This is a genomic window from Klebsiella sp. 7-CIP_Kleb., assembly GCF_050378655.1.
In the GTDB taxonomy this organism is placed as follows: domain Bacteria; phylum Pseudomonadota; class Gammaproteobacteria; order Enterobacterales; family Enterobacteriaceae; genus Klebsiella; species Klebsiella quasipneumoniae.
In genome coordinates, this window is sequence record NZ_JBNRLJ010000001.1 from 559,203 (window position 1) to 614,136 (window position 54,934).

59 protein-coding genes, 3 tRNA genes and 1 pseudogene (2 of these 63 only partly in view) are annotated in these 54,934 nt (G+C 58.0%); 42 read left to right on the top strand and 21 right to left on the bottom strand.

Annotated features, from left to right (window positions below):
- The 7 genes from rsxC to gstA form a co-directional block, all read left to right on the top strand.
- Positions 1–2,236 carry the 3' portion of an electron transport complex subunit RsxC gene (gene rsxC, locus ACQUTI_RS02745; RefSeq protein ID WP_428923200.1) on the top strand. It extends 26 nt beyond the left edge of the window, so the window shows 2,236 of its 2,262 coding nt (coding positions 27–2,262); its start codon lies off the left edge, out of view; the stop codon is at positions 2,234–2,236.
- On the top strand, positions 2,237–3,289 hold the full coding sequence (gene rsxD, locus ACQUTI_RS02750) for an electron transport complex subunit RsxD (RefSeq protein ID WP_122542751.1): 1,053 nt from the start codon (positions 2,237–2,239) through the stop codon (positions 3,287–3,289).
- A 10-nt stretch (positions 3,290–3,299) separates the two neighbouring features.
- The gene (gene rsxG, locus ACQUTI_RS02755; protein WP_428923231.1) at positions 3,300–3,920 is read left to right on the top strand and encodes an electron transport complex subunit RsxG; all 621 of its coding nucleotides are present in this window, start codon (positions 3,300–3,302) and stop codon (positions 3,918–3,920) included.
- A 2-nt stretch (positions 3,921–3,922) separates the two neighbouring features.
- Positions 3,923–4,621: an electron transport complex subunit E gene (locus tag ACQUTI_RS02760; protein WP_017900824.1), complete on the top strand. Its 699-nt coding sequence runs from the start codon at positions 3,923–3,925 to the stop codon at positions 4,619–4,621.
- Position 4,622: 1 nt separating this feature from the next.
- Positions 4,623–5,258, top strand: coding sequence for an endonuclease III (gene nth, locus ACQUTI_RS02765; RefSeq protein WP_023289926.1), 636 nt, complete (start codon positions 4,623–4,625; stop codon positions 5,256–5,258).
- Between the two features lie 602 nt (positions 5,259–5,860).
- Complete coding sequence (gene dtpA / locus ACQUTI_RS02770) at positions 5,861–7,366, top strand: dipeptide/tripeptide permease DtpA (RefSeq protein WP_004202855.1); 1,506 nt, start codon at positions 5,861–5,863, stop codon at positions 7,364–7,366.
- 110 nt (positions 7,367–7,476) lie between these two features.
- The gene (gstA, locus tag ACQUTI_RS02775; RefSeq protein ID WP_004202856.1) at positions 7,477–8,082 is read left to right on the top strand and encodes a glutathione transferase GstA; all 606 of its coding nucleotides are present in this window, start codon (positions 7,477–7,479) and stop codon (positions 8,080–8,082) included.
- 42 nt (positions 8,083–8,124) lie between these two features.
- Here the strand turns inward: gstA and pdxY are convergent, their stop codons facing one another.
- The 5 genes from pdxY to anmK form a co-directional block, all read right to left on the bottom strand.
- The gene (pdxY, locus tag ACQUTI_RS02780; protein WP_057215612.1) at positions 8,125–8,985 is read right to left on the bottom strand and encodes a pyridoxal kinase PdxY; all 861 of its coding nucleotides are present in this window, start codon (positions 8,983–8,985) and stop codon (positions 8,125–8,127) included.
- Between the two features lie 61 nt (positions 8,986–9,046).
- Positions 9,047–10,321: a tyrosine--tRNA ligase gene (tyrS, locus tag ACQUTI_RS02785; protein WP_004175868.1), complete on the bottom strand. Its 1,275-nt coding sequence runs from the start codon at positions 10,319–10,321 to the stop codon at positions 9,047–9,049.
- Between the two features lie 124 nt (positions 10,322–10,445).
- Entirely contained in the window at positions 10,446–11,102 is a 657-nt protein-coding gene (gene pdxH, locus ACQUTI_RS02790; RefSeq protein ID WP_004202860.1) for a pyridoxamine 5'-phosphate oxidase, read from the bottom strand.
- Between the two features lie 57 nt (positions 11,103–11,159).
- Positions 11,160–11,483, bottom strand: a complete 324-nt coding sequence (mliC, locus tag ACQUTI_RS02795; RefSeq protein ID WP_004202862.1) for a C-type lysozyme inhibitor — start codon at positions 11,481–11,483, stop codon at positions 11,160–11,162.
- A 92-nt stretch (positions 11,484–11,575) separates the two neighbouring features.
- Entirely contained in the window at positions 11,576–12,700 is a 1,125-nt protein-coding gene (gene anmK, locus ACQUTI_RS02800) for an anhydro-N-acetylmuramic acid kinase (protein ID WP_017901088.1), read from the bottom strand.
- Between the two features lie 268 nt (positions 12,701–12,968).
- Here anmK and slyB point away from each other — a divergent pair, with 268 nt between their 5' ends.
- Complete coding sequence (slyB, locus tag ACQUTI_RS02805; protein ID WP_002907749.1) at positions 12,969–13,436, top strand: outer membrane lipoprotein SlyB; 468 nt, start codon at positions 12,969–12,971, stop codon at positions 13,434–13,436.
- Positions 13,437–13,659: 223 nt separating this feature from the next.
- Complete coding sequence (locus tag ACQUTI_RS02810) at positions 13,660–15,021, top strand: sensor domain-containing diguanylate cyclase (RefSeq protein WP_064187154.1); 1,362 nt, start codon at positions 13,660–13,662, stop codon at positions 15,019–15,021.
- A gap of 34 nt (positions 15,022–15,055) precedes the next feature.
- On the opposite strand, the gene slyA is transcribed toward ACQUTI_RS02810, so the two are convergent.
- Positions 15,056–15,496: a transcriptional regulator SlyA gene (slyA, locus tag ACQUTI_RS02815; RefSeq protein WP_017901090.1), complete on the bottom strand. Its 441-nt coding sequence runs from the start codon at positions 15,494–15,496 to the stop codon at positions 15,056–15,058.
- A gap of 172 nt (positions 15,497–15,668) precedes the next feature.
- Here slyA and ACQUTI_RS02820 point away from each other — a divergent pair, with 172 nt between their 5' ends.
- Genes ACQUTI_RS02820 through ACQUTI_RS02830 form a run of 3 tightly spaced genes read left to right on the top strand, consistent with a single transcriptional unit; the run spans position 15,669 to position 18,836 of the window.
- Complete coding sequence (locus tag ACQUTI_RS02820) at positions 15,669–15,905, top strand: DUF1656 domain-containing protein (protein WP_004202868.1); 237 nt, start codon at positions 15,669–15,671, stop codon at positions 15,903–15,905.
- A gap of 10 nt (positions 15,906–15,915) precedes the next feature.
- A complete protein-coding gene (locus ACQUTI_RS02825) occupies positions 15,916–16,812 on the top strand; it encodes an efflux RND transporter periplasmic adaptor subunit (RefSeq protein ID WP_023318434.1) in 897 nt (298 codons plus the stop codon).
- Positions 16,812–18,836: an FUSC family protein gene (locus tag ACQUTI_RS02830; protein WP_069602975.1), complete on the top strand. Its 2,025-nt coding sequence runs from the start codon at positions 16,812–16,814 to the stop codon at positions 18,834–18,836. Before ACQUTI_RS02825 ends, ACQUTI_RS02830 begins: the two co-directional genes overlap by 1 nt.
- On the opposite strand, the gene sodC is transcribed toward ACQUTI_RS02830, so the two are convergent.
- From sodC to ACQUTI_RS02845, 3 genes are all read right to left on the bottom strand, one after another.
- A complete protein-coding gene (gene sodC / locus ACQUTI_RS02835) occupies positions 18,829–19,350 on the bottom strand; it encodes a superoxide dismutase [Cu-Zn] SodC (RefSeq protein WP_017901092.1) in 522 nt (173 codons plus the stop codon). The genes ACQUTI_RS02830 and sodC overlap by 8 nt on opposite strands.
- Positions 19,351–19,419: 69 nt before the next feature.
- Entirely contained in the window at positions 19,420–20,316 is an 897-nt protein-coding gene (locus ACQUTI_RS02840; RefSeq protein WP_004202873.1) for an aldo/keto reductase, read from the bottom strand.
- A 48-nt stretch (positions 20,317–20,364) separates the two neighbouring features.
- The gene (locus ACQUTI_RS02845) at positions 20,365–20,607 is read right to left on the bottom strand and encodes a DUF1289 domain-containing protein (protein WP_017901094.1); all 243 of its coding nucleotides are present in this window, start codon (positions 20,605–20,607) and stop codon (positions 20,365–20,367) included.
- 139 nt (positions 20,608–20,746) lie between these two features.
- Between ACQUTI_RS02845 and ACQUTI_RS02850 the strand changes: the two genes are divergently transcribed.
- The 4 genes from ACQUTI_RS02850 to rnt all read left to right on the top strand — a co-directional run bounded on the left by ACQUTI_RS02850 (position 20,747) and on the right by rnt (position 23,768).
- Positions 20,747–21,346 carry a TetR/AcrR family transcriptional regulator gene (locus tag ACQUTI_RS02850; RefSeq protein ID WP_428923201.1) on the top strand — a complete coding sequence of 200 codons (600 nt, stop codon included), beginning with the start codon at positions 20,747–20,749 and terminating at the stop codon, positions 21,344–21,346.
- Between the two features lie 53 nt (positions 21,347–21,399).
- Positions 21,400–22,497, top strand: a complete 1,098-nt coding sequence (locus tag ACQUTI_RS02855; RefSeq protein ID WP_004202878.1) for an alkene reductase — start codon at positions 21,400–21,402, stop codon at positions 22,495–22,497.
- Positions 22,498–22,575: 78 nt separating this feature from the next.
- On the top strand, positions 22,576–22,983 hold the full coding sequence (gene gloA / locus ACQUTI_RS02860; RefSeq protein ID WP_004202879.1) for a lactoylglutathione lyase: 408 nt from the start codon (positions 22,576–22,578) through the stop codon (positions 22,981–22,983).
- Positions 22,984–23,120: 137 nt separating this feature from the next.
- On the top strand, positions 23,121–23,768 hold the full coding sequence (gene rnt, locus ACQUTI_RS02865) for a ribonuclease T (protein WP_048294973.1): 648 nt from the start codon (positions 23,121–23,123) through the stop codon (positions 23,766–23,768).
- Between the two features lie 47 nt (positions 23,769–23,815).
- Here rnt and ACQUTI_RS02870 read toward each other — a convergent pair whose 3' ends face one another.
- Positions 23,816–24,163, bottom strand: a complete 348-nt coding sequence (locus ACQUTI_RS02870; protein WP_002907768.1) for a Grx4 family monothiol glutaredoxin — start codon at positions 24,161–24,163, stop codon at positions 23,816–23,818.
- 340 nt (positions 24,164–24,503) lie between these two features.
- On the opposite strand from ACQUTI_RS02870, the gene ACQUTI_RS02875 reads away from it, so the two are divergent.
- Complete coding sequence (locus tag ACQUTI_RS02875; RefSeq protein WP_004189707.1) at positions 24,504–25,376, top strand: C40 family peptidase; 873 nt, start codon at positions 24,504–24,506, stop codon at positions 25,374–25,376.
- Here the strand turns inward: ACQUTI_RS02875 and ACQUTI_RS02880 are convergent.
- Positions 25,331–25,816, bottom strand: a complete 486-nt coding sequence (locus ACQUTI_RS02880; protein WP_004202883.1) for a helix-turn-helix domain-containing protein — start codon at positions 25,814–25,816, stop codon at positions 25,331–25,333. The two genes, ACQUTI_RS02875 and ACQUTI_RS02880, sit on opposite strands and share 46 nt — an antisense overlap.
- Before the next feature lie 479 nt (positions 25,817–26,295).
- Between ACQUTI_RS02880 and sodB the strand changes: the two genes are divergently transcribed.
- The gene (sodB, locus tag ACQUTI_RS02885) at positions 26,296–26,877 is read left to right on the top strand and encodes a superoxide dismutase [Fe] (RefSeq protein WP_004202885.1); all 582 of its coding nucleotides are present in this window, start codon (positions 26,296–26,298) and stop codon (positions 26,875–26,877) included.
- 59 nt (positions 26,878–26,936) lie between these two features.
- On the opposite strand, the gene ACQUTI_RS02890 is transcribed toward sodB, so the two are convergent.
- Positions 26,937–28,106, bottom strand: a complete 1,170-nt coding sequence (locus tag ACQUTI_RS02890; RefSeq protein ID WP_004202887.1) for an MFS transporter — start codon at positions 28,104–28,106, stop codon at positions 26,937–26,939.
- Positions 28,107–28,273: 167 nt separating this feature from the next.
- The gene (locus ACQUTI_RS02895; RefSeq protein WP_002907776.1) at positions 28,274–28,366 is read right to left on the bottom strand and encodes a YnhF family membrane protein; all 93 of its coding nucleotides are present in this window, start codon (positions 28,364–28,366) and stop codon (positions 28,274–28,276) included.
- Between the two features lie 292 nt (positions 28,367–28,658).
- Here ACQUTI_RS02895 and purR point away from each other — a divergent pair, with 292 nt between their 5' ends.
- Positions 28,659–29,684: an HTH-type transcriptional repressor PurR gene (gene purR / locus ACQUTI_RS02900; RefSeq protein ID WP_004202888.1), complete on the top strand. Its 1,026-nt coding sequence runs from the start codon at positions 28,659–28,661 to the stop codon at positions 29,682–29,684.
- Positions 29,685–29,702: 18 nt separating this feature from the next.
- Here the strand turns inward: purR and punR are convergent, their stop codons facing one another.
- Entirely contained in the window at positions 29,703–30,614 is a 912-nt protein-coding gene (gene punR / locus ACQUTI_RS02905) for a DNA-binding transcriptional activator PunR (RefSeq protein WP_004202889.1), read from the bottom strand.
- A 112-nt stretch (positions 30,615–30,726) separates the two neighbouring features.
- Between punR and punC the strand changes: the two genes are divergently transcribed.
- Positions 30,727–31,908, top strand: coding sequence for a purine nucleoside transporter PunC (gene punC, locus ACQUTI_RS02910; protein ID WP_004202891.1), 1,182 nt, complete (start codon positions 30,727–30,729; stop codon positions 31,906–31,908).
- 294 nt (positions 31,909–32,202) lie between these two features.
- A complete protein-coding gene (cfa, locus tag ACQUTI_RS02915; RefSeq protein WP_023318439.1) occupies positions 32,203–33,351 on the top strand; it encodes a cyclopropane fatty acyl phospholipid synthase in 1,149 nt (382 codons plus the stop codon).
- 36 nt (positions 33,352–33,387) lie between these two features.
- Here cfa and ACQUTI_RS02920 read toward each other — a convergent pair whose 3' ends face one another.
- Positions 33,388–34,023: a riboflavin synthase subunit alpha gene (locus ACQUTI_RS02920; protein ID WP_117129976.1), complete on the bottom strand. Its 636-nt coding sequence runs from the start codon at positions 34,021–34,023 to the stop codon at positions 33,388–33,390.
- 229 nt (positions 34,024–34,252) lie between these two features.
- On the opposite strand from ACQUTI_RS02920, the gene mdtK reads away from it, so the two are divergent.
- Complete coding sequence (mdtK, locus tag ACQUTI_RS02925) at positions 34,253–35,626, top strand: MdtK family multidrug efflux MATE transporter (RefSeq protein ID WP_004202895.1); 1,374 nt, start codon at positions 34,253–34,255, stop codon at positions 35,624–35,626.
- Between the two features lie 177 nt (positions 35,627–35,803).
- The gene (gene asr, locus ACQUTI_RS02930; RefSeq protein ID WP_117129975.1) at positions 35,804–36,211 is read left to right on the top strand and encodes an acid resistance repetitive basic protein Asr; all 408 of its coding nucleotides are present in this window, start codon (positions 35,804–35,806) and stop codon (positions 36,209–36,211) included.
- A gap of 140 nt (positions 36,212–36,351) precedes the next feature.
- Here the strand turns inward: asr and ACQUTI_RS02935 are convergent, their stop codons facing one another.
- Positions 36,352–36,930: a TIGR00730 family Rossman fold protein gene (locus tag ACQUTI_RS02935; RefSeq protein WP_004202897.1), complete on the bottom strand. Its 579-nt coding sequence runs from the start codon at positions 36,928–36,930 to the stop codon at positions 36,352–36,354.
- A 253-nt stretch (positions 36,931–37,183) separates the two neighbouring features.
- Here ACQUTI_RS02935 and ACQUTI_RS02940 point away from each other — a divergent pair.
- From ACQUTI_RS02940 to ACQUTI_RS02950, 3 genes are all read left to right on the top strand, one after another.
- Positions 37,184–37,260: transfer RNA gene (locus ACQUTI_RS02940), tRNA-Val, on the top strand.
- Positions 37,261–37,264: 4 nt separating this feature from the next.
- Positions 37,265–37,341 (top strand) — tRNA-Val (locus ACQUTI_RS02945).
- A gap of 4 nt (positions 37,342–37,345) precedes the next feature.
- Positions 37,346–37,422, top strand: a tRNA-Val gene (locus ACQUTI_RS02950).
- A 121-nt stretch (positions 37,423–37,543) separates the two neighbouring features.
- On the opposite strand, the gene ACQUTI_RS02955 is transcribed toward ACQUTI_RS02950, so the two are convergent.
- On the bottom strand, positions 37,544–38,296 hold the full coding sequence (locus ACQUTI_RS02955; RefSeq protein WP_186601886.1) for an SDR family oxidoreductase: 753 nt from the start codon (positions 38,294–38,296) through the stop codon (positions 37,544–37,546).
- 98 nt (positions 38,297–38,394) lie between these two features.
- Here ACQUTI_RS02955 and ACQUTI_RS02960 point away from each other — a divergent pair, with 98 nt between their 5' ends.
- Positions 38,395–39,315, top strand: a complete 921-nt coding sequence (locus tag ACQUTI_RS02960) for an AraC family transcriptional regulator (protein WP_049115438.1) — start codon at positions 38,395–38,397, stop codon at positions 39,313–39,315.
- 1 nt (position 39,316) lies between these two features.
- Here ACQUTI_RS02960 and ACQUTI_RS02965 read toward each other — a convergent pair whose 3' ends face one another.
- Positions 39,317–40,201 carry a LysR substrate-binding domain-containing protein gene (locus tag ACQUTI_RS02965; protein ID WP_023318443.1) on the bottom strand — a complete coding sequence of 295 codons (885 nt, stop codon included), beginning with the start codon at positions 40,199–40,201 and terminating at the stop codon, positions 39,317–39,319.
- Positions 40,202–40,357: 156 nt separating this feature from the next.
- Between ACQUTI_RS02965 and ACQUTI_RS02970 the strand changes: the two genes are divergently transcribed.
- On the top strand, positions 40,358–40,873 hold the full coding sequence (locus ACQUTI_RS02970) for a hypothetical protein (protein WP_048294980.1): 516 nt from the start codon (positions 40,358–40,360) through the stop codon (positions 40,871–40,873).
- Positions 40,874–40,880: 7 nt separating this feature from the next.
- The gene (locus ACQUTI_RS02975; protein WP_065877545.1) at positions 40,881–41,717 is read left to right on the top strand and encodes an MBL fold metallo-hydrolase; all 837 of its coding nucleotides are present in this window, start codon (positions 40,881–40,883) and stop codon (positions 41,715–41,717) included.
- 87 nt (positions 41,718–41,804) lie between these two features.
- On the opposite strand, the gene ACQUTI_RS02980 is transcribed toward ACQUTI_RS02975, so the two are convergent.
- Positions 41,805–41,954 (bottom strand): hypothetical protein, encoded by a 150-nt coding sequence (locus tag ACQUTI_RS02980; RefSeq protein WP_002907802.1) that lies wholly within the window; start codon positions 41,952–41,954, stop codon positions 41,805–41,807.
- Between the two features lie 400 nt (positions 41,955–42,354).
- Between ACQUTI_RS02980 and ACQUTI_RS02985 the strand changes: the two genes are divergently transcribed.
- The 4 genes from ACQUTI_RS02985 (at position 42,355) to ACQUTI_RS03000 (ending at position 45,013) form a co-directional block, all read left to right on the top strand.
- Positions 42,355–42,789: a winged helix-turn-helix domain-containing protein gene (locus ACQUTI_RS02985; protein WP_017899535.1), complete on the top strand. Its 435-nt coding sequence runs from the start codon at positions 42,355–42,357 to the stop codon at positions 42,787–42,789.
- A gap of 45 nt (positions 42,790–42,834) precedes the next feature.
- Positions 42,835–43,551, top strand: a complete 717-nt coding sequence (locus ACQUTI_RS02990) for a hypothetical protein (protein WP_186601884.1) — start codon at positions 42,835–42,837, stop codon at positions 43,549–43,551.
- An 84-nt stretch (positions 43,552–43,635) separates the two neighbouring features.
- A complete protein-coding gene (locus tag ACQUTI_RS02995; RefSeq protein ID WP_004202908.1) occupies positions 43,636–43,845 on the top strand; it encodes a YdgH/BhsA/McbA-like domain containing protein in 210 nt (69 codons plus the stop codon).
- Positions 43,846–43,996: 151 nt separating this feature from the next.
- Positions 43,997–45,013 carry a zinc-dependent alcohol dehydrogenase family protein gene (locus ACQUTI_RS03000; RefSeq protein WP_200785103.1) on the top strand — a complete coding sequence of 339 codons (1,017 nt, stop codon included), beginning with the start codon at positions 43,997–43,999 and terminating at the stop codon, positions 45,011–45,013.
- A gap of 47 nt (positions 45,014–45,060) precedes the next feature.
- Here the strand turns inward: ACQUTI_RS03000 and ACQUTI_RS03005 are convergent, their stop codons facing one another.
- A complete protein-coding gene (locus ACQUTI_RS03005) occupies positions 45,061–45,696 on the bottom strand; it encodes a carbonic anhydrase (protein WP_004202911.1) in 636 nt (211 codons plus the stop codon).
- A gap of 249 nt (positions 45,697–45,945) precedes the next feature.
- Here ACQUTI_RS03005 and ACQUTI_RS03010 point away from each other — a divergent pair.
- A pseudogene (locus ACQUTI_RS03010) lies at positions 45,946–46,565 on the top strand (LysE family translocator).
- Between the two features lie 3 nt (positions 46,566–46,568).
- On the opposite strand, the gene ACQUTI_RS03015 reads toward ACQUTI_RS03010, so the two are convergent.
- The gene (locus tag ACQUTI_RS03015) at positions 46,569–47,339 is read right to left on the bottom strand and encodes a DeoR/GlpR family DNA-binding transcription regulator (RefSeq protein WP_004202915.1); all 771 of its coding nucleotides are present in this window, start codon (positions 47,337–47,339) and stop codon (positions 46,569–46,571) included.
- Between the two features lie 90 nt (positions 47,340–47,429).
- Between ACQUTI_RS03015 and ACQUTI_RS03020 the strand changes: the two genes are divergently transcribed.
- The 8 genes from ACQUTI_RS03020 to ACQUTI_RS03055 form a co-directional block, all read left to right on the top strand.
- Positions 47,430–47,813, top strand: coding sequence for a VOC family protein (locus ACQUTI_RS03020; protein ID WP_004202917.1), 384 nt, complete (start codon positions 47,430–47,432; stop codon positions 47,811–47,813).
- Between the two features lie 31 nt (positions 47,814–47,844).
- Positions 47,845–48,528, top strand: a complete 684-nt coding sequence (locus tag ACQUTI_RS03025) for a CatA-like O-acetyltransferase, family 1 (protein ID WP_004202919.1) — start codon at positions 47,845–47,847, stop codon at positions 48,526–48,528.
- A 270-nt stretch (positions 48,529–48,798) separates the two neighbouring features.
- Positions 48,799–50,025 (top strand): SfnB family sulfur acquisition oxidoreductase, encoded by a 1,227-nt coding sequence (locus ACQUTI_RS03030; RefSeq protein ID WP_064183320.1) that lies wholly within the window; start codon positions 48,799–48,801, stop codon positions 50,023–50,025.
- A gap of 1 nt (position 50,026) precedes the next feature.
- Positions 50,027–50,701, top strand: a complete 675-nt coding sequence (locus tag ACQUTI_RS03035; RefSeq protein WP_004202921.1) for a methionine ABC transporter permease — start codon at positions 50,027–50,029, stop codon at positions 50,699–50,701.
- A gap of 31 nt (positions 50,702–50,732) precedes the next feature.
- Positions 50,733–51,509, top strand: a complete 777-nt coding sequence (locus ACQUTI_RS03040; protein ID WP_004202923.1) for a MetQ/NlpA family ABC transporter substrate-binding protein — start codon at positions 50,733–50,735, stop codon at positions 51,507–51,509.
- Positions 51,510–51,561: 52 nt separating this feature from the next.
- Positions 51,562–52,605, top strand: a complete 1,044-nt coding sequence (locus ACQUTI_RS03045; RefSeq protein WP_064183319.1) for a methionine ABC transporter ATP-binding protein — start codon at positions 51,562–51,564, stop codon at positions 52,603–52,605.
- A gap of 148 nt (positions 52,606–52,753) precedes the next feature.
- A complete protein-coding gene (locus tag ACQUTI_RS03050) occupies positions 52,754–54,457 on the top strand; it encodes an ABC transporter substrate-binding protein (RefSeq protein ID WP_004202925.1) in 1,704 nt (567 codons plus the stop codon).
- A 44-nt stretch (positions 54,458–54,501) separates the two neighbouring features.
- Positions 54,502–54,934: the 5' end (the start) of an ABC transporter permease gene (locus tag ACQUTI_RS03055; RefSeq protein WP_004202926.1), read on the top strand. It continues 527 nt past the right edge of the window; 433 of the gene's 960 nt are visible here — the first part of the coding sequence; its start codon is at positions 54,502–54,504; its stop codon lies off the right edge, out of view.

Consider the following 54,934-nt stretch of genomic DNA (forward strand, 5'->3'; position numbering starts at 1 on the left):
AAAAGACAAAGTCTGGGATTTTAACGGCGGTATTCACCCGCCGGAGATGAAAACCCAGTCAAACGGCACCCCGCTGCGCCAGGTTTCCCTGACGCAGCGCTTTGTGATCCCGCTGAAGCAGCACATCGGCGCCGAAGGCGAACTGTGCGTCAAAGTAGGCGACCGGGTGCTGCGCGGCCAGCCGCTAACCCGCGGTTGGGGAAGAATGCTGCCGGTTCACGCCCCCACCTCCGGCACCGTTGCCGCTATCGCCCCGCACACCACCGCCCATCCATCCGCGCTGGCGGAGATGAGCGTGATCATTGACGCCGACGGCGAAGACCGCTGGATCGAACGCGACGGCTGGAGCGACTACCAGACCCGCACACGTGAAGCGCTGATTGAGCGCATCCACCAGTTTGGCGTTGCCGGCCTCGGCGGCGCCGGCTTCCCCACCGGCAGTAAACTGCGCGGCGGCGGCGATAAAATTAAAACGCTGATCATTAACGCCGCCGAGTGCGAACCCTATATCACGGCGGACGACCGCCTGATGCAGGACTGCGCGGCGCAGATTGTCGAAGGGATCCGCATCCTCGCCCACATTCTGCAGCCTGACGAGGTGCTGATCGGCATTGAAGACAATAAGCCGCAGGCCATCTCCATGCTGCGGGCGGTACTCTGCGACGCCCATGGCATTTCGCTGCGCGTGATCCCCACCAAATACCCCTCCGGTGGCGCCAAGCAGCTCACCCAGATTCTCACCGGGAAACAGGTGCCGCACGGCGGTCGTTCTTCGGACATTGGCGTGCTAATGCAGAACGTCGGTACAGCCTACGCGGTGAAACGCGCGGTAATTGACGGCGAACCGTTAACCGAGCGCGTGGTCACCCTCACCGGCGAGGCGGTAACCCGGCCGGGCAATGTCTGGGCGCGCCTTGGCACGCCGGTGCGCCATCTGTTGAACGACGCCGGATTCTGCGCCAGCGCTGAGCCGATGGTGATCATGGGCGGCCCGCTGATGGGCTTTACTCTGCCGGGGCTCGACGTCCCGGTAGTGAAGATCACCAACTGTCTGTTAGCGCCCTCCGCCAGCGAAATGGGCGAGCCGCAGGAAGAAAAAGGCTGCATTCGCTGTAGCGCCTGCGCCGACGCCTGTCCGGCCGATCTGCTGCCGCAGCAGCTGTACTGGTTCAGTAAAGGCCAGCAGCACGATAAAGCCACCGCTCACAATCTGGCGGACTGCATCGAATGCGGCGCGTGCGCGTGGGTATGCCCAAGCAATATTCCGCTGGTGCAGTACTTCCGCCAGGAGAAAGCCGAGATCGCGGCGATTCGTCTGGAAGAGCAGCGCGCTGCGGAAGCCAAGGCGCGATTCGAGGCCCGACAGGCGCGCCTGGAGCGTGAGAAAGCGGCCCGCGCCGAGCGGCATAAAAAAGCCGCCGTCCAGCCTGCCGCCAAAGATCAGGATGCGATTAACGCCGCCCTGGCCCGGGTACGTGATAAACAGCGCGACGCCGCGCAGCCTATCGTGATTCAGGCCGGCGCCAGACCGGACAACAGCGAGGCGATTGCCGCCCGCGAAGCGCGGAAGGCCGAAGCCCGGGCGCGTAAAGCGCAGCAGCAGTCCGCGCCGGTGGAAACTCCGTCGACCGACGCAGCCGATCCCCGCAAGGCGGCGGTGGAAGCCGCCATCGCCCGCGCCAAAGCGCGCAAAGCCGAACAGCAGGCCGCGCCGGCGGAAACCCCGGCGGCCGAGCCGGTCGACCCGCGCAAGGCGGCGGTGGAAGCCGCTATCGCCCGCGCCAAAGCGCGCAAAGCCGAACAGCAGGCCGCGCCGGCGGAAACCCCGCCAGCCGAGTCGGTCGACCCGCGCAAGGCGGCGGTGGAAGCCGCTATCGCCCGCGCCAAAGCGCGCAAAGCCGAACAGCAGGATGCCCAGGCGGAAGCCCCGGCAGCCGAGCCGGTCGACCCGCGCAAGGCCGCGGTGGAAGCCGCTATCGCCCGCGCCAAAGCGCGCAAAGCTGAACAGCAGGCCGCGCCGGCGGAAGCCCCGCCAGCCGAGCCGGTCGACCCGCGCAAGGCCGCGGTGGAGGCCGCTATCGCCCGCGCCAAAGCGCGCAAAGCCGAACAGCAGGCTGCCCAGGCGGATATTGCGTCAACCGCAGCCAATGACGACCCACGCAAAGCGGCCGTCGCCGCGGCGATCGCTCGCGTTCAGGCGCGCAAAGCAACACAGCAGGCAGTTAACGAGGAATAAATGGTTTTCAGAATCGCAAGCTCCCCCTATACCCATAACCAGCGGCAGACCTCGCGCATTATGCTGCTGGTGCTGCTCGCCGCCGTGCCTGGTATTGTGATCCAGACGTGGTTTTTCGGCTGGGGCACCGTCCTGCAGATTGTCCTCGCCGCCCTGACGGCCTGGGCAACGGAAGCCGCTATTCTCAAACTGCGCAAACAGCCTGTTGCGGCCACCCTGAGGGATAACTCCGCCCTGCTCACCGGCCTGCTGCTGGCGGTGAGTATTCCGCCGCTGGCCCCCTGGTGGATGGTGGTGCTCGGCACCGCCTTTGCCGTAGTGATCGCCAAGCAGTTGTACGGTGGACTCGGCCATAACCCTTTCAACCCGGCGATGATCGGCTATGTCGTGCTGCTGATTTCGTTCCCGGTGCAGATGACCTCCTGGCTGCCTTCTTACGAGATTGCCGCCCATATCCCGACGTTCAGCGATACGCTGCAGATGATCTTCACCGGTCATACCGCCGTCGGAGACGACATGACCGCCCTGCGGCTGGGTATCGACGGCATCAGTCAGGCCACCCCGCTGGATACTTTCAAAACCTCCCTGCATTCCGGGCATAGCGTCCAGCAGGTACTGCAGTTGCCGGTTTACGGCGGCGTTCTGGCGGGGCTGGGCTGGCAGTGGGTGAATATCGCCTGGCTGGCGGGCGGTCTGTTCCTGCTGTGGCAGAAGGCGATCCGCTGGCATATACCGGTCAGCTTCCTCGTCAGCCTTGGCCTGTGCGCAACCCTCGGCTGGATCTTCTCGCCGCAGAGTCTGGCCTCGCCGCAGATGCATTTATTCTCCGGGGCCACCATGCTTGGCGCCTTCTTTATTCTGACCGACCCGGTGACGGCCTCGACAACCAACCGCGGACGTCTGATCTTCGGCGCCCTCGCCGGCCTGCTGGTGTGGCTTATTCGCAGCTTCGGCGGTTACCCGGACGGTGTGGCGTTTGCCGTTCTGCTGGCGAATATTACCGTGCCGCTGATCGATTACTACACGCGCCCGCGCGTGTATGGCCACCGTTGAGAGAACGATGATGTTAAAAACGATGCGAAAACACGGCGTCACGCTGGCGCTTTTTGCCGCCGGCTCCACCGGGCTAACGGCGGCGATCAATGAGCTGACCAAAAGCACCATCGACCAGCAGGCGGCCCTGCAGCAGAAAGCGTTATTCGACCAGGTTTTACCTGCCGACCGCTATAATAACGATCTGCTCAAGAGCTGCTATCTGGTCAGCGCCCCGGCGCTGGGCAAAGGCCAGCATAAAGTGTGGATTGCCAAAAATAACGGTCAGCCGATTGGCGCGGTCATGGAAGCCACCGCGCCGGACGGCTATTCCGGAGCGATCCAGCTGCTGGTGGCCGCCGATTTTAGCGGCACGGTCCTCGGCACCCGCGTGACCGAGCATCATGAGACCCCGGGTCTGGGGGATAAAATCGAGCTTCGCCTGTCGGACTGGATCACCCATTTTGCCGGGAAAGTCATCCACGGTCAGGGCGACAGACATTGGGCGGTCAAAAAAGACGGCGGCGATTTTGACCAGTTCACCGGCGCCACCATCACCCCCCGGGCGGTGGTCAATGCCGTTAAGCGCGCAGGCCTGTATGCACAAACGCTGCCTGCGCAACTTCCTGAATTCAGCGCCTGTGGAGAGTAACCATGAGCGAAGTTAAAGACGTCATCGTCCAGGGTCTGTGGAAAAACAACTCCGCTCTGGTTCAGCTGTTAGGGATGTGTCCCCTGCTGGCAGTCACCTCGACCGCCACCAACGCCCTTGGGCTGGGTCTGGCGACCACCCTGGTGCTGACCCTGACCAACCTGACCATCTCCAGCCTGCGCCGCTGGACCCCGGCGGAGATCCGCATCCCGATCTACGTGATGATCATCGCCTCGGTAGTGAGCGTGGTGCAGATGCTGATCAACGCCTATGCGTTCGGTCTGTATCAGTCGCTGGGGATATTTATCCCGCTTATCGTCACCAACTGCATCGTGGTGGGCCGCGCCGAAGCCTTTGCCGCCAAAAAAGGGCCGGCGCTGTCGGCGCTGGACGGTTTCTCTATCGGTATGGGGGCCACCTGCGCGATGTTCGTGCTGGGCTCCCTGCGCGAAATCCTCGGCAATGGCACGCTGTTTGACGGCGCCGACAGCCTGCTTGGCAGCTGGGCAAAGGTGCTGCGCATCGAGGTTTTCCATACGGACACCCCTTTCCTGCTGGCTATGCTGCCGCCAGGCGCCTTTATTGGCCTCGGCATGATGCTGGCGGTAAAATACCTTATCGATGAACGTAGCAAGCAGCGGAAGGCGCAGGCGGCCCGGGCCGACGCTGTCGCCCCGTCTGACGCGACAGGGAAAGCGTAACATGAACAAAGCCAAACGCCTGGCGATCCTGACCAGGCTGCGGGACAATGATCCCCACCCCACCACCGAGCTGCACTTCAGCTCGCCGTTTGAGCTGCTGATTGCCGTCCTGCTCTCGGCGCAGGCAACCGACGTGAGCGTCAATAAAGCGACAGCCAAACTCTACCCGGTGGCCAACACGCCCGCGGCGATGCTGGCGCTGGGGGTGGAGGGCGTGAAATCCTATATCAAGACCATCGGCCTGTTTAACAGCAAAGCGGAAAACGTCATCAAAACCTGCCGTATCCTGCTGGAGCAGCACAACGGCGAGGTACCAGAGGACAGAGCGGCGCTGGAGGCATTGCCCGGCGTGGGCCGCAAAACCGCCAACGTGGTGCTGAATACCGCCTTTGGCTGGCCGACGATCGCCGTGGATACCCATATCTTCCGTGTTTGCAACAGGACGCAATTCGCCCCCGGGAAAAACGTCGAACAGGTTGAAGAGAAGCTTCTGAAGGTCGTTCCCGCCGAGTTTAAGGTCGACTGCCATCACTGGCTTATTCTGCACGGCCGTTACACCTGTATCGCTCGCAAGCCGCGCTGCGGCTCTTGCCTGATTGAAGACCTTTGCGAATTCAAAGACAAAGTCTACGCCTGAGCGCCTTTCTCACGACCATAGCCTCACTCTGGGTTATGGTCCGCATTTAGCTATTTAACCCGCCATTAACACCGCATAAAGCGCATTTTGCTGGGCAATTATCCGGTTATATAACAAACAACTAGCTCATTCATTTTTTATCAACGCAAAATTTCTATACATTTGTGATCAAGATCATGCTCGCAACTCAATGTTGAACGAATGTTATGAAAATGGAAATTAAAGTCAGGTAATACAACGGCTGAGCAAAGATTGCCAGGATAATAGCCCATGAATTTTTAGGATAATGGACCATATCACTACCTCACTGCGCGATCAGCAGAATATATCGCCATTTTGGAGAAAAGCGGGCAATCAAAAAGATAAAAATATCAACGATAACGTAACGGTGAAATTTAACTCTGGATAACATTCATATGTCCGGAGCATTATGCCACCCTGATTATGTGTAACAGATTATTACAAAAGCCTTGCCTGATGCGCCAGGATAGTGAACATTACCTGCCGTTTTCCCTCCAAGAATAACTATAAAGGCGGCGGTCCAACGAGATTGCGCCCCGAACACCCCCCAGTAAATATGGGATGTAAAAAAAGAGGTATATGTGTCTACTGCAAACAATAAACCAGCAGAAAGCGTGAGTCTGAACGCTTTCAAACAACCACGCGCGTTCTATCTCATTTTCTCGATCGAGTTGTGGGAGCGTTTTGGTTACTACGGCCTGCAAGGGATCATGGCCGTTTACCTGGTAAAACAGCTGGGTATGTCGGAAGCGGATTCCATTACTCTGTTCTCCTCCTTTAGCGCGCTGGTTTATGGCCTGGTCGCCATTGGCGGCTGGCTGGGCGATAAAGTGCTGGGTACCAAACGCGTCATTATGCTGGGCGCTATCGTGTTGGCCATCGGCTATGCGCTGGTCGCCTGGTCTGGCCATGACGCCGCTATCGTCTATATGGGTATGGCGACTATCGCCGTCGGTAACGGCCTGTTTAAAGCCAACCCGTCTTCCCTGCTCTCTACCTGCTATGACAAAAACGACCCGCGTCTGGACGGTGCATTTACCATGTACTACATGTCCATCAACATCGGTTCGTTCTTCTCGATGCTGGCAACTCCGTGGCTGGCCGCGCGTTTCGGCTGGAGCGTCGCCTTCGCCCTGAGCGTGGTGGGGATGGTGATCACCATCATCAACTTCGCCTTCTGCCAGAAATGGGTGAAACAGTACGGTTCGAAACCGGACTTTGCCCCGGTGCATATGGGTAAACTGCTGGCGACCATCGCTGGCGTGGTGGTGCTGGTCGCTATCGCGACCTGGCTGCTGCACAACCAGGGTATCGCACGCATGGCGCTGGGCGTCATCGCGCTGGGTATCGTGGTGATTTTCGCCAAAGAAGCGATGGGCCTGAAAGGTGCCGCGCGTCGGAAAATGATCGTCGCCTTCCTGCTGATGGTAGAAGCGATCGTCTTCTTCGTACTGTACAGCCAGATGCCGACCTCTCTGAACTTCTTCGCTATCCGCAACGTGGAGCACTCGATCCTCGGCATCGCCTTCGAGCCGGAACAGTATCAGGCGCTGAACCCGTTCTGGATCATGATTGGTAGCCCTATTCTGGCCGCCATCTATAACAAGATGGGCGACCGCCTGCCGATGCCGCACAAGTTCGCTATCGGTATGGTGCTGTGCTCCGGCGCGTTCCTCGTCCTGCCTTTAGGGGCGAAGTTCGCCAGCGACGCTGGTATCGTCTCGGTTAACTGGCTGATCCTGAGCTATGCGCTGCAGTCTATCGGTGAGCTGATGATTTCCGGCCTCGGCCTGGCGATGGTCGCTCAGCTGGTTCCTCAGCGTCTGATGGGCTTCATTATGGGCAGCTGGTTCCTCACCACCGCCGGTGCGGCAATCATCGCCGGGAAAATCGCCAACCTGATGGCGGTACCGGAAAACGTCACCGATCCGCTGGTGTCGCTGGAAGTGTACGGTCATGTGTTCCTGCAGATCGGTATCGTCACCGCGGTCATCGCCGCCCTGATGCTGCTGACCGCGCCGAAGCTGAACCGAATGACTCAGGACGACAGCGCGGACGTAAAAGCACGCGAAACCGCGGCAGCCTGACGCCGCAGGGAAAACCAATTATTTTTAAGCCGCTAACGTTAGGTTAGCGGCTTTTTTTTTACCCCTGGCGGGACTAACATACAGAAAACTGCAGCCACGAGGAGTAACGCATGAAACTGTTCTACAAACCCGGCGCCTGTTCCCTCGCCTCACACATCGCCCTGCGCGAAAGCGGCCTGGATTTCACTTTGCAGAGCGTGGATCTGGCAAGGAAACAGCTGGAAAACGGGGAAGATTATCTGCTGATCAACCCGAAAGGTCAGGTGCCGGCGCTGCTGCTGGATGATGACATCCTGCTCACCGAGGGCGTGGCTATTATGCAGTACATCGCCGATCAGGTGCCGGACCGCCATCTGCTGGCGCCCGTGGGCTCCGTTGCCCGTTACCAGACCCTGGAATGGCTGAACTACGTGGCTACCGAACTGCATAAAGGCTTTACGCCGCTGTTCCGCCCGGACACCCCGGAAGACTATAAGCCCGTTGCCCGCGCGTTGCTCGAGAAGAAACTGCAGTACGTCGATGCCTCGCTGGCGGATAAACAGTGGCTGACCGGCCATCGCTTCACCATCGCCGATGGTTATCTGTTCACGGTGCTGCGCTGGGGCTATGCGATTAAACTGGATATGGCCGCCTGCGGTCATATCGGCAGCTGGATGGCGCAGGTGGCGGCGCGTCCGGCAGTGGCTGACGCACTGGCGGCGGAAGGCTTAAAGTAAGACCAGACTCTGCCCGGCGGTCTGCCGGGCAGAGTCAGAAAGTTACAGCCGGGTAGCGCTGAAGCAGTGCTCCGGCACGGCAATACGATCCTGCGCCGCCACCACCTGCAGTTCATACTCCTGCATGTTTTTGGTGGTCAACATGATCTCGTACACCGCGGCGGTGACGTGCTCAAGCGCGTCGCGCAGGCTGGCGCCCTGCAGCAGTTTCACCAACAGCAGACCGCTGGTCACATCGCCAACGCCCACCGGCTGACGCAGGCCAAAATCCACCAGCGGCCGGCTGATATGCCAGGCTTCCTCTGCGGTCACCAGCAGCATCTCAAAGCGGTCCATGCTCATGCCGGCGCGGGAAAGATGCTTAACCAGCACCACCTCCGGCCCCTGGGCAATCAGCTCCCGCGCGGCGGCCACCGCCTCGCTCACGCTGGCGACCGGATGACCGCAGAGGATCTCCAGCTCCACCAGATTAGGCGCAATGATATCGCTGGCCGGCAGCGCATAGCGCACGTGGAATTCCGCCACGCCCGGGGCGACGATGCAGCCCTTCTCCGGATGGCCCATCACCGGGTCACAAAAATACTTCGCCGCCGGATTGGCCGCTTTTACCTGACGCACGATGCCCAGGATATGCTCGCCCTGTTCAGCAGATCCGAGATAGCCGCTCAGTACCGCATCGCAGGTCTGTAGCTTGTCGATGTCGGCGATGCCCTGGACGATCTCCGTCAGGTGCGAAGGCGGCATCACACAGCCGGTCCATTTGCCGTACTGCGTATGGTTAGAGAACTGTACGGTATTGAGGGGCCAGACATTGGCGCCCAGGCGGCGCATCGGGAACTCGGCGGCACTGTTGCCGGCGTGGCCAAACACCACGTGAGACTGAATGGCGAGGATGTTCTTCATTTTCTTACCACAACCCTAAAAAGAAAAAGGGCGTGGTTTCCCACGCCCTGGTAGTATTTTTTTATTTCCAGCAGACCAGGCAGTAATTCTTCTTACCGCGGCGCAGCAAGGTGTAGCGGCCAAACAGGCGATCGCTGTCAGCAAAAACATATTCCGGATCGGCCTGTTTTTCACCGTTGATGGTCACCGCGTTAGAGGCGACGGTTTTACGCGCCTGGCCGCGGGACGGCTGCAGCTCGGAATCCACCAGCGCCTGCAGCAGATCGGCGCCTTTTTCCATCTCGATCATCGGCACGCCGTCCTGAGCCAGCTGTTCGAAGTCAGCTTCGCTGAGGTCGCTCAGGTTGCCGTTGAACAGGCTCTCGGTAATGCGTTTCGCCGCTTCCAGACCCTCTTCGCCATGCACCAGACGCGTCACCTGCTCTGCCAGCACGTACTGGGCGCGCGGCGCTTTACCGCTGTTTTTATCTTCTTCTTCCAGGGCATTGATCTCTGCAATGTCCATGAAGGTGAAGAACTTGAGGAAGCGATAGACGTCAGCATCCGCGGTGTTGATCCAGAACTGATAGAATTTATACGGACTGGTCTTTTTCGGATCCAGCCACACGGCGCCGCCCTCGGTTTTACCGAACTTGGTGCCGTCCGCTTTGGTAATCAGCGGCACGGTGAGGCCAAACACCTGGTTCTGGTGCAGACGACGGGTCAGATCGATACCGGAGGTAATGTTGCCCCACTGGTCGGAGCCGCCAATCTGCAGCGCCACGCCGTGCAGTTTGTTCAGACAGGCGAAGTCGTAACCCTGCAGCAGATTGTAGGAGAACTCGGTAAAGGAGATGCCCTGATCGTCACGATTCAGGCGCTGCTTCACCGCTTCTTTATTGATCATCTGGTTAACAGAGAAGTGTTTACCGATATCGCGCAGGAAGGTCAGCACGTTCATGCTGCCAAACCAGTCATAGTTGTTCGCCGCGATCGCCGAGTTGTCGCCGCAGTCAAAATCAAGGAATGGGGCTACCTGTTTGCGGATTTTATCCACCCACTCCTGCACGGTATCCTCGGTATTCAGCTTACGCTCAGCGGCTTTAAAGCTTGGGTCGCCAATCAGACCGGTAGCGCCGCCCACCAGCGCCACAGGTTTATGACCTGCCTGCTGGAAGCGTTTCAGGCATAACAATGGAACAAGATGCCCCAAATGCAAGCTGTCAGCGGTAGGATCGAAGCCGCAATAGAGCGCGATCGGGCCTTGCGCCAGTCGCTCTGCTAACGCTTCCTCGTCCGTCACCTGGGCTACCAGCCCCCGCTCTTGCAATTGTTTAATCAAGTTACTGCTTGCCATCAAATTCTCCATGTATAAACGACTGCACCTCTGCCGGTACACGACTTTTCGCCAGATGCGAAAAGTACATAGAATAAAGCGCCGGCCCTTTCAGCGCCAGCGCTTCGATAACTAATTTCGGCAATTACGGTGCCAGGCGGTCTATTTTCCAGGCGCCGTTATCGCGCTGGTATAAAAAGCGATCGTGCAGGCGATGTTCGCCCCCCTGCCAGAACTCCATCTGCTCAATGCTGACGCGGAATCCGCCCCAGAAACTCGGCAGCGGTACTTCACCCTGCTGGAATTTCTGCTTCAGCTCGAGGAATTTGCTCTCCAGGATACCCCGAGCAGAGATCCGACTCGACTGCTTCGAGACCCAGGCGCCGATCTGGCTGTCGCGCGGGCGACTGTGGAAATATTTGACCACCTCCAGCGTGGACAGGCGTTCCGCTTTGCCGATCACCATCACCTGGCGCTCCAGCATATGCCACGGAAACAGCAGACTGACCTGCGGGTTATTTTCAATCTGATGGGCTTTGCGGCTGCCAAGGTTGGTATAAAACACCAGCCCTTTTTCGTCGTAATGCTTTAGCAGCACAATACGCTGATAAGGTTGGCCGCTTTCATCAACGGTGGCAACCACCATGGCCGTCGGGTCGGCGAGTTTCGCGTCGCAGGCCTGACGCAGCCAGCGCTCAAACAGCGGCAGAGGTTCAGCTGGAAGATCGTGGCGACGCAAACCGCCACGGGTGTATTCACGGCGCAAGTGCGCGATTTGCTGGAGTTCGTCGTTATCAGACATGGCCATTGAGGATATAGTCATAAGGTGGCGTTATTGTGCGCCCCCCGGACAGAAATCTCAACGTTTGGCGGTCTGCAGCTGGCAGTTATCGAGAACGATGCGGTCGCGCTTATAGACGGTGGCGGTATCGCCTTTCGACCAGAAGACATAGACGCCGTCGGTGTAGCGCGCTCCGGAAGCCGACAGCCCCTCTGACAGATTCAGCTGCTGATTGTCATAAATAAAACTCACCTGCTGGCGTGAGTTATTGCGATGGACCGTCAACGGTTTCTGGTCGCATTGATACTCCAGCGTGTCCGTCTGCATCCGCTCGACAAACTGGTTGTAGTAGCTACAGCCCGCCAGCATAAAAGGTACAACTGCGATAAGAATTTTTTTCATTCGTTTGCCTTCGACTTTCCCGGTCACGGAGGGCACTCCGCCCTCCGCTTAACTTGTCCAGTTTACCGGTCGCGTCGTATTTAAGATTTCAGTTAACTCCGATTCTGCGGCGGGTTGGCAGGGAAAATGGCGCCCAGCACCGTGGCTTCGCTGGCGCCAGTCACAGAGGGCAGATTCCCCGGCAGGCCAGCGATGGTGCGCCAGGCCAGCCAGGCAAAGGCCAGCGCTTCCATATCATCGCCGCTGATCCCCGCTTCATCGGTGGTGGAGACTTCGGTTCCCGGCAGCAGGGCCGCCAGGCGCGCCATTAACAATGGGTTACGCGCGCCGCCGCCGCACACTAACAAACGCTCGCAGCCACCGCTTAACAATACCTGCTCACTGATGGTCACGGCGGTTAATTCCGCGAGGGTTGCCTGCACATCCTGTCCGCGCAGCCCCGGGTAACGAGCCAGATGCTGCTCCAGCCAGCCGTAATTGAAATATTCCCGACCGGTGCTTTTCGGCGCCGGCAAGGCAAACCACGGATCGCTCAGCATATCCTGCAGTAGCGGCAGGAGCACTTTACCTTCACTGGCCCATTGGGCGTCTTTATCGTAAGGTTTACCTTGCTTACGCCAGATCCAGGCGTCCAGCAACATATTGCCCGGCCCGGTATCATAGCCGCGCACCGGCTGGCCCGGCACCAGAAGCGACACATTAGCGATCCCGCCAATATTCAGCACCATCCGCCGCTCAACGGGGTGCGCCAGCAGCGCATGATGAAAAGCCGGCACCAGCGGCGCCCCCTGCCCGCCAAGCGCCATATCACGCCGACGGAAATCCCCCACCACAGTGACGCCGGTATGGGCGGCGATCTGGTTGTTATCGCCAATTTGCAGCGTGTGCGGGGCATCGCCCTGCGGCTCGTGCCATACAGTCTGCCCATGACAGCCGATGGCGATGACGTCCGCGGGTTTGAGACTTTCCTGACGCATCAGCGCCAGCACGGCCTCGGCAAACAGCCTTCCGAGGCGGGTATCCAAACGCCCCAGCTGCGAGAGGGTCAGCGACTGGCCCTGACAAATCGCCAGGATCTCTTCTTTTATCGCGTGTGGGATGGGCCAGGTGAGACTAGCCTGCTGCGCCACCATGTTTTCGTTGATAGCGGCTAAAACGACATCGATACCATCAAGGCTGGTACCCGACATAACGCCAATAAAGCGACCCGATCTCATACGTTTTTCCTTCATTCCATGACCCTCGTATGCGTCTCACTCCATCATAAAGTGTCCGCTAATGCTATGTTGTAATAATACTTTTTAACAATAGAGAGACATTTCGGAGAACATCGTAAAGAACCGGCGTTTAGTTTAGGTTGAAGCACCATTAATTATTATTTTTTGTATATCCCGGGGGGAAGCTATGCCCGCCGACGACTAAATGCCATATAATTAACCGCATGGACGTTCAATTGAACACCTTCGGTGAACAGGAGATTCATAAATGATTTTACGTGTTTTGGCTGTATCGATGATTGGTTTTACGCTCGCGGGCTGTGTGAGCAGCAGCGGCCTGTCCGGCGACGTTTATTCCGCATCTGAAGCCAAACAGGTGCAGAGCGTGACATACGGTACCATCGTGCATACCCGCGCCGTACAGATCCAGAGCGGCGACGACAGCAATGCCATCGGGGCGATTGGCGGCGCGGTTCTAGGCGGCTTCCTCGGGAATACCATCGGCGGCGGCACCGGACGTTCTCTGGCCACTGCGGCTGGCGCGGTCGCGGGCGGCGTAGCCGGTCAGGGCGTACAGGGCGCCATGAATAAAACCCAGGGCGTGGAACTGGAAATTCGTAAAGATGATGGCAACACCATCATGGTGGTACAGAAACAGGGCAGCACCCCGTTCTCTGTTGGACAGCGCGTAGCCATTGCCGGCAGCGGCAGCCAGGTCACCGTCTCTCCTCGCTAACACCTGTCACGATGCGGCCAGTTGCGCCGCATCGTACTTATCACCCACATTTATCTCGCCGTAAAAGTTTTGTATTAGCGATAACACATATTAATTTTAATATTTCATCAATCATTGCGCCTGCGCAATATCTTTGCCCACAGCCCCCACTACTCTTATAACCGTTAATATTATTAAGCCAACCCAACCTCGTTGCTGTTGTTATTATTCTGGAATATTGCCTATGAACAAACATGTGAATCATGTTGTTAGACGTCTTATCATTTATTTTTTTATTTGTTTGCTGGCCGGAGTCGGCATTACCGGGTTAACCAGCTCTTTTGAGACCAGATTCAACAGCACCTCATCAATACTATTTCCCCTGCTGACCAGTTTTCTGATGGTTTTTCATATCACTATTGCCTGTTTTATGGGCATGAAATACTGGAGCAGCAAGCGTCGCCTGTATCTGACGCCTGTCGCTTTCGGTTTTGCCTGTTCGGCGTTACTGATGCTGGGCACCCTCAGTAGCTATCCGGACTGGCTCAGCTGTAATCCCGCGCCGGTGGTGAAACAAAATGACGCTGTGATATATTATTTCTTTCGCAATATAATGATGGCCGTCTTATTCACGTCGTCAATTATTTTGTATTATTTTCGCCGACGGATCATGCACTCCTTTAAAGCCCATGTAATGACTTTCGCGGCATGTATTGTTTTTACGTTAATGATAATTTTTTTGTCATGGATCTACTCCAGCCACTCGCCATGGTTGAGCATTAGGTTTATTGACGATCTGAGCCATACTTTTACGCCGCTGTGGCGGAGTATTATTGGCTGGCTGCTGATGGCAGTCTGGTTTATCGCGCTGATTTTAATAATTTGGTTTAGCAAACTGCGCAATATTTTCTGGTACAGCGGCGCTTTTTTTTGCAGCGCATATTTGTTCACCATTTTCCAGCTGCTCTCTGCCGTTGGGGAGCTCGATCAGGCCTGGTATCAGGCGCGTTTTTTTGAAACGCTGTGCACCCTGTTCCTGATCCTGGTGCTGCTGGTAGACGTCTTTATCCTCTATCGCGAGTCTAACCACAAGTATGTCAACTCATACCAGAATTCGATACGCGACCCGCTGACCCGGCTTTACAACCGCAGCTTCTTCTACGATACCCTCAACCAGCAGCTGGCAAAGGTGAAGGCCCAGCATCCGCTGTCGGTGATCATCTGCGACCTCGACCATTTCAAACGCATCAACGATAACTATGGCCACATCGCCGGCGACAAGGTGATCCAGTTTGCCGCCTCGGTGCTGGACAGCCATTCGCGTAAGGATGACGCGGCCGCCCGCATTGGCGGTGAGGAGTTTGCCCTGCTGCTGGTCAACACCGCAGAGGACGAGGCGCAGGCGATCGCTGAGCGCGTCCGCCTGGCGGTCAGCGCCGAGCAAACCCCTCTGCCGGAGCGGATGACCATCAGTATGGGCGTGTATACGACCCATGACGGCAGTGTGACCGCCGAAGAGTGCGTCCAGCGCGCGGACGAAGCCATGTATGAAGCAAAAAACAGCGGACGTAACCGGGTGGTAATCTGGCGACGCCAGGGCAGGTAAAAAAAGGCCCGGGATAAACCGGGCCGCAAAACGATTAATCTTTTGCCTGGAGATCGAGGATATTTTGTTCAAGTTTACGAATTAAGTGAAGCAACGTTTCCACTTCCTGCTTCGAGACCCCTGCGAGGATTTCATCGCGGGTTTTGCCTATCACCTCTTCCATCTCGTTGATCAGCGGTTCGGCTTTTTCCGTCAGCTTGATGCGTTTGGCTCGCCGATCGCTTGCGCAGGTCTGGCGAGAAATAAGCCCTTTCTCCTCCAGCTGATCGAGCGTGCGCACCAGGGACGGTTGTTCAATACCGATGGCTTTCGCCAGCTGGATCTGCGACTGCTCAGGCGGCAGCTGGTGGATGTTATGCAGCGTAACCCAGTGGGTCTGCGTTAACTCCAGAGGTTTCAGGCGATGGTCGATTAGCGCGCGCCAGACGCGAACTAAACGTGCCAGATCAGAACCAAGTGGCGATTCCAATTTCATCTCCTTATAATTAGCTTGCTAAGTTATTATACTGATTTTAGAATAGTGTGCAGCATTTGAATAATCAAAACAAATGAATTACTTGATTCAACAAAAACCAAAACAATGATTTACACTGTTAAAGAGTAGCACGTCCTGAGGTTATCCCTGTTATGGCAAAGGATTTTTGCTTGTGAAACTGAGTCTTAATTCATCCGGATTGCCGCTGCAGGACCTGGTGTTCGGCGCATCCGTCTATTTCCCTCCGTTGTTCAAAGCCGTCCTGCTGGGCTTCTTTATCTGGCTGTTTTTACATCGCCAGCTGCGTGACTGGATGTATGCGGGCGACATCTGGCATCCACTGCTGATGGATCTCTCCCTGTTCGCGCTCTCGGTCTGTCTGGCCCTGGTGTTACTGATTGCCTGGTGATCTTCCTGCTATGAAAAAATTAAAATATCTTTCAACACTCTTGGTGGCGGCCATCGCTCTGGTTGCCGCGTGGTTGTTATGGAATTTCTACACTCAGTCCCCCTGGACCCGCGACGGTAAAGTGCGCGCCGAGCAGGTCGGGATCACCCCTCAGGTTTCCGGCAGTATATTGCAGCTGAACGTGGCCGATAACCAGCAGGTCAAGGCCGGTGAGGTATTGTTTACCATCGACGACACCCCCTACCGCATCGCGGTGCTGAACGCCCAGGCGCAGCTGGCGAAAGCGCAAGCTGAGGTGGCGAAAGCGCAGGCGGAGCAAAGCAAAGCCGCCAGCGAAGCCCGCCGTCGCAGAAACCTGTCGCAAAATGCCATCTCAGCTGAAGACCTTGAAAACGCCAATACCGCCCTGAATACCGCCACCACTACCCTGGCGGCCGCCAGAGCGGGAGTCGGTGTCAGCGAGGCGGCGCTGAAACATGCGCAGTGGCAGCTCAGCCAGACGGTCGTCAAAGCGCCGGTAGACGGCTGGGTGACTAACCTCTCCACCCGGGTCGGCGATTACGCCACCACCGGCCATCCGGTCTTTGCCCTGGTGGACAGCCATTCGTTCTACGTGCTGGGCTACTTTGAAGAGACCAAACTGCGCCATATTCGCATCGGCGATCCGGCGCAAATCATTCTCTACAGCAATCAGCAGACGCTGCAGGGGCATGTCGCCAGCATCGGTCGCGCGATTGTCGACCAGAGCGTGGAACAGGGAACCGGGCTGGTGGCCAATATCAAACCGAATATCCCCTGGGTCCGCCTCGCCCAGCGCGTGCCGGTGCGGATTGCCTTTGATACGTTGCCGGCCGATGTCACTCTGGTCTCCGGTACCACCTGCACCGTCTCGATCGGCGGACAGTGATGAATCTGCAGACCCTGTCATGGCGCACGCTGCCCTGGGTTAAAGCCACCCGACCGCAGTGGCGATACGCGCTACGCAACGGCATCGCCATGTGTCTCGCGTTAAGCATCGCCTACGCACTGGATCTGGATGAGCCCTACTGGGCGATGACCTCCGCGGCGGTGGTCAGCTTTCCCACCGTCGGCGGGGTGATCAGTAAAAGTTTTGGCCGCATTGCCGGCAGCCTTCTCGGCGCCTGCGCCGCCCTGCTGCTGGCGGGCCATACGCTCAACGATCCCTGGCTGTTTCTGTTCAGTATCTCCGGCTGGCTGGCGCTGTGCACCTGGGCCTGCGCCTTGTTCACCAATAACGTGGCCTACGCCTTTCAGCTGGCGGGCTATACCTGCGCCATCATCGCCTTTCCGGTGATTAATATCAGCGACAGCTACGAGCTATGGGTGATTGCCCAGTCGCGCGTGTGCGAAGTCATCGTTGGGATCTTGTGCGGCGGGTTGATGATGATGATCCTGCCCAGCACCTCCGATGGCAGCAATCTGCTGACGGCCCTGAAAACCATGCACGCCCGCCTGCTGGAGCACGCCAGTCTGCTGTGGGTCCCGGAAACGACGGATGCCATCCGCACCGCCCATGAAAGCGTAATTGGCCAAATCCTGACCATGAACCTGCTGCGCATCCAGGCCTTCTGGAGCCACTACCGCTTCCGTCGGCAAAATCCCCTGCTGAACTACCTGCTGCACCAGCAGCTCCGTATGACCAGCGTCATTTCCAGTCTGCGGCGTATGCTGCTGAACTGGCCTGACGCCCCGGCCAATACCCGCCAGGTGCTGGAATTGTTGCTCGCGGAGCTCGCCACCTCCAGTGCTGACAGCTATCACGTCGCCCGCATTCTGGCGCCGCTGGCGCCGCCGCCGGACGCGGATTACCGCCACCTCGCCTTTTGGGCGCGGTTACGCTATTTCTGCCGCATTTATCTGGAAAGCAGCCGCTGGATCCGCCGGGTTGAAAATGCCTCGGCGATCGCCGAGTTCAATGTCCCTTCCGCGCCCGCGCTGGCCCGCCACACCGACCAGGCAGAGGCATTGCTCAACGGCATCCGTACCTTTTGCGCGCTGGTGGCGATTGGCGCGTGGGGGATCAGTACCCAGTGGACCAGCTGCGCGGCGGCCCTGACCCTGGCCTCCATTTGCTGCGTGCTCTATTCGGTTTCCGCCTCGCCGTTTCGTTCGTTGACGCTGCTGATGCAGACCCTGGTGCTGCTGTCGCTGTTCAGTTTTGTGGTGAAATTTGGCCTGATGGTGCAGATAACCGACCTGTGGCAGTTCTTGCTGTTTCTGTTCCCGTTGCTGACCACCATGCAGTTACTCAAGCTGCAGTGGCCAAAATTTGCCGGCCTGTGGGGGCAGCTTATCGTCTTTATGGGCTCGTTTATCTCCGTCACCAACCCACCGGTTTACGACTATGCGGCCTTTTTTAATGACAATTTAAGTAAGATTGTCGGCGTGGGCTTTGCATGGCTGGCCTTTGCGGTGCTCAGTCCCGGCTCGGACGCCCGTAAAGGTCGACGCCACATCAGAGCGTTACGGCGTCACTTTGTCGATCAGCTCAGCCGCCACCCCCAGCACAGCGAGCACGAATTTGAATCGCTGGTATATCACCATGTCAGCCAGCTCAGTCAGAGCCAGGATGCGCTGGCTCGCCGCTGGCTGCTGCGCTGGGGGGTGGTATTGCTGAACTGCTCCCACGTGGTCTGGCAGCTTCGCGAGTGGGAAACGCGCTCCGATCCTCTCGCCCAGGTGCGCGACCTGTGTATCAACCTGCTGCGCGATGTGATGAGCGAGCGTGGCGTGCAGCAGCGGCCGCTGGCCTCCACGCTGCAGGAGCTGCTGCGGATCTGCGAAGTTCTGAACCACCATCATCAGCCGGCGGCCCGGGAGCTGGCCGCCGCGATATGGCGACTGTATTGCGCGCTGTCGCAGCTGGAACAGGCTCCGGTCGCCGGAACGATTGGCGAAAAGATTACTTAATCACCCCGCAGGCAAACCGTTCGCCGCCGCCGCCCAGCGGCTGCGGACTGTCGGCCATGTTATCGCCGCCGACATGAACCATCAGCGCTTTGCCTTTCACTTCCGCCAGCGTTTTCAGACGCGGAGCGATAATCGGCTGGTCAGCCACACCCGCGTCGTTGACCACCAGCAGCGGTAGATCGCCAAGATGCCCGGTGCCCAACGGCCCTTCATGTTTACCGGTATGTTGCGGATCGTAATGTCCGCCCGCCGCTCCGGCGGCTACGGCTTTGCCCTCTTTCATCGCCGGCTGGCAGCTGCCTTCAGCATGAATATGAAAGCCGTGCTTGCCCGGGGGTAACGCCCGCAGATTAGGAGCAAATTCGAGTCCGCGGTCGGTTTCGGTGATTTTTACACTGCCGATGGATTGACCAACGCCCTGGCTGGTCACGAGATTAAGTGGCACATCTTCACTGACGGCCTGCGCGCCAGCGCAAAATGCGAGGGAAAGGATAGCGAGAATACATCGTTGCATAACACCTCCGGATGGCTGTCTCTCTGTTAAGTGTAAACCAGGAACTGCTTTCCGGAGGCGAAATGCCCGTTACGGCACGTCGTAACCGAGCGCGGCTTTGCGGATACGGAACCACTGCTGGCGGGTCATACTCAGTTTTTCGGCCACAATCGCCGAGCGCACGCGCTCAATTTTACCCGAGCCGATAATCGGCAGCGGCTGCGACGGCAGGCGCATCACCCAGGCGTAAACCACCTGCTCGATGCTGTCGGCGTTGAGCTCGTGGGCCACCTGGGCCAGCTCGTCGCGCAGCGGCTGAAAGCCCTCTTCATTAAACAGGCGGCCGCCGCCGAGGCAGGACCAGGCCATCGGACGAATACGCAGTTGCTGCAGCTGGTCGAGGGTACCGTCAAGCAGCAACGGCTGATGCACCGGCGAGATCTCCACCTGGTTGGTGGCAAGTGTAAACGGCAGGCGCGACTGCAGAAGGGTGAACTGGGCAGGGGTAAAGTTCGAGACGCCGAAATGACGTACCTTGCCGCTGTGGTGCAACGCGAGGAAGGCTTCAGCCACCTCGTCGGCGTCCATCAGCGGATCCGGCCGGTGGATCAGCAGCAGATCGAGATGGTCCGTTGCCAGGTTGCGCAGCGATTGCTCAGCGCTGAGCACGATGTGGTCCCGGTCGGTAATGTAGTGACCGATGGTGTTTTCAGCGCGCGCCCGGGTGGCAATGCCGCATTTGCTGACAATCTCCATCCGGCTACGCAGATGCGGCGCCAGCTTCAGGGCTTCACCAAAGGCGGATTCACACTGGTAATCGCCATAGATATCGGCGTGATCGACGGTGGTAATGCCTAAATCGAGATGCTGTTCGATAAAGCCGACCAGCTCGTCTGGCGACATTTTCCAGTCCATCAGACGCCAGTAGCCCATCACAAAACGCGAAAATTCCGGCCCCTGGGGAGCCATAGCAATACGCTGAACCATAACCGCTTCCTCAATAAAAAAGTGCTCTGAGTATACGTAATTTTTGGCTTAAAACAGTGAGGGTTGCTGCGGTTCTTCCGCCGCCTCTGGTCTGTTCGCGCGTATTTTGCGCAGCAGGCGTTGACGGCACAGACGCAATACCTCCTGTTTCTGCGCATCGCTCATCGTTTGCCAGTTAAAACGCTCCTCACGGCTACGGAAACAGCCGCGACAGTAGCCGCGCTCATCGGTCTGACAAATTCCCCGGCACGGGCTCTGCACCGGGAAAAACTCTAACTGCTCTGCCACCACACGCCTCCTGTCCCCTCATCTCCTTTCATTGAAGACGTTTCCCAGCGCCGACGCAAATTTTGTTCACTCCGTGCTGCGCCAGCTAACATTTTTGCGCTAAGTCTTGCATTAGACCAATCGGTCTACTACAGTGTGCGCCATGAACAAACACAGCGATTGCGATACCCGAGAACATATCCTGGCCACCGGCGAGCAGCTATGCATGCATCGCGGCTTTACCGGCATGGGCTTGAGCGAACTCCTGAAGACGGCGGAAGTGCCCAAGGGCTCTTTCTATCATTACTTTCGCTCTAAAGAAGCCTTCGGCGTCGCCTTGCTTGAAAACCATTACGCCGGATATCTGCAGCGCCTGGTCGATCACTTCGCCCATGGCGAGGGCAACTATCGCGATCGGCTGCTGGCCTACTATCAGCACACGCTGAATCAGTTTTACCAGCAGGGGATTATTAGCGGGTGTCTCACCGTCAAGCTGTCGGCAGAGGTTTGCGATCTCTCGGAAGACATGCGCACCGCCATGGACCACGGCGCCAGCCAGATCATCGCCCTGCTGGGCGACGCGCTGGAGAAAGGGCGTCAGGAAGGCAATCTGACCTTTGACGGCGAGGCCAGGACGCTGTCGCAGGTACTCTATTCCCTGTGGCTCGGCGCCAACCTGCAGGCCAAAATAACGCGTAGCGCAACGCCGCTGGAGAGCGCCCTTGCCCACGCGAAACAGATTATTGCGGCGCCTGCTGTATAACAGGCGTTTTTATTTCATCAGTTCCTAGACGACCGGTCTACTCAGGAGTCATTATGTCGGAATCAAAATTATTCACCCCGTTGAAAGTCGGTGCCGTCACCGTCCCTAATCGCGTATTTATGGCTCCACTGACGCGTCTGCGCAGCATCGAGCCGGGCGATATCCCTACCCCGCTGATGGGCGAATACTACCGTCAGCGCGCCAGCGCCGGGCTGATCATCACCGAAGCGACGCAGATTTCCGCCCAGGCCAAAGGCTATGCCGGCGCGCCAGGGCTGCACAGCCCGGAGCAGATTGCCGCCTGGCAGAAAATCACCGCCGGCGTTCACGCGGAAAACGGCCATATCGCCGTGCAGCTGTGGCACACCGGACGAATTTCCCATAGCAGCCTGCAGCCCGGCGGCGCCGCACCGGTAGCGCCGTCTGCGCTGAGCGCCGGCACCCGCACCTCGCTGCGCGACGAAAACGGCCACGCCATCCGCGTCGACACCTCGATGCCTCGCGCTCTGGAAACCGAAGAGATCCCGGGGATCGTCGATGATTTCCGTCAGGCGGTGGGCAATGCCCGTGACGCCGGTTTCGATCTGGTTGAACTGCACTCGGCCCACGGCTATCTGCTGCACCAGTTCCTCTCGCCGTCGGCGAACCAGCGTACCGACCAGTATGGCGGCAGCGTGGAAAACCGCGCCCGTCTGGTGCTGGAAGTGGTCGACGCCGTGAGCAAAGAGTGGAGCGCTGACCGGATTGGCATCCGCGTGTCGCCGATTGGCAGCTTCCAGAATGTGGATAATGGCCCGAATGAAGAAGAAGACGCGCTGTATCTGATTAGCGAGCTGGCGAAACGCGGTATCGCCTATCTGCACATGTCCGAGCCGGACTGGGCGGGCGGCAAGCCGTATAGTGAAGCTTTCCGTCAGAAAGTTCGCGACCGCTTCCCTGGCGTGATCATTGGCGCTGGCGCCTACACCGTTGAAAAAGCCAACGACCTGATCAACAAAGGGCTGATTGATGCCGTGGCCTTTGGCCGCGATTACATCGCCAACCCGGATCTGGTGGCCCGCCTGCAGAAAAAAGCGGCGCTTAACCCACAGCGCCCGGAATCCTTCTACGGCGGCGGCGCGGAAGGCTACACCGATTATCCTACGCTGTAATCCCTCCATTGATAGCGGCGACGTATCGCCGCTATACTCAACGCTCTGATCTAGCAAATAAACTGCATAGGGGACATTATGCGCTTACTCCATACCATGCTGCGCGTTGGCGACCTGCAACGTTCTATCGACTTCTATACCAACGTGTTGGGCATGAAGCTGCTGCGCACCAGCGAAAACCCGGAGTACAAATACTCCCTCGCCTTCGTCGGCTACGGCGAAGAGAGCGATACCGCGGTGATCGAACTGACCTACAACTGGGGCGTGGACAGCTATGAGCTGGGCACCGCCTACGGTCACATCGCGCTGAGCGTCGACAACGCCGCCGAAGCCTGCGAGCGGATCCGCCAGAACGGGGGCAACGTCACCCGTGAAGCCGGGCCGGTAAAAGGCGGCACCACCGTTATCGCCTTCGTGGAAGATCCTGACGGTTACAAAATTGAGCTGATTGAAGAGAAAGACGCCGGCAAAGGGCTGGGCAACTAACCCCTCCCGACCATAGCGTCTTTATTTTCATCGCTCGCCCGGGCGCTGCGGCGCCCGTTGTTTTCACCCCTGCCTGCTGCAAGCCGTGGCAAAATTTGCCATAATGCGCGCTACTTTTTACCAGCTAAGAGAATCTGATGTCCGAGAACGCTCAACTGAATGGTCTGTGCGACCGTTTCCGCGGTTTTTATCCAGTGGTGATTGATGTTGAAACCGCAGGATTTAATGCCAAAACCGACGCCCTGCTGGAGATCGCCGCCATTACGTTGAAGATGGATGAGCATGGCTGGCTGATGCCCGATGAAACGCTGCATTTCCATGTTGAACCTTTCGAGGGCGCCAATCTCCAGCCCGAAGCGCTGGCCTTTAACGGGATTAACCCGCACGATCCAGAGCGCGGCGCCGTTAGCGAATACGATGCCCTGCATGCCATCTTCAAAATGGTACGCAAAGGGATGAAAGAGAGCGACTGCAGTCGGGCTATCATGGTGGCGCACAACGCCACATTTGACCACAGCTTCACCATGACCGCCGCCGAACGGGCGGGGCTAAAACGCAACCCGTTCCATCCGTTTGTCACCTTCGACACCGCCGCGCTGAGCGGGCTGGCGCTGGGCCAGACGGTGCTGTCGAAAGCCTGTATTGCCGCGGGGATGCCGTTCGACGGCGCGCAGGCCCATTCCGCCCTCTACGATACCGAGCAGACGGCGCAGCTGTTTTGCGAGATAGTGAACCGCTGGAAGCGTCTGGGCGGCTGGCCGCTGCCGGTAGCGACGCCGGAGTGATAAAAAAAGCGACTTCCAGGAAGTCGCTTTTTTACTGACAGCTGGAATTATTCCGCTTTCGGCTCGTCAGTGTGATATTTCGCCGCGGTCTCTTTGATCAGCTGCTGCAGTTCACCGCGCTGGTACATTTCGATGACGATATCGCAGCCGCCCACCAGTTCACCGTCCACCCACAGCTGCGGGAAGGTCGGCCAGTTGGCATATTTTGGCAGCTCAGCGCGGATATCCGGGTTCTGCAGAATATCAACGTAAGCGAAACGTTCGCCACAGGCGGACAGCGCCTGAACGGCCTGAGCGGAGAAACCGCAGCTTGGCAGCTTCGGCGAACCTTTCATGTACAGCAGGATCGGGTTTTCAGCGATTTGGCGTTGGATCTTTTCTAAAGTCGAGCTCATTGTCGTGCTTCCTTAAACTTCTTTCTACGGCAGTAACTTGTCATTGTAGCGTCCCGAGGGCAGGACCGATAATAACATTTTTTTCACTATTCATATTTTATCTTCTGTTGCGCGAAGTTGCCTTAAAAATATCATTTTGACGCCGCGGGCAGGCGCGCGTTGCGCATTTTCTGTGCGAGGCGGTCAATGTCTGACGCGTTTTCTTGCAATCGTTAACCAATCGACATTTTTGATACAAAAGAATATTAACTTTCCGGGTTTTTATGCTTTAGAATCGTTCCGGTTTGTCATTCATCGTCAGGCATTTGTACATGTCTGTAATTAATCAGGGGATTGCTCAGTGGCGCGGCTAAACAAAATCGCGATATCGCTCTGTGCATTACTGTTCACATCTATCTCATTCACACCACTGGCTCAGGCTTCAGGGCATACGCACGCCTCCGCCTCGCCAAAGGCGTTGCCCGCGAAAAGCGGCTCAGAGCGCAAGAAAAAAGCAACCAGTCAAAAAAGTAAAACCACCGCTAAAACCACCAGTAAAAAGTCCTCGAGCACCCGGCTCCCTACCCGCACTACCGCAGCAAGCCAAACCGCGCTTCATCGTCAGGCCGTCGGCGCCACGAAAAAATGCGTGCTGCGTAAAGGGTATAAAAAGCAGTGCGCGAAAACGGTGGCCGCCAGCGCCGAGCCTACCCTGGCGTTGAACAGCGTCAAAAGCAAATGCGTGGTGCGTAAGGGCTATAAAAAGCGCTGTAAACCCGAGGCCAGCGAAGCGAATCTGACGATCGCCGATGCGCATAAAGTCCGGGTGCAAAAAGCGCAGAGTACCGCCATGAACAAACTGATGGGCCAGCTGGGTAAACCATATCGCTGGGGCGGCACCTCCCCGCGCACCGGGTTCGACTGCAGCGGGCTGGTCTATTACGCCTACAAAGACCTGGTCAAGATTCATATCCCGCGTACCGCCAACGAAATGTATCACCTGCGCGATGCGCGTCCGGTCGATCGTGACGAACTGCAGAGCGGCGACCTCGTCTTCTTCCGCACCCGCGGACGCGGCACTGCCGACCACGTAGGCGTTTACGTCGGCAACGGGAAATTCATTCAGTCACCGCGCACAGGTCGCGATATACAAATCACCTCCCTGAGCGAAGATTACTGGGTTCGCCATTACGTCGGCGCCCGGCGCGTCATGACCCCGAAAACCATTCGCTGATCCCGGTCTGCCGCTACGGCGGCAGCCCTCTTCACCTGCCCGTTCTCCGCCCCTACCGTCAGGGGAAACTGCATATTCGCCTCTGTGACCGGCCCTTCCCGACGATAGCGGGTGGGCGACATGCCAAAGTGACGGTGAAAGGTGCGGCAGAATGCCGCCTGCCCGTCGTACCCCAAACGTTGAGAAATACTCTGCATCGAGGCCTCGGTCTGCGTTAAATAGATTGTCGCGATGGTCATCTTCCGTCGGCTGACGTAGCTCGCCAGCGTACAGCCGGTCACCATGGCGAATTGCCGTTGGAAATACCAGTGCGAGTAGCCGGACTTTTTCGCTATCGCGCTCACCGGCAGGGTGTCAAAAATATGTGCTTCGATCCAGTCAACGATCCCCTGCACTACCGGGATCATTTTCGGGCTTACCACTTCATCTGTTTTTGCCATCGTAGCCATCCTGTGGAAATTGCTGCCGGCGGCTATATTTGTCATACAAATATAAAAATAGACAATGAATTATTGGCATAGCGGCGATTACCTGAAAGCATAGCATCATTAATTAATTGATTTAGAATGCTTATTTCCACTCAGGCGCTTGCGCTGCAGGGATCTTCGAATGACGTGCTGAGAAATGAACCATCGCGGCGAGAGAATGTAGACCCTGCCCCCTTTAACTTATACATTTTTGCAACATCTACGGGCGTCTTACGCTCTGCTCCGCAGAAAACGGTTAAGCCTTCGGCAGTTGCGCCTGTGATAATAGCCTTTATCGTTGTAAGGCTTTTCACTGCCTGCGGCAAATGTTAACATTCTCAATACAATAACAGGCCGGGACGCGACAGCGTCGGCCGGTAAGCACTCGATTCAGGTGAAAACCTCATCTTGTCAATGTGAGATAAAACAAAAAAGTTATAAGGAGAGTAGCAATGTCGTTTGAATTACCTGCATTACCATATGCAAAAGACGCCCTCGCGCCGCACATTTCCGCAGAAACCCTGGAATACCACTACGGTAAACACCACCAGGCGTATGTCACTAACCTTAACAACCTGATCAAAGGCACCGCATTCGAAGGGAAATCGCTCGAAGAGATCGTGCGCACCTCTGAAGGCGGTGTTTTCAATAACGCGGCGCAGGTGTGGAACCACACCTTCTACTGGAACTGCCTGGCACCGAACGCCGGCGGCGAACCGGAAGGCGAGCTGGCTGCCGCTATTGCCAAATCCTTCGGCAGCTTCGCTGAGTTTAAGGCCAAATTTACCGACGCCGCGGCGAAAAACTTTGGCGCTGGCTGGACCTGGCTGGTTAAAAATGCCGACGGCAGCCTGGCTATCGTCTCCACCAGCAACGCCGGTACCCCGCTGACCACCGACGCCAAGCCGCTGCTGACCGTTGACGTCTGGGAACACGCTTACTACATCGACTACCGCAACGCCCGTCCAAGCTATCTGGATCACTTCTGGGCGCTGGTTAACTGGAAGTTCGTTGCCGCTAACCTGGCCGCATAAACGACAAACCGCAGCTGGGTCCCCCCCGGCTGCGGTTTTTTTAGCGCTTTCCCACCCGTTTATGACTGACTGGCAAAGGCCTCTTCCGGCTGCGCTCGTCCGCTAAACCAGACCAGCAGCAGCGCCAGACCGGCAATGATCGCGCCCATCACCGGCACAAAAGCGTATCCCAGTCCGCCGGAGATCACCGCCCCGCCGGCGGCGGCGCCCAGCGCGTTGCCAAGGTTGAACGCCCCGATATTCACCGAAGATGAGAGCCCCGGCGCCTCATGCGCCACGCGCATCACTCGCATCTGTAGCGGCGGCACCACCGCAAAGGTGGCTGCGCCCCAGACGATCATACTGATGGCCGCCCCCGCCTGGGATTGCGCCAGCAGCGGGATCGCCAGCATGATCGCCATCAGCAGCAGCAGAAAGCCTTTCAGCGTGCCGGAGACCGACCGGTCGGCGAATTTGCCACCCAGATAGTTGCCCAGCGAAAAACCAACCCCAATCAGCACCAGCATCGCGGTAATAAACAGCGATGAAGCATGGGTCAGCGTATTTAGGACCGGCGAAATGTAGGTATACAGCGTAAACATCGCCCCGGCGCCCAGCACGGTGGTCAGCAAGGCTGAGAGCACCTGCGGCCGTAACAGGACCGAAAGCTCTTGTTTGACATCCGGCCGCTCGCCCGCGCTGCCCTTCGGCAGGGAGAACCACAGGCTCACCATTGCCAGCAGGCCTAACCCCGCGGTGGCGAGGAAGGACATCCGCCAGCCGATGGTTTCCCCAAGCCAGGTCGCGGCAGGCACGCCGCCGATATTAGCGATGGTGAGGCCCATAAACATGGTGGCCACCGCGCTGGCCTGCTTGTGCCTGGGCACCACGCTGGCCGCCACCACCGACCCCAGGCCAAAAAAGGCGCCGTGGTTGAGGCTGGTAATAATGCGCGACAGCAGCAGCGTAGTGTAATCCGGCGCAATGGATGACAGCAGGTTGCCGACGGTGAAGATCCCCATCAGAAAAATCAGCGCATTGCGTCGGGCGCGATGCGACAGCAGCAGAGTCATCAGCGGCGCGCCGACCATGACGCCGATGGCATATGCACTGATCAGCATTCCCGCCACCGGTATTGAAACGTCCACGCCTTTGGCAATCACCGGCAGCAATCCCATTGGGGAGAACTCGGTGGTACCGATGCCAAAGGCGCCGATCGCCAGCGCGAGTAAAGGAAAGTTGATTTTCATTCAATGACTCCATCAGACCGTCAGGAAGGACGGCATAACATCAGAAGCCAAAAGCATGACATCAATCACAAAAAAACAAAAGTGAACGAAATGACAAAAGATTTTTGCAGAATTGATAATAATGGCGGGATACGGGGAGGAAGCCGCGCTCCTCCCTCATTGGAGCATTAGTGCAGAATGGCGGTCAGGCTGAATGCGACGATCACGCCGAGAGCAATAATCGTGGTGATCAGCGAAAACTTTAAATTGGTATCCATCATTTTTCCCTCTTGTTATCCCCACACCAAAAGTGAGCTTGCTCATTTTTGCACAAAAAATCGCAAAAATCTTCCGGGATTTAGGGCGATGCACATTTTTGCTCTTCCACTTTGCCCCAAGATCGGACAAAATCCCACGCTAATTTAAAAGCGTATCGGCCATTGACCCCTTCCTGTCGTTCTGTGTCGTTTTCCCGACGTGATGCAATGTTGAAAATTGTATTCAGGGTGTGTGTAGGCAAACGTTTACGTATCGATGATCAGGCGATCAGGTCAAGGCATGGAGTGAGATGTAATGGCAACTATTAAAGATGTAGCGAAGCGCGCAAACGTTTCCACTACAACTGTATCACATGTAATTAACAAAACCCGTTTCGTTGCCGAAGAGACGCGTAATGCGGTATGGGCGGCGATTAAAGAGCTGCACTACTCGCCGAGCGCCGTGGCCCGCAGCCTGAAAGTCAATCATACAAAATCGATTGGCCTGCTGGCGACCAGTAGCGAAGCCGCCTATTTCGCTGAAATCATTGAGTCCGTGGAAAAGAGCTGTTTCCAGAAGGGCTATACTCTGATCCTCGGCAACGCCTGGAACGACCCGGAAAAACAGCGTGCCTATCTGTCGATGATGGCGCAAAAACGCGTCGACGGTCTGCTGGTAATGTGTTCGGAATATCCGGATTCCGTCCTGAGCATGCTGGAAGAGTACCGCCATATTCCGATGGTGGTGATGGACTGGGGCGAAGCCAAAGCCGACTTTACCGATGCGGTGATCGATAACGCCTTCCAGGGCGGGTATATCGCCGGACGTTACCTGATTGAACGCGGTCACCGCGAAATCGGCGTGATCCCGGGCCCGCTGGAGCGCAACACCGGCGCGGGGCGACTGGCCGGCTTCATGCAGGCGATGAAAGAGGCGCATATCAGCGTGCCGGAAAACTGGATTGTACAGGGCGACTTCGAGCCGGAGTCCGGCTACCGCGCCATGCAGCAGATCCTCAGCCAGCAGCACCGTCCAACGGCGGTCTTCTGCGGCGGCGACATTATGGCGATGGGCGCCATCTGCGCCGCGGATGAAATGGGGCTGCGCGTGCCGCAGGACATTTCGCTGATCGGTTATGATAATGTGCGCAACGCCCGCTATTTCAGCCCGGCGTTAACCACCATTCATCAGCCGAAAGATTCGCTGGGCGAAGCCGCGTTCAATATGTTGTTGGATCGTATCGTCAACAAGCGCGAAGAGTCGCAGTCTATCGAAGTGCACCCTCGGCTGGTCGAACGCCGCTCGGTGGCGGATGGCCCGTTTGTCGACTATCGTCGCTAAAGCATTGGCGGGCGCGGATCACTCCGGCGCCCGCAGCCACTCCCGATTCAACGTGTCGCTGTCCCCCAGGTAGTCCAGCATCCAGTTTAACGCCGGTGAAGCATCATTCTGCTGCCAGGTCAGACAGCAGGCCGCATCCGGAAACGGATTTTCCAGCGCCAGCGCGGTCCACTCGCCGCGATCCACCCATGGCCGGGCGAAATGGCTTGGCACCATGCCGACGCAGAGCCCTGCCGACAGACAGGTGGCCGACGATTCCCAGTCGGGGACCACCACCCTCTTCTGGTTATCCAGCAGCCACGTTGTCCTTTTGGGCAATGAACGCGAGGTATCCTCCCGCACCAGCGACGGCCAATTGCGCAGAACATCATCGCTCAGCGGACCCGCCATCTTCGCCAGCGGATGATCGCTCGCCACCACGCAGTCCCAGCTCAGCATCCCCATATCGCGGAACGCGTAGCGCCCCCCGACAGGAATAGAGCGCGTTGCGCCAATCGCCAGCTCCACGCGGCCGTCGGCCAGCGCATCCCATACGCCGTTAAACACTTCCTGGAAAACGATCAGTTCGACGTCGGGAAAATGGCGATAGAAATCCACGATCATCTGGCGCATCCGCGCGGGTTTCACGATATCGTCCACCGCGATTGACAACTGCCCGCGCCAGCCGTTAGCGATTTGCTGGCACTGCTGGCGGGTGATCTGCATTTTTTTGATAACAGAGCGCCCTTCCTGTAAAAACCAGACCCCGGCGGGGGTCAGCTCCACGTCACGATGACGGCGCTCAAACAAGGGGACGGCCAGCCACTCTTCGAGCTGACGCACGGTATAGCTGACGGCGGAAGGCACCCGGTGCAGCTCCTGCGCCGCCGCGCTGAAGCTGCCGTTACGGGCGACGGCATCAACCACTTCCAGAGAGTATTCAGACCACATTTTCTGCCTGCAAAATTTTTGAATGCATGTGACAAATATTAGCGTTTCACAAGCCACCATGCACTCCCTACACTCTGCGGCATCGTACCTGTACTCCAAAAAAGAGAACGTTATGTCACAACCTGGGAAAGGATTTTTAGTCTGGCTGGCCGGCCTGAGCGTGCTGGGCTTTCTGGCCACCGATATGTACCTGCCGGCATTTGCCGCCATGCAGCAGGATCTCGACACCTCCGCCGCATCCATTAGCGCCAGCCTGAGCCTGTTCCTTGCCGGCTTCGCGCTGGGCCAGCTGTTCTGGGGGCCGCTGTCGGACCGCTACGGGCGCAAACCGGTGCTGCTGAGCGGCCTGGCGATTTTCGCGGTCGGCTGCCTGGGGATGCTGTGGGTGCAGAACGCCACTCTGATGCTGGCGCTGCGCTTTCTGCAGGCGATTGGCGTCTGCGCCGCGGCGGTCACCTGGCAGGCGATGGTGACCGATTACTATCCCGCCCAGCGCACCAACCGCATCTTCGCCACCATTATGCCGCTGGTAGGGCTGTCCCCTGCGCTGGCCCCGCTGCTGGGCAGCTGGCTGCTGGTGCATTTCGAGTGGCAGGCCATCTTCGCCACCTTGTTTGCCATCACCCTGCTGCTGATGCTGCCTGCCCTGCGCCTGAAAGCCGCCGCTAAGTCGGCCACTGTGACTGAAAAGAAAATCACTTTTCTCGCGCTGCTGCGCTCCCGGGAATACAGCGGCAACGTCCTGATCTACGCCGCCTGTTCCGCCAGCTTCTTCGCCTGGCTTACCGGTTCGCCGTTTATCCTTCATGAGATGGGCTACGGCCCAACCGCTATCGGGTTGAGCTATATCCCGCAGACCATCGCTTTTCTGGTGGGCGGTTATGGCTGTCGCGCGCTGCTGCAAAAATGGTCCGGACAGCAGATGCTACCTTGGCTGCTGGTGATCTTCGCCGTCAGCGTCGCCGCCACCTGGCTGGTGGGTCTGCAAACGCATGCCTCGCTGGTGGCGTTAATGATCCCGTTCTGTCTGATGGCGGTAGTCAACGGCGGGATCTACCCTATCGTGGTCGCTCAGGCGCTGAAGCCTTTCCCGCAGGCAACCGGCCGCGCGGCGGCGCTGCAGAACACGCTCCAGCTTGGCCTGTGCTTCCTGACCAGCCTGTTAGTCTCCGCGCTGATCGCCACGCCGCTGCTGACCACCACCAGCGTGATGCTGGTCTCTATTTTGTTAGCCGGAGTGGGTTATCGACTGCAGCAGACGCCAGAGCTGGCGGCCCACTCTTCCCACGCCTGACGCCCGTCGCCAGAGCCCGGACCAGTGATTAGCACGCTAAGATATTTTTATTGAAAGCCAGTACTTAGCGTCCTATACTGGATCCGGGTTCACATAAATAAAAAATATTTAACAGATTAACGGATGCAGGATGCCTCCGTTTCACCATGGAAGGCCTTTCGGCAAGGGTTATCTCCCTTCCTCTGTTCTACGTCGGATAGCGACTTCACGGATTATCCGTGAGATTTCTCACAAAGCCAAAAAAGCGTCTACGCTGTTTTAAGGTTCTGATCACTTGGGCGTGATGGAGAAGCTATGAGTTCATCGTGTATAGAAGAAGTAAGTGTACCAAATGATGACTGGTACCGGATTGCAGCTGAATTGTTGGGCCGTGCGGGAATTGAAATCAACGGCTCCGCGCCGTCAGACCTGCGGATTAAAAACCCTCTTTTTTTTAAACGCGTATTGCAGGAGGGGTCGCTGGGTTTAGGCGAAAGCTATATGGACGGCTGGTGGGACTGCGAGCGTCTGGATATATTCTTCCATAAAGTGCTCCGCGCCGGGCTGGAAAAACAACTCCCTCATCATTTCAAAGACACACTCCGCATCGCAGGCGCTCGCCTGTTTAACCTGCAAAGTAAAAAACGCGCCTGGATTGTCGGCAAAGAGCACTATGACCTCGGCAACGATCTTTTCAGCCGGATGTTGGATCCCTACATGCAATATTCCTGCGGTTACTGGAAAGAGGCGCAGACCCTCGAAGCCGCGCAGCAGGATAAGCTGGATCTCATCTGCCGTAAGCTGGAGCTCGAGCCAGGCATGCGAGTGTTGGATATCGGCTGCGGCTGGGGCGGTCTTGCCGAATATATGGCGCGAAATTACCAGGTGAGCGTTGTCGGAGTGACCATCTCCGCCGAACAGCAAAAGATGGCCCAGGCGCGCTGCGATGGCCTTGACGTAGAGATTCGTCTTCAGGATTATCGCGATCTGCACGACAGCTTCGACCGCATTGTCTCCGTCGGCATGTTCGAGCATGTGGGTCCCAAAAATTACGCCACCTACTTTGAGGTCGCCGATCGTAATTTAAAACCCAACGGCCGCTTCTTACTGCACACCATCGGTTCCAAAGTCACCGACCATAACGTTGACCCGTGGATCAATAAATATATCTTCCCCAACGGCTGCCTGCCGTCGGTACGGCAGATCGCCGATGCCAGCGAGAAGCACTTTGTGATGGAAGACTGGCACAACTTCGGCGCCGATTACGACACCACCCTGATGGCCTGGTATGAGCGTTTCCTCGCCAGCTGGCCGGAAATTGCCGATAACTATTCAGAGCGTTTCAAACGCATGTTCAGTTATTACCTGAACGCCTGCGCCGGCGCCTTCCGCGCCCGCGACATTCAGCTCTGGCAGGTGGTGTTCTCGCGCGGGGTTGAACACGGACTGCGCGTCGCCCGTTAAAACACAGTCCCCCGCTCACCGGCGGGGGATTTTTTTTCAGGCTTCACTGACCTTTGCCGCCATCTCTTTCGCCGCCAGCACGCGTTCGACCGTATCGACAACCGCCTGGGTTTGCGGGTCGATCTCGATATTGACGCGGTCGCCCAGCTTTTTCGCCCCCAGCGTGGTCCGCTGCAGCGTCTCCGGAATAAGATGCACGCAGAATCGGGTTGCCGTCACCTCACCTACCGTCAGGCTGATGCCATCGATACCGATGAATCCTTTATAAAGGATATATTTCATCAGCGTCGGGTCCTGTACTTTAAACCAGATCTGACGGTTATTTTCGGAGGTGAGCATCTTCACGATTTCCGCGGTGGTCATAATATGGCCGGACATCAAATGCCCGCCGATTTCGTCACTGAATTTCGCCGCCCGCTCGACGTTAACTTCATCCCCGACCTGAATATCGCCGAGATTGGTAATCCGCAGCGTCTCTTTCATGAGATCAAAGCTGATGCGCGCGCCGTTGATGTCGGTCACCGTCAGACAGCAACCGTTGTTGGCTACCGATGCCCCGGTTTCGAGCCCCTCCAGCATATGCGCCGGCAGCTCCACCACGTGGGTGCGAAAATTGGGTTTATCATCAATGGAGACCACTTTCGCGGTTCCCTGAACAATACCAGTAAACATGTTTGGCTCCTGTTGAAAATCATGACGGTATCATTACCGTTTTCGCTATCGGGAACAATAACAGGAGGGCTGAGCGGTTGCCAGCGCGCTTCGTGCCTCGACTCTTTTTTCACTGGCTTAATGGCTAATCCTCGCTACAATAGACTGGAATTTCCTCATTTTTATCCCCTTGCTGCCAGTTACGGCGGCTTTTTTAGTCTCAAAATAACAACAATACAAAGGTGTTCACGTGCAGAAGTATTTCATTGAAGCGCGTCAGTTATTAGCTCTGGCTATACCCGTCATTCTTGCGCAGGTAGCGCAGACGGCGATGGGTTTTGTCGATACCGTGATGGCGGGCGGCTACAGCGCCACCGATATGGCCGCGGTGGCCATCGGAACCTCCATCTGGCTGCCGGCCATTCTCTTCGGCCATGGGCTGCTGCTGGCGCTGACCCCGGTGGTGGCGCAGCTTAATGGCTCCGGGCGTCGGGAGCGTATCGCGCCGCAGGTACGTCAGGGCTTCTGGCTGGCGGGGCTGGTCTCGGTGCTGATCATGGTCGTGCTGTGGAATGCCGGGTATATCATCAGCTCCATGCATAACATCGATCCGCTGCTGGCGGAGAAAGCGGTTGGCTATCTGCGCGCGCTGCTGTGGGGGGCGCCGGGCTATCTGTTCTTCCAGGTCGCCCGTAACCAGTGCGAAGGGCTGGCAAAAACCAAGCCCGGAATGGTCATGGGCTTTATCGGTTTACTGGTCAACATTCCGGTGAACTATATCTTTATCTATGGCCATTTCGGCATGCCAGAGCTGGGCGGCGTCGGCTGCGGCGTGGCGACCGCCTCCGTTTACTGGGTGATGTTTGCCAGCATGCTGTGGTGGGTGCGCCGGTCGCGTTCGATGCGCGATATCCGCTGCGCCGAGGGCTTCAGCGGCCCCGATTTCGCCGTCCTGCTGCGGCTGGTGCAGCTGGGGCTACCCATCGCCCTGGCGCTATTCTTCGAAGTGACCCTGTTTGCCGTCGTCGCGCTGCTGGTCTCCCCGCTCGGGATCATTGACGTCGCCGGCCACCAGATTGCGCTGAACTTCAGCTCGCTGATGTTCGTTCTGCCGCTGTCGCTGGCGGCCGCGGTCACCATTCGCGTCGGCTTCCGCCTCGGCCAGGGCTCAACGATCGATGCCCAGGTTTCCGCCCGTACGGGTGTGGGCGTGGGCGTCTGCCTGGCGGTGTTTACCGCTATCTTTACCGTGCTGATGCGTAAGCAAATTGCCCTGCTGTACAACGATAACCCGGAGGTGGTGATGCTGGCCTCGCATCTGATGCTGCTGGCGGCGGTCTACCAGATCTCGGACTCTATTCAGGTGATCGGCAGCGGTATCCTGCGCGGCTATAAAGATACGCGGTCTATCTTTTTTATCACCTTTACCGCGTACTGGGTGCTGGGTTTACCCAGCGGCTACCTGCTGGCGCTGACCGACGTGATTGTCCCCCGCATGGGGCCCGCCGGCTTCTGGTGCGGATTTATCATCGGCCTGACCTCCGCCGCTATTATGATGATGCTGCGGATGCGTTTTCTGCAGCGCCAGCCCTCCAGCATCATCTTACAGCGCGCCGCGCGCTAATCCTGCCAAAGCCCGCCACCCTGGCGGGCTTTTTCTTTCTTCAGTTATGTTCCGACGTTGTACATTCCGTTACTCCCCGACACCAAAGACTCACTGATGAGCGCCCCGGAGATGCATATAGTGTGGCCAACAGCCCCGCAGTGGGGTTACTCAGGAAACCAATTCGAGGATTTCAGCATGAAAAAAGTATTAGCTCTGGTTGTTGCCGCTGCTATGGGTCTGTCATCTGTTGCTTTCGCAGCCGACGCCGCGACCACCACCCCGGCTACCGCAGCCAGCCACACCACCGTTCACCACAAGAAACATCACAAAGCGGCGGCGAAACCGGCAGCCGAACAGAAAGCCCAGGCAGCGAAGAAACACCATAAAGCGGCGACAAAACCGGCCGTAGCGCAGAAAGCCCAGGCAGCTAAAAAGCACCATAAAGCCGCGGCGAAACCGGCCGTAGCGCAGAAAGCCCAGGCAGCAAAGAAACACCATAAAGCGGCGACAAAACCGGCCGTAGCGCAGAAAGCCCAGGCGGCGAAGAAGCACCATAAAGCGGCGCACCACGCAGCCAAACCGGCGGTACAACCGGCGGCATAACGGTCAGGGCGTTAAGGTGATAAACCGGCGCTGAATAGCGCCGGTTTTTTTTCAGGAGGACATCATGCTGCAACGCTATCGCTTCGAATTGCTGTTGGTTCTGCTCATCGTCTGCGCGCTGTTTACCCTTCGCTTGATGTTTAAATAGCGGGCTGCTGAACCCATTTACGGGCCGGAGGCGTATAGTCGCGGAAACCGGCGATAATCTCCTCTGGCGAAGCAGCAAACGGCAGCATCTCCGCGTAGCGCGGGTGCATAAATCCTTCCCGTACCATGTTATTGACCATCGCCTGCAGCGGATCGTAATACCCCTTGATATTCAGGAATGCGCACGGTTTTTCATGGATGCCCAACTGCGCCCAGGTCCACTGTTCGAAAATCTCTTCAAGCGTCCCCGCTCCGCCCGGCAGAGCAATAAAGCCGTCGGCCAGCGCCGCCATTTTAGTTTTCCGTTCGTGCATATCCTCCACCACATGCAGCTCCGTCAACCCGCGGTGGGCAATTTCCCGCTCCACCAGGCCGCGCGGCATTACGCCGATGACCGTGCCCCCGGCCTCCAGCGCCGCATCGGCAACCGCCCCCATCAAGCCAACTTTGCCGCCGCCATAGACAACAGCCAGTCCCTGCTGCGCCAGCATGTGGCCAACCCGTCGGGCGGTTTCGAGATACAGCGGATGTTCGCCAGCTGAAGAACCGCAGAAAATACCAATCGATTTCATCTTCCTTATTACTCCTCTCTTCTGGTGGGCGATAATTTAACACAACGGCAACCCTTACGCGCAGGGTGAGACCGGCAAAGAAAAGAGAGGCGAGGCGCCTGCTGGCGAAGAAATATCCTTGTGGTTCAGTAAAATATCGCCGGAGTGGGTAAAAGATCCGCAATCGCATACAATGTACAAGAAAAGTGACGTTTACCTCTTGCCACATCCCCTGCCTGCCGCTAATATGCGTCCCCGTTGTCACCACAACATTGCGTTCGTAGCTCAGTTGGTTAGAGCACCACCTTGACATGGTGGGGGTCGTTGGTTCGAGTCCAATCGAACGCACCATTATGCGTTTATAGCTCAGTTGGTTAGAGCACCACCTTGACATGGTGGGGGTCGTTGGTTCGAGTCCAATTAAACGCACCATAATGCGTCTGTAGCTCAGTTGGTTAGAGCACCACCTTGACATGGTGGGGGTCGATGGTTCGAGTCCATTCAGACGCACCAATCTCGTTTCGTATCATTCCCTCTCAACATTAGCCTGCTGCATCGTGACCGGAAAACGCACGCCTTCTGCGCTTCCAGCCTGAACGTCATCGAACCCTGCCAGCGACAAAGCGAAACCCGATTATTCGCGACTATGAATAGCCTGCGCCATCGCCAGGGCATCCTCCCCTGCCGGCAACCGCGAAGGGGCTTGAGGATCGTTCACCATCCGCCAGACGGCCTGAGCCACATCGGCAGCCTGCGTCACGCTGGCGTTATCCTGGATGCTGTCGAGGATCTGCTGGCCGAGCGGCGCATAGCTCTCCGGGAGCTGGCCCATCGTTCGACGAGCGTTTTCCCCGAAGTGGGTCTGGGGAGCGCGTCCCGGCAGGATCACACCGACGCGAATATTAAAGGGCCGCAGCTCCAGCGCCAGCGACTCCGTGAAGGCATTCACCGCCGCTTTACTCGCGGTATAGACCGCCAGCAGGGGCATCGGCTGCAGGGTGACCGCCGAGGTGATATTAATGATCGTCCCGCTACGGCGCGCTCTGAACCGGGGAAGTACCGCCTGGGTCATGGCGATAGTCCCAAGCGTGTTGGTGGCAAACAGGTTCGCTATCGCCTCGTGTGACGCCCCCTCCAGGGCATTGAGCATCCCCACTCCGGCGTTATTGACCAGAACGTCAATCTCTCCGGCCTCGGCAATCGCCTCGGCGATACTCTGCGCTGAGGTGACGTCAAGACGCACCAGCCGCAGACGGTCGCTGGCCGGCAACAGATCCTCGCGCGGAACCCGCATTGTGGCGATAACCTTCCAGCCCTGTTCAAGAAAATAACGCGCCGTCTCCAGACCAAAACCCGATGAACAGCCGGTGATCATAATCGTTTGCATATCTCTGTCTCCGATTGGTTTCTTCCTTTTCATCATAGACAGCCCGCTCCGGACGATATAGGGTCAATAATCCATTATTCTTTAGCAGGAGTCCGGAAATGAGCGACCCGCTGGCGGAAATCATAGCGATGCTCAATCTCAGAGCGGTGCTGACCAAAACCATTGAGGGGGCGGGAGAATGGCGCGTTAAACGTTCAGACCAGGGAATGTCGTTCTACGGCGTGGTACTGGAAGGCGGCTGTCGGCTGGAAATAGACCAGCATGAACCGCAGATCCTGCGCGCCGGGGATTTTATGTTGATCCCGGCGGCGTACCGCTTCGCGTTAACCAGCCTGACCCCGCCGCCTTCACCGGCGCTGGAGACCACCCCGGTGAAGCTTGCGGCGGAACACTTTCGCCTGGGAGCTCTCGACCAGCCAGCGGAGATGCAGGCGCTGATTGGCCACTGCGCTGCCGATTCGGATAACGCCAGCCTGCTAACCTCCCTGCTGCCCGCCTTAGTGGTGGTTCGCAACCAGCCGCGGCTGGCCACCTTTGTCGGGCTGCTGAAAGAGGAAGCCCTGGCGGATCGCGCAGGCAAATCTTTCGTTCTGGCGCGGATGGTTGAGCTGCTGTTTATCGAGGCCATCCGATCCTGCGGAACGCTCGCCACCCCCGGACTGATGCGCGGCCTGAGCGACCCGCGGGTCGCCCAGGCAATCCGCCTGCTGCATCAGGCCCCCGCCAGACGCTGGACCGTCAACGCCCTGGCCGCCGACTGCGCGCTGTCTCGCTCGACGTTATTTGAACGCTTTACCGGCCTGACCGGAATGACCCCGATGGGCTATTTGTTGAGCTGGCGCATGACCCTGGCCATGCAGTGGCTGGGCGAGACGGGCATCAGCATAACGGATATCGCCGAGCGCCTCGGCTATGGCTCGACCAGCGCGTTCAGCGTGGCCTTTACCCGATATGCCGGGATATCGCCGGGCAAATATGCCCGCCAGCGGGCGGCGCAGCGCCCCCCAGGCCCGCCATAAGTTAACCTGCCGCAATCGTCGTCTGCAGCCAGCGCTCAAACACCTGCAGCGCCGGCTCCCCCTCGCCGCCGCCGGGTTTGATCAGGCAAAAGCGCTTGGCCAGCGTCGGCGAGCCCGGCCATGGGGCGACCAGCGTCCCGCTGCGCAGTTCGCTCTCCACATACATCTTCGGCACCAGGGCCACGCCCTGCTGGCTGAGTACCGCAGCGATTGCCATCTCATGCAGATCATAGCGTGGGCCCTGCGCCGGGTTATCCAGCGCCAGACCGCACTCGCGGGCATAGTGCAGCCAGGCGTCCGGGTTTTGCCGCCGATGAATGCGCGGCAGCCGGTTCAGCAGCCCCGGGAGATCGTCATCCGTCAGCAGCGCGGCATGACAGACCGGCAGCAGATATTCCGCAAACAAAAACGTCACATCCATTCCGGTCCACGCCGGGTGATCAAAATGGATGGCCGCATCAAATCCGCTGCCCGGCAGAATAAAGGGGTCGCTGCGGGCGGCGATATTGACCACGATATGCGGATGCTGCGCCGTGAACTGCCCGAGCCGGGGGATGAGCCAGCGGCTGGCGAAGGTGGGGAGCACGGCGATCTCGAGACTGCGGCCATCGGCGGGCATCCCGCTGACGTCGTGGGTTTCCCGCTCCAGCCTGCTGAGGATCTCGCGGACCTGTCTGGCATAGCGGGCGCCAGCCGGATTGAGCCGTACCCGGCTCCCGATCCTGTCAAAGAGTTTGCTGTCGAGGAGCGCTTCCAGACGGGCGATCTGCCGGCTGATGGCCCCTTCTGTTAACGCGAGCTCCGCCGCCGCGCGGGCAAAGTTGCCGTGGCGGGCGGCGGCCTCAAAGGCCAGTAGCGCAGCGCTGCTGGGGATTTTACGACGCATAGCCAATGCTCCTTGTGCGGGCCCATTGAAAGTCAGTGACATAATATCACTGAGTGATGAATAAACATCGTTTTTCAGCGCCATTATTGCCGGATAGGATGAAGAAAACTCACTAAAACGCGTTATGCGCTGAATCATCTGTCTCTCGAGGTCACTATGCTCTATGTCGTCGAATGCGCCTACACCGACCCGCAAAGCGAAGCGGCGTGGAATACCTTTTACAATCGGGAAAAATTGCCGGCGCTGGTCTCGGTGCCCGGTTTTCATGCCTCCCAGCGCTTCTGCGCGTTCAGCGAGGGCTGCCCTCGCTACCTGGCCCTACACGATATCCGCGATGCCGCCGTCCTCGACAGCGACGCCTATCGCCGCAATGGTGGGGGTCATTTTGCCCGCTGGCAATCGGCGATCGCCGACTGGCATCGCCACCTCTATCTCACGACTCACGCGCTGCGGGAGGTGGCTCCTGACGAGGTGCTGCTGCTGAGCGATACCGCGGAAGCCCTGCCCGTCGCTGCGCCGATCGTCCTGCAGCCCGGGGGGCTGGCCACCCGGCATACCCGCTATGCCGCCATCGTCCCGCGTGACGACCTGCATCACCGGGTCACCTCTGCCGCGGTCTTTATCTATCAGCCCATTACCGCCAGGTTGCGTCACCCGGCGGAGCAAGCGTGAGGTCAACATGACACCAGCTCCCTTTTATACCCTGACAGCAGGCGACCTGACGATAAGCGCCATCAGTGATGGTCAGATGACGGCGCCGCTGACGCTACTCGCAGGGATCGCCCCTGAAGAGGCGGCGCGTCTGCAGCGCCAGGCCGGGTTAACCTCGCCGGAGGCCATCGAGATCGGCGCTTACCTGATCCGCGGACGCGGGCACACGCTGCTAGTGGATACCGGCACCGGCGGGGCCAACGGCGTCGGCGGCGCGCTTATTGCCAATCTGGCGCTGCTCGGCGTGCGCCCTGAGGAAATTGACACCATCCTTCTCACCCACGCGCACCCGGACCATATCGGCGGCCTGCTGACCGCCGCCGGTACACCGGCTTATCCCAACGCCATGGTGTTCCTACCCTCGCGGGAAAGCGCTTACTGGCTGGCGCCATCGACACTGGACAACGCCAGCGATCGTGGACAACGTAACGTGCTGCTCGTCCGCCGCATAATGGCGATCTGTGCGACGCAAATTCGTGATATTGATGAAGACGAGCCGGTAGCCGGGATCCGGCCATGTCCCCTGCCCGGCCATACGCCAGGGCATACCGGATATCGCCTTGAGGCGGGCGGAACGTCGCTGCTAATCTGGGGGGATATCGTCCACTTTCCCTCGATCCAGAGCGCCCGGCCAGAGGTGTCGGTGGCATTTGACGTCGATCCTGACCAGGCCCGGCATACACGGGAAAGTCTGCTGCGCCAGGCCGCCCGCGAACGGTGGCTCATCGCCGGTATGCATCTTGGCCTGCCAGGTTTCGCCCGCGTGGAGAATACCGCCTCAGGCTACTGCCTGCGCCCGGTGTGACCTTCGCGGCGAACACCGATCACAGCGAAACCCCGGTCGTGACATTAACGCGACCGGGACGTGGTGTCTGGGGAAGTGGACTAGCCGTTAACCGCGGCTCTTCCAGCCTTTTTTACTTTTGCAGCTGGCTTTGGTGGCGACCCATGGGTGACGCAGTTGGGTCAACTGAAGATCCTGAGAGGCCGGGCTGGCGGACCAGCGTTTGTTGCACAGAGGCTTACGAGTTGCAATGACCATAAAAACGCTCCTGAAAGTAATGAACAGTTCCCTGGGTAATTCCATAAGTTCAGAATCAGCTTATCACCGCTTAAACGTAGTTATTTCAATCTTTGTTTTGCTATGTAAATGGTGATTGCCACCTGAAAGGTATTAAATTGATCTAGATCAATGTAAGTGCGATTTTTTGATTTCGCCACCTATATTTTCAACCGTTTAACTTCGGCCACCGCTTGATTAAGACTTTTCCTATACCACATAATCCAACAGAAGAGGGCAAGATTATCAGATTTTTATTCTAGTTATGTATGCTAATGTGGTTAATTGTTTTGATTATTCTAGCTAATAAAATTCACTTGGTCAGACCGCCGCAGGCGGTTACTCTGCACCGGCAATACGGGGATTTGTCAGGGAGTGGTGGATGACTACAGGCTATAAACTACTTGGCTATAAGTTAGCGGATAATATTTTCTACTGCCTGCATCATCGGGAAATTATCGCGTTACGTGGGACGCGAACGCAGGTTCAGCTGCGCAGCACCATGGCTTGTTTACTGGAGTATTTGCTGGCGCATGGCAGAGAACGTCTGGTCAGCGATGAAGAGTTAATGATTAACGTCTGGGAAAAAAATAATCTCCGTCCGTCCGCGCAGCGATTATGGCAGGTTATCCAGACCCTAAAATCTCGCTTAAACCAGGCGGGGGTCGAAAGCACGTTAATTGTCCGCGTTAAATGCGCAGGGTATTATATTAACCCTGCTTGCGTAGCCGAAATTTATTCCTTCAAACCGCCGGGCATGATGAATTATATAAATAACTCGCCTGCTGATATGAATAAGCTCCTGGTTCGCAACTAATCTCCTCTCCACGCCGTTTAGATCGCTTGCAACAGGATTTATTCTTTGAATATTTTAATTCACAGCAATAATATTTATTTTAATATCGGCCTCGCCCAGTGTTTCAGAGATATTCAGAAAACCCTGCCCGGTCTGAATATTATTCATTCACTGCCGCTCAGCCATCTGCCCGATCTGGCCGGGATGGATGTAATTATTTTAGCGCTGGAAAACTATCACGATTATCAGGCCGCTGCTGAATTAGCCCAGCGCTATCCCGGTCTGGTGGTCGGATTTACCTCCGCCAACAATGTGAGACGCGGACGCGCCTTTTACGCGGATACCCTCCTGTGGGTCAGCCAGCGGGAAAGCGTTCACGAGATCGGCCGCCTTCTGCGCCGGCTGGCAGACCGTAGCCGCCCTTTCGCGCCGCGCCATCAGCGTCAGAGTCACTCCTCCCGGCTGCGAGCCCCACTTAATGACCTGGAGATGCAGATGATTCGTGGCGTGGTCGACGGACAGTCAATTAATCAGATGGCGGACGCGCTGGGGGTTAATCGCAAGCGGGTTTATAACGGACTGGAGCGGATCAAAATGAATTTTCGCCTCGTCAGCCATACTCATTTTCATCATTTTATGACCGCGGAGGCCACGTTTAGCCACCTCTGCGCCGATCTCAGCTGCTATAGACCAGGAGTACGGCCAGCCCGGCAACGACGTGCCGCATCGCGACCGGCCGAAAATCATTCATATAATTTGAATGAGTTTCGCAAATTGTTTTGATTTTAACCTCCAGGTATTGCGCGTATTCTTTATCACATCAGGGCGACAAGCCCTATATCAGACACCAGATTAAGGAATACGACCATGAAATCCATCAAAACTTTCGTTGCTGTTGCTGCATTGTCACTGTTCTCTTCCGTTAGCTTCGCCCAGAGCGTCAGCGCCACCGCCTCCACCCTGGACCGTGCTGAAGCCAAAATCGCCGCCCAGGCCGCTGAGCAGGGTGCGTCCTATAAAATCACCAGCGCCCAGTTTAATAATCGCGTCCATATGACGGCTGAGCTGAGCAAATAATCTCTTCGTTCTTTCGCAATGAAAAAAGCGCCGTCAAAAACGGCGCTTTTTTTCGCCTCTTTCTCCGGGCAGTGATTTCCTGAGCGGCGCGCTGTGGCGTTCAGCCAATTCCGGGCCAATACTTACCGTATCCCCCGGAAAAGAGAACCCGATGATGAAAGCCTGGATCGTCAACAAACCCGGTTCACTGGACAATCTGCAGCTTGTCGATCTTGCCGACCCCGGCGCGCCGGCGGCAGGCGAGATCCGCGTAGCGCTCCACGCCACCTCCCTGAATTATCACGATTTGCTGGTAGCGACGGGGGTGATTCCCACCGCCGATCGGCGGATCCTGATGGCGGACGGCGCGGGGGTGGTCGAAGCGGTTGGCGCCGGAGTCAGCGAGTTTCAGCCAGGCGACCGGGTGGTGGCTGGCTTTTTCCCGCAGTGGCTGGATGGCCGTCCTGGCTCGCAGGTGAAGGACTTCAGCCAGACCCCGGGCGACGGCGCCGAGGGGTTTGCCTGCCAGTATGTGGTCAGACCGGCCAGCCATTTTACCCATGCGCCTGACGGATGGAGCTTCAGGGAAGCGGCGACTATCACCACCTCCGGCCTCACCGCCTGGCGCGCGCTGGTGGTGGAGGGGCGGCTAAAAGCGGGCGATACGGTGCTGACGCTCGGCACCGGCGGCGTGTCGATAACCGCCCTGCAGCTGGCGAAAAGCATGGGCGCGCAGGTCATCGTCACCTCCTCATCAGATGAAAAGCTCGCCCGCGCGCGCGCCCTGGGGGCTGACCATCTCATCAATTACCGCACCACCCCGGCGTGGGGTGCTACGGTGCAGGACATCACCGGTCATCGCGGGGCCGATATTATCCTCGAGCTCGGCGGACCGGGCACCCTGAGCCAGTCGTTCGAAGCCGTCCGTGTTGGCGGACACATCGCCCTCATCGGCGTCCTGACTGGCTTCGAAGGTCATGTGCCCACCCATCTGCTGATGAGTAAACAGGCCCGGTTGCAGGGGCTAGTGGTGGGTCATCGCCGGCAACAACAGGACTACGTCAACGCGCTGAACCTGCAGGCGTCGCGGCCGGTCATCGATAAAGTGTTTGATTTTGCGGCCTTACCAGACGCCTTCCGCTATCTGCAAAGCGGCGCCCATTTCGGCAAAATTTGCGTGGAGTGGTAGGGGTGAGGAGATAAGATGAACAGGGCCTCCGTGCCCTGGGAACGGCTTTATTCGAAAAAGACGTCCGGATTGTCCGACAGCGAAACAAAGGATTTCGTGTTTTTATCCAGCGCCTGAATCTCGCCGCTTTCAATGTCGTAGAACCAGCCGTGCAGGCGCAGGGTATGGTCGCGCAGGCCGACCGCCACCGACGGGTGGGTTTTGATGTTGTTCAGCTGAGCGATGACGTTTTCCTGCACCATGCCGTTGACCTTATCGGTTTCGCTGGCCCAGGTTTTCTTTTCCACCACCGCTTTTGCAGCATCAGCGTAGCGCAGCCAGTGAGACACCGCCGGCATCGGCTCCAGGCACTGGCAGGTGGCGATCGCTTTCATCGCCCCGCAGTTTGAGTGGCCGCAGATCACGATATCAGTCACGCCCAGCGCAACCACGGCATACTCAATGGTCGCGGATACACCGCCCGGCTCCGGCCCGAAAGACGGCACGATATTCCCGGCATTACGAATAACAAAGAGCTGTCCCGGCTCCTGCTGGGTAACCAGTTCCGGCACCAGACGGCTGTCAGAGCAGGAGATGAAAAGCGCTTTGGGATTCTGGCTGGAAGCCAGGCTGCGGAAGAGCTCTTTACGCTGGGGGAAGATCTCTTTCTGGAAGTTGAGGAAGCCCTCAATGATATGTTGCATAGCAGTGTCTCTTCTCTGTAGTTATTACGGTATGACAAAGATCACAGTTATTCAGTTTACCATTGCTGACAAGAATGGGAATCGTTATTCAAACAGTTGCGCAGAAAACGCGCGCCGCGGATGCCCATTCAGCCTCGCCTATTCCACAGGGTTTTCACGTGCTTTCCTGAGCCAGTTTGCTACTCTGTCTGCTCGTACCGCCCCCACGTTGCCGACCGCCTGACGGCGGCGAACACACCAGGAGTTGCTATGTTCTTATCCAGCCTGATGGCCATTGCCGCGGTGCTGATCATGGGCGTGATCAGTCCCGGCCCGAGCTTTATTTTTGTCGCGCGCAATGCGGTCGCCTGCACGGTCTGGTGACCGCCCTCGGCACCGGCGCCGGCGCCGCCATTTTTTCTATTATGGCGATGCTGGGCCTGCAGAAGGTGCTCACCGCGGTGCCGGAGCTGTTTATTGGCTTGAAAGTAGCGGGCGGGCTCTACCTGTTGTGGCTGGGCTATAAGATTTTCCGCGGTTCGGCGCAGCCGATGGACTTTTCCGCCAGCGGCATGGCCGGCAACCGTTCGTTGCTGAAGACCTTCCGCGACGGGCTGTATACCCAGCTGAGCAATCCCAAAACCGCGCTGGTGTTTGCCTCGATTTTTACCGCCCTGCTGCCGACGCAGATCCCCACCGCGTTCTATTACATCGTGCCGCTGATGAGTTTTCTGATTGACGTCAGCTGGTATTCGCTGGTGGCGCTGGTGCTCTCCGCCGATCGCCCGCGTCGGGTCTACCTGCGGTTGAAGCGGCGAATCGATATCGCCACCGCGACGGTGCTGGGGGCGCTGGGCCTGCGGCTTATCGCTACCTCTCTCACCCGCTAGCGGCTACACGGTATGGATACGGATATCGTGTTGCTGAAAGGCAACGCGATATTCGCGACTAATATTCTCCTCCACCACCAGCACATCGATATCGCTGCTCGCGGCCACCACGAACCGCGCCACCGCCGGAATTTTATCCGAGGTCAGGCCGATGATAATTTCGCTGCACTGCTTAATCACCGCTTTCTTAAACTCACAGTCGGCATAGTCAAAACCGGTCAGGCCTGACTCTGGCGCCATGGCGCAGCCGCCGATAAACCCCTGGTCGAATAACATCCCCTGCACCTGAGCCACCGCCGCGGCCCCAACGCAGCCCCCGCTTGCCCGCTGTACCTGGCCGCCGAGCATCACCACGTCGTAGAGCGGCTTTTTCACCAGCACCGCGGCGATCTCCGGAGAGTTCGTCACCACGGTCAGCGCCAGCTCGGCGGGCAGCGCCTCGGCCATCGCCAGATTGGTGGTGCCGGTATCAATGAAAATAGTGCCGCCGGGTTTCACCAGCCGGGCGCACTGCTGCGCGATCCTGAGTTTTGTTGCTCGGTTTTTATCTTTCCGTTCACTGTAGTCTCCCGCTTCCGGCAGGCTCAACACCGCCCCGCCGTAGACTTTTTTACAGACGCCTTCGCGGCTAAGCTCATGCAGATCGCGGCGGATAGTATGTTCAGACACCTGAAGACGCGCCGCCAGATCCGCACACACCACTCTGCCGTTTTCCTGCAGGATCTGGCAAATCAGCGCTTGTCGCTGTTGGGGAAAAGCAGCATAATCGAGCAAGGCAACTCCTTAAATAATCATAAACGAGCAACAGTAAGCATGATCGTCTGCCCTGCTGTGATTGTCAATGTTCCAGCCCGGAGGTTTACCATGAAAATTGCCCATTTCGCTCTGTGGACCCAACAGCTTGAGGCTCAGGCCCGCTTCTGGGTCGAGTTCTTTGCCGCCAGTATCAATGAAAAATACCTCAGCCAGACCAACCCCGGATTTGCCTCCTATTTTGTCACCATCGACGACGAAGTAGTGATCGAGCTGATGACCAAGCCTGGCCTGCAGCAGGCCAGCGCGGATAATAACCATACCGGCTGGGCGCATCTGGCCCTCTCGGTGGGCGGTGCAGAACAGGTCGATGCCCTTGCCCAACGCGCCGGAGCGGCGGGAATACTGGTTTCACCCCCGCGCACCACCGGCGACGGCTATTATGAGGCGGTGATCGCCGATCCCGATGGCAACCTGATTGAAATCGTCGCATAGTCAGTAGACCGCCAGCTATAAGGAGGCATCCATGGCACGTTACCGGATCATCGACACCGCGGCCTGGCCCCGCCGGGACCATTTCACCTTTTACCGACAATTTGCCAACCCCAGCTTTAATCTCTGCGTTCCGATAGAGGCGCAGCGCCTGTACGAATGTGCGAAGGACCGGCGGGTCTCATTTTTTCAGCTCGCGCTCTATGCCCTGCTGCGCGCGGCCAACGGGGTGCCGCAGCTCCGGCAGCGCGTGCGCGATGGCGAGGTGATTGAATATGACAGCCTGGCGGTCATGACGCCGGTGATGACCGTCGAGGAGGGCTTCCGCCAGGTATGGTGCGACAACGCTGCCGAGTTCACCGCCTTCAGCGCCGCGGCAACGCCGAAGATCGTCGCGGCAAGAGAGACATCGCCGGCGCCGCTCATCGTCGATGGCGAACATTTTATCTGCGCCAGCTGTCTGCCGTGGCTCCACTTTACTTCGATGACCCATGCGGAATACGCGGTGGGCGCCGCGGTTCCTGCGCTCACCTGGGGGAAACTGCAGAACGGCGTGATCCCGGTAGCCGGGCGATTTAACCATGCCTTCGTCGATGGTCTCCATGCCAGCCGCTTTTATGCCCTCGTCGAAGCGGGGTTTCGTGACCCCGAGCGGCTCTGGCAGCCGCTAACCGCGACCGCCCCCTCACTGCTCCCCCCTACGGCGAAGGATCGCTGAGAACTCGCCACACTCACCGCCGGGCAGTCTTCCCTCTGTCCGGAGGTCGCTTTTCCCTAACTGTCGCCTTTGCAACAGGCAGCGCAAAAGCGCGCTGCATTTGCAGCAGTCCGCTCCGTCAGCAGACATAGCCACCCCGCTAAATATCGCCAACCTGCCTTCCTCTCTCGCTGGCACGTGTTTTGCTTACCCATACATATAACCCATGGGCATTATGAATAATATATTTATCCAATTTACGCATAAGCTATTCACTGAATAAGAGAGAAGATGATGTCAGCCAGTTCACCCGCTCTGCCTTACACCCAGTCCTCGCCGCAGGCGCATATTATTGCCAGCGATGCGGAAGCCCTCGCCATCGCCGATGAGATCGCCGCCGTGCTCAAACCCGGCGCCGCCGAGCGCGACCGCACGGGTATCGTCCCGGTGGAGATCGTCAATACCTACTCCAACAGCGGGCTGTGGGGTATTACGGTGCCGCGCCGCTTTGGCGGCGCCGAGGTCTCGGCCGCGACCCTGGCGCAGGTCATTGCCATTCTTTCCGCGGCCGATCCATCGTTAGGTCAGATTCCCCAGAACCACTATTGCCTGCTGGAAGATATTCGTCTGCAGGGCAGCGACGACCAGCAGGCGTTCTTTTTCGCCCAGGTACTGCAAGGCTATCGCTTCGCCAATGCCCTGTCGGAAACCGGGGGGAAAACGGTCCTCGATATTCGTACCCGTATCGTGCAAGGCGCCGAGGGGCTGCGGATCACTGGCCGTAAAGGCTATTGCACCGGATCACTGTATGCCCACTGGATTGGCATTCTGGCGCTGGATGCTGACGATCGCGCCCAGCTCGCCTTTGTGCCACAGAACAGCCCGGGGCTGACAGTGGTCGATGACTGGGCGTGCCTCGGTCAGCGAACTACCGCCAGCGGCGGCGTACTGGCCGATAATCTTCCGGTCAATCCCTTCCACCTTTTCCCAACGTGGAAGTCCTACGCCAGCCCGACCCTTGCCGGCCCCTTCGCCCAGTTGACCACCGCGGCGATAGACGCCGGTATCGCCCGCGCGGCGCTGGACGATACCGTGGCGTTCGTGCGCAACAGCGCCCGACCGTGGATCGACGCCGGTGTGGCGCGGGCCAGTGACGACCCGCTGACTATCTACCATATCGGTCAGCTGGATAGCCGTCTTGCCGCTGCCGACGCGCTGCTGGAGCGGGCCGGACGGGTGCTCGACCGCTATAAAAATGACCTCAGTGAGGAACATGTCGCCGAGGCATCGCTGGCCGTCGCCCGCGCCAAAATCTGGACCACTGAAGTGGCGCTGGAGGCCGCCAGCCGCCTGTTTGAGCTGGGGGGCACGCGGGCTACCGGTGAGTCGCTCAACCTCGACCGCCACTGGCGCAATGCCCGGGTGCACACCCTGCACGACCCGGTACGCTGGAAGTATCAGCTGCTCGGAAACTGGGTGCTGAACGGTATTCGTCCGCAACGACATGACTGGAACTGATATGACGAGTCTGCTGGCATTTTTCGCACAAATCGACTGGAGCGATGTGGCCCAGGCCGCCCTCGATACCCTCACCATGCTGGCCTGGTCGCTGGGCTGGACCGTGCTGCTGGGCCTTCCGCTGGGGATCGTACTCTATCTCACCGGCGAGCCGCGTTTGCTGTACGCCCCGCGTCTTTACCGCCTGTTGTCATTGTGCGTCAACGTGCTGCGCTCCCTGCCGTTCATCATTTTACTCATTGTTATGATCCCGTTGACCACGTTGCTGACCGGCACCTCGCTGGGGGTGGAAGGAACCATTCCGCCGCTGGTCGCCGGCTGCGCCCCGTTCTTCGCCCGGCTGGTGGAAACCGCACTGCGCGAGGTGGAGCACGGCCTGGTGGAGGCCAGCTGGTCGATGGGCGGCAGCACCTGGCAGCTTATCTGGCACACGCTGTTGCCGGAGTCGCGGGCCGGGCTGATCGCCGCTGTGACCGTGACGGCCATTTTGCTGGTCGACTACACCTCGATGGCGGGGGTGATTGGCGGCGGTGGGCTGGGCGATCTGGCCATTCGTTTTGGTTATCAGCGCTTTCAGACTGACGTGATGGTGGTCACCGTCCTGATGCTGATTGCGCTGGTACAGCTTCTGCAAATGAGCGGCGACCGCCTGGTGCGCTACGTCAGCCGCAAATAACTTACCCTTCCAGGTTTCAGGAATCACTATCATGAAAAAATCCATTATCGCCGCCGGACTTCTGGCCCTCTTCTCCACCACAGCAATGGCTAACGAGACGCTGATCGTCGGCGCCACGCCGGTACCGCATGCGGAAATCCTGGAGTTTGTGAAGCCCGTGTTGGCAAAGGAAGGCGTCGATTTACAGATCAAAGTATTTAACGATTTTATACAGCCCAATCAGCAGCTGGCGGAGAAACACCTCGACGCTAACTACTACCAGTACCGTCCGTTTCTCGATAACTACAACCAGACCCGGCATACCAACCTTATTCCGGTGGTCGGGGTGCATATCGAACCTTTCGGCGCCTACTCCAGCAAATACACGAGTCTCACCGCGGTGCCTGACGGGGCGACGATCGCCATTCCTAACGATCCGGTGAACACCGGACGCGCGCTGGTGATGTTAAGCAACGCCGGGCTGATTACCCTCAAGGATCCGCACAATCCGCAATCGGCAACGAAGGACATTACCAGCAACCCGCATCACTTTAAAATCCGCGAACTGGAGGGCGCCATGCTGGCGCGGGCGGTGAAGCAGGTCGACCTCGCCTTTATCTTTGCCAACTATGCGCTGGAGGCCGGTATCGACACCGATAAAGCGTTGCTGGTGGAAAAAGGCAGCGATCTGTACGTCGAATATCTGGTGGCGCGTCCGGACAATATTCAGGACCCGGGCATTCAGAAACTGGCGCAAGCGCTGCATTCGGACGCCGTTCGTCAGTTCATTCTGACGCGTTATCAGGGCAAAATTTTACCCGGATTTTAATCACCGCGGGCAGCGGCGACAGCCGCTGCCCGGGCTAACGGAGCGCATCATCGTGACGCATATCCCCGCCCCACCGATCCATATTGAGTTTGCTGGTATCAGCAAAGCCTATCCTAACGGCGTGCAGGCGCTACAGGACATTGACCTGACCATCCGTCAGGGCGAAATTTTCGGCATCATCGGCCGCAGCGGCGCCGGAAAATCCACCCTGCTGCGCCTGTTTAATCGCCTGGAAAGTGCCGATAGCGGCGAGATGTTCATCCACGGCGAGTCGACCGTTCGCTACTCCCCGCGCCAGCTGCGCGACCTGCGTCGGCGGGTGGCGATGATTTTTCAGCACTTTAACCTGATGGCCACCAAAACCGTGGCGCAGAATATTGCGCTGCCGCTGAAGATGGCTGGCATCCCGGCCGGCGAACGTCAGCGGCGGGTTACGGAAATGCTTGAGCTGGTGGGCCTCAGCGCCCTGCGCGACAGCTACCCTGCCCGCCTTTCCGGCGGCCAGAAACAGCGAACCGGCATCGCCCGGGCGCTGGTCACTCAACCGGAAATTCTGCTGTGCGATGAGGCAACTTCGGCGCTGGATCCGGAAAACACCTTGTCGGTGTTAACCCTGCTGAAGGAGATTAACCAGCGCCTGGGGCTGACTATCGTGCTGATCACTCACGAAATGGAGGTTATTCGCACCCTCTGCGATCGGGTCAGCGTGCTCGAAGGCGGACGCATTGTCGAACAGGGGGAGGTCTGGCGCGTGTTTGGCAACCCGCAGCATCCGGTGACGCGCGCTATGCTCGGCCTGCAGCACCCCGACCACCCGGAGGCCAGGCCATCGCTGCGCGACGGCGAGCAGATCGTGACCTTACGGTTTGACGGCAGCAGCGGTCGCGAACCCAATCTGCAGCATATCGCCAGCCTGCTGGGGGGCGACGCCCGCCTGCTGTACAGCAACTGCGAGCGTATCCAGGGCCGGGTCATCGGCCAGCTGCAGGTCCGGCTGAGCGGGCCGCTGGCCGCCAGCGCGCTGGTGCAGGATGGCTGGGTCGCGGACAGCATTTTGACCCACCCTCTTCAGACAGCGGAAACCACTGCGCCATAGCCATAGAATGGAATTATATTTCCGATCCTTTGCTAAGGATAATTGGTTATAAATCATAGCGTTTCAGTGTTAGACAGGGCGAAGTGCGCCTCTTATCTTTCGTCATGAATTGTAAATCACCACGCAATCACTTGATGAGGTAGCACTTTTGTCCAGATTACAACAAGGATTAAAAACCCAAAAAACCCGCTTCGCCCTGGCGCTAAAAGTGGCCCTGCTCGGCGGCGTGGTAGCATTTTCTTCTGCTGTCTTTGCTGAGGGTCTCCTGAAAGAAGGCATCACCCCGGCCACTGACGCCAGTCAGATCCCGGCCAGCGCCAAGCTGCGCAAAGACACGGTGGTGGCCGGGATCTCCGAGCCGCAGGGGATCTTTAACCCCTACTTTTTCGTCAACGGCTGGGATGAGAACGTCACGAACGTCATTTTTTCACGCCTGATCGACTGGGACAGCCAGGGCAAGCTGGTCCCGGGGCTGGCGGAGAGCTGGACGGTCAGCCCGGACAGTAAAGTCTATACCATTAAATTGCGCCCTGGTCTGACCTTCAGCGATGGTTCACCGCTGACGGCGGAAGATGTCGCCTTTACCCTGACGGTCCTGCTCGACCCCAAATATGATGGCGATACCGACATCACCCTGGCCAATATCGCTGGCGGCGCAGAATACAAAGCCGGCAAGGCTGACAGCGTCAGCGGCCTGAAGGTCATCGACCCGCTCACTCTTCAGGTGACCACCACCCAGCCAGGCGCCACCACGCTGGCCAAAATTGGCGGGCCAGTGCTGTCGAAAGCCTGGTACGGCAAAGGATATCAACGGGGACATCTCGACTATCTGCGCTCACTGCACGGCAAGCCGCTGGGCAACGGCCCTTACGTGTACGATACCTATATTCCCGGTCAGGAAATTCGCTTCCATGCCAATAGCCATTTTTACCGTGGGACGCCGCCAACGCCGCGCTTTATCTATCGCGTGACCAATCCGTCGACCAACTTCCAGTTGTTCCAGACCGGGGAGACCGACTACGACGCCTTTACCTCGCGTCCTGACGATATCGAACAGCTGAAGATGCTCGGCTTTGCCAACATTAACCTTTATGGCTCCAGCGACTACAGCCAGGTGGAGTTCAACGTTCATCGTCCGGCGCTGCAGGATAAGCGGGTACGCCAGGCGCTGATTTACGGCCTGGACCGGCAGAAGCTGATCGACGTGGTCTATCAGGGGTACGGCAAAGTCGCCATCGAGCCGATCGCCCCGATCTCCTGGGCCTTTAACGCAGAAGGCGTCAATCCTTACCATTACGATCCGGCGCAGGCGAAAAAGCTGCTGGATGAGGCCGGCTGGAAAGCTGGCGCCGACGGTATCCGCGTCAAAGAGGGCCAACGCCTGGAGCTAACCCTGCTGGTGAGCAAGAAGGTGCTCAACGATGCGTTGATCCCCATCGCCAAAGAGAACTGGCGGCAGATCGGCGTGCTGCTTAAGCCGCAGGTGGTGGATTTCAACGCTCTGATGGCGCAGCGCAAAGCCGGAAATTACGATCTCGCCTCGTTCAGCACCAGCACTCTCAACGACCCGCACGACGGGGTATGGGATTTCTACAGCAGCGAAGCTAAAGAGTCCGGCTACCACAACGCGGAGGTCGATAAGCTGATTAACGCCGGCAACGCGGTGCTCGACATCGAAAAGCGCAAGCCGATCTATCACCAGCTGTATAAAGTGCTGGCCGACGATCCGCCGGTGATCCTGCTCGGCTATCGCAACATCCTTTCCGCCAGCAGCGCCCGCGTCACCGGCTTTAAACCGGATATCTACAACGGCCTGACCGGCAGCCTGCCGGATGTGAAAATCGTTAAGTAAATCCCCTGGCCGCCGGGTTAACCGGCGGCTGATGCGAGATCGTCATGAAAAATTTCATCCTGAGGCGCCTGCTGCAAACGCTGCCGATGCTACTGCTGGCCTCGTTCATTATTTTTATGCTGTTTGCCAAAACCCCCGGCGACTTTATCGATGGCAATATTACCCTGACCGCCGCCCGCGCTGCGGAGCTGAAGGCGATCTATGGCCTCGACCAGCCGCTGTTCACCCGCTATCTCCACTGGCTGGGACAGCTTCTGCGCGGCGATTTAGGCTTTTCGCTGCAGTATCAGATCCCGGTCAGCCAGCTGCTCAACCAGTACATCTGGAACTCTTTTCTGCTGGCCAGTGTCGCGCTGGTCTTTTACTGGGGCATTGGCCTGGCGGTCGGCGTGGTGTCGGCCCTGCGACCTGGCTCCTGGTTTGATCATCTGGTGAGCGTCGCGGTGTTTGCCGCCATGTCATTCCCCACCTTTTTCC

What these genes read in the sequence shown, in the direction of transcription:
- ACQUTI_RS03030 (WP_064183320.1), top strand. Translation starts at nt 48,799, where the DNA reads ATGATGTCAGCCAGTTCACCCGCTCTGCCTTACACCCAGTCCTCGCCG.
- slyB (WP_002907749.1), top strand. Translation starts at nt 12,969, where the DNA reads ATGATTTTACGTGTTTTGGCTGTATCGATGATTGGTTTTACGCTCGCG.
- ACQUTI_RS02880 (WP_004202883.1), bottom strand. Translation starts at nt 25,816, where the DNA reads ATGGCAAAAACAGATGAAGTGGTAAGCCCGAAAATGATCCCGGTAGTG.
- gstA (WP_004202856.1), top strand. Translation starts at nt 7,477, where the DNA reads ATGAAACTGTTCTACAAACCCGGCGCCTGTTCCCTCGCCTCACACATC.
- ACQUTI_RS02980 (WP_002907802.1), bottom strand. Translation starts at nt 41,954, where the DNA reads ATGGTCATTGCAACTCGTAAGCCTCTGTGCAACAAACGCTGGTCCGCC.
- mliC (WP_004202862.1), bottom strand. Translation starts at nt 11,483, where the DNA reads ATGAAAAAAATTCTTATCGCAGTTGTACCTTTTATGCTGGCGGGCTGT.
- ACQUTI_RS02760 (WP_017900824.1), top strand. Translation starts at nt 3,923, where the DNA reads ATGAGCGAAGTTAAAGACGTCATCGTCCAGGGTCTGTGGAAAAACAAC.
- ACQUTI_RS03005 (WP_004202911.1), bottom strand. Translation starts at nt 45,696, where the DNA reads ATGCAACATATCATTGAGGGCTTCCTCAACTTCCAGAAAGAGATCTTC.
- ACQUTI_RS02870 (WP_002907768.1), bottom strand. Translation starts at nt 24,163, where the DNA reads ATGAGCTCGACTTTAGAAAAGATCCAACGCCAAATCGCTGAAAACCCG.
- tyrS (WP_004175868.1), bottom strand. Translation starts at nt 10,321, where the DNA reads ATGGCAAGCAGTAACTTGATTAAACAATTGCAAGAGCGGGGGCTGGTA.
- cfa (WP_023318439.1), top strand. Translation starts at nt 32,203, where the DNA reads ATGAGTTCATCGTGTATAGAAGAAGTAAGTGTACCAAATGATGACTGG.
- ACQUTI_RS02895 (WP_002907776.1), bottom strand. Translation starts at nt 28,366, where the DNA reads ATGATGGATACCAATTTAAAGTTTTCGCTGATCACCACGATTATTGCT.
- ACQUTI_RS02935 (WP_004202897.1), bottom strand. Translation starts at nt 36,930, where the DNA reads ATGAAATCGATTGGTATTTTCTGCGGTTCTTCAGCTGGCGAACATCCG.
- ACQUTI_RS02810 (WP_064187154.1), top strand. Translation starts at nt 13,660, where the DNA reads ATGAACAAACATGTGAATCATGTTGTTAGACGTCTTATCATTTATTTT.
- ACQUTI_RS02920 (WP_117129976.1), bottom strand. Translation starts at nt 34,023, where the DNA reads ATGTTTACTGGTATTGTTCAGGGAACCGCGAAAGTGGTCTCCATTGAT.
- ACQUTI_RS03035 (WP_004202921.1), top strand. Translation starts at nt 50,027, where the DNA reads ATGACGAGTCTGCTGGCATTTTTCGCACAAATCGACTGGAGCGATGTG.
- purR (WP_004202888.1), top strand. Translation starts at nt 28,659, where the DNA reads ATGGCAACTATTAAAGATGTAGCGAAGCGCGCAAACGTTTCCACTACA.
- ACQUTI_RS02840 (WP_004202873.1), bottom strand. Translation starts at nt 20,316, where the DNA reads ATGGTTCAGCGTATTGCTATGGCTCCCCAGGGGCCGGAATTTTCGCGT.
- ACQUTI_RS02850 (WP_428923201.1), top strand. Translation starts at nt 20,747, where the DNA reads ATGAACAAACACAGCGATTGCGATACCCGAGAACATATCCTGGCCACC.
- ACQUTI_RS03040 (WP_004202923.1), top strand. Translation starts at nt 50,733, where the DNA reads ATGAAAAAATCCATTATCGCCGCCGGACTTCTGGCCCTCTTCTCCACC.
- rnt (WP_048294973.1), top strand. Translation starts at nt 23,121, where the DNA reads ATGTCCGAGAACGCTCAACTGAATGGTCTGTGCGACCGTTTCCGCGGT.
- ACQUTI_RS02960 (WP_049115438.1), top strand. Translation starts at nt 38,395, where the DNA reads ATGAGCGACCCGCTGGCGGAAATCATAGCGATGCTCAATCTCAGAGCG.
- punR (WP_004202889.1), bottom strand. Translation starts at nt 30,614, where the DNA reads ATGTGGTCTGAATACTCTCTGGAAGTGGTTGATGCCGTCGCCCGTAAC.
- asr (WP_117129975.1), top strand. Translation starts at nt 35,804, where the DNA reads ATGAAAAAAGTATTAGCTCTGGTTGTTGCCGCTGCTATGGGTCTGTCA.
- ACQUTI_RS02855 (WP_004202878.1), top strand. Translation starts at nt 21,400, where the DNA reads ATGTCGGAATCAAAATTATTCACCCCGTTGAAAGTCGGTGCCGTCACC.
- rsxD (WP_122542751.1), top strand. Translation starts at nt 2,237, where the DNA reads ATGGTTTTCAGAATCGCAAGCTCCCCCTATACCCATAACCAGCGGCAG.
- ACQUTI_RS03000 (WP_200785103.1), top strand. Translation starts at nt 43,997, where the DNA reads ATGATGAAAGCCTGGATCGTCAACAAACCCGGTTCACTGGACAATCTG.
- punC (WP_004202891.1), top strand. Translation starts at nt 30,727, where the DNA reads ATGTCACAACCTGGGAAAGGATTTTTAGTCTGGCTGGCCGGCCTGAGC.
- ACQUTI_RS02955 (WP_186601886.1), bottom strand. Translation starts at nt 38,296, where the DNA reads ATGCAAACGATTATGATCACCGGCTGTTCATCGGGTTTTGGTCTGGAG.
- ACQUTI_RS02975 (WP_065877545.1), top strand. Translation starts at nt 40,881, where the DNA reads ATGACACCAGCTCCCTTTTATACCCTGACAGCAGGCGACCTGACGATA.
- ACQUTI_RS02830 (WP_069602975.1), top strand. Translation starts at nt 16,812, where the DNA reads ATGAATCTGCAGACCCTGTCATGGCGCACGCTGCCCTGGGTTAAAGCC.
- ACQUTI_RS02965 (WP_023318443.1), bottom strand. Translation starts at nt 40,201, where the DNA reads ATGCGTCGTAAAATCCCCAGCAGCGCTGCGCTACTGGCCTTTGAGGCC.
- sodC (WP_017901092.1), bottom strand. Translation starts at nt 19,350, where the DNA reads ATGCAACGATGTATTCTCGCTATCCTTTCCCTCGCATTTTGCGCTGGC.
- ACQUTI_RS03020 (WP_004202917.1), top strand. Translation starts at nt 47,430, where the DNA reads ATGAAAATTGCCCATTTCGCTCTGTGGACCCAACAGCTTGAGGCTCAG.
- ACQUTI_RS02890 (WP_004202887.1), bottom strand. Translation starts at nt 28,106, where the DNA reads ATGAAAATCAACTTTCCTTTACTCGCGCTGGCGATCGGCGCCTTTGGC.
- ACQUTI_RS03025 (WP_004202919.1), top strand. Translation starts at nt 47,845, where the DNA reads ATGGCACGTTACCGGATCATCGACACCGCGGCCTGGCCCCGCCGGGAC.
- rsxG (WP_428923231.1), top strand. Translation starts at nt 3,300, where the DNA reads ATGTTAAAAACGATGCGAAAACACGGCGTCACGCTGGCGCTTTTTGCC.
- gloA (WP_004202879.1), top strand. Translation starts at nt 22,576, where the DNA reads ATGCGCTTACTCCATACCATGCTGCGCGTTGGCGACCTGCAACGTTCT.
- ACQUTI_RS02970 (WP_048294980.1), top strand. Translation starts at nt 40,358, where the DNA reads ATGCTCTATGTCGTCGAATGCGCCTACACCGACCCGCAAAGCGAAGCG.
- slyA (WP_017901090.1), bottom strand. Translation starts at nt 15,496, where the DNA reads ATGAAATTGGAATCGCCACTTGGTTCTGATCTGGCACGTTTAGTTCGC.
- anmK (WP_017901088.1), bottom strand. Translation starts at nt 12,700, where the DNA reads ATGAGATCGGGTCGCTTTATTGGCGTTATGTCGGGTACCAGCCTTGAT.
- pdxH (WP_004202860.1), bottom strand. Translation starts at nt 11,102, where the DNA reads ATGTCTGATAACGACGAACTCCAGCAAATCGCGCACTTGCGCCGTGAA.
- ACQUTI_RS02985 (WP_017899535.1), top strand. Translation starts at nt 42,355, where the DNA reads ATGACTACAGGCTATAAACTACTTGGCTATAAGTTAGCGGATAATATT.
- sodB (WP_004202885.1), top strand. Translation starts at nt 26,296, where the DNA reads ATGTCGTTTGAATTACCTGCATTACCATATGCAAAAGACGCCCTCGCG.
- nth (WP_023289926.1), top strand. Translation starts at nt 4,623, where the DNA reads ATGAACAAAGCCAAACGCCTGGCGATCCTGACCAGGCTGCGGGACAAT.
- ACQUTI_RS02995 (WP_004202908.1), top strand. Translation starts at nt 43,636, where the DNA reads ATGAAATCCATCAAAACTTTCGTTGCTGTTGCTGCATTGTCACTGTTC.
- ACQUTI_RS02825 (WP_023318434.1), top strand. Translation starts at nt 15,916, where the DNA reads ATGAAAAAATTAAAATATCTTTCAACACTCTTGGTGGCGGCCATCGCT.
- pdxY (WP_057215612.1), bottom strand. Translation starts at nt 8,985, where the DNA reads ATGAAGAACATCCTCGCCATTCAGTCTCACGTGGTGTTTGGCCACGCC.